We start from the raw sequence: 55,136 nt of genomic DNA, 5'->3' as shown, positions 1-55,136 counted from the left end.
GTCCGGCCGCAGCGCTGCCTTTGCCCACTTCGACATGGAATCGGCGATCGTGCGCGCATTAACGGCGGCAAGCCTGCCTTTGCTGCAAGAGCTAGGCGCAAAGCCGCATCCCGCGCTGTTCGTGGCGCTGGACGGACAGCTGGAGAAACTCGACCAGCTGGAGACGAATTACCGCAAATGGGCACCCGGTATCGAGCGGCTCGACCCTGTTCAAGCCTGCGAACTGGTTCCTGTTCTGAAGCAAGACAGTGAGGGGATCGTCGGCGCGCTGCTTGATTCCGATGGGCGCAAGCTGGATGCGCACGCCCTGTTGGAGGGGCACCGCAAGGCCCTGCGTGTCTCGGGCGGTGAATTGACCGTTGGCGCGCCTGTCAAAGCAATACGGCGCAATTCCGATCGCTGGATCGTCGATACACCCGGACAAAGCTACTCTGCCAAGGTTATCGTGAACGCTGCGGGTGCTTGGGCAGACCATGTCGCAAGCCTGGCGGGGGTTGAACCTGTCGGCATTCAGCCGCTGCGACGCACGGTAATTACCTTCGATGTGCCTGCCGATATGGACGTATCGCGCTGGCCGTTCACAAAGACTGTAGGCACAGGTTTCTACATCGAGCCGGAGGGAAGCGGACGATTGCTAGCCTGTCCGATGGACGAACACCCGAGCGATCCTTGCGATTCCCAGCCGGAAGAAGAGGATATTGCGCTGACCGCCTGGCGGGTAGAACAAGCGACCACCCTCGAAATCAAACGCATCGCCAGCAAATGGGCGGGGTTACGCAGCTTTGCACCGGACCGTGAACCGGTTGTCGGTTTCGATCCGGACGCATCGGGATTCTTCTGGCTCGCAGGACAAGGCGGCTTCGGGTTGCAAACCTCGCCCGCGATGGCGTTGACCGCCGAAGCGCTGATTTGTCAGCTCGGCTGGCCAGAAGAACTGCGCGCAGTCAGTGTTGCGCCCGCCCAGCTCTCGCCCGCCCGCCTGCGCAGCTAACTTACTTCAACAGCACGAGTTCTTCCGCCATCGAGGGATGCAGCGCCACGGTATCGTCAAACGCCTGTTTGGTCAGCCCGGCTTTCACCGCTACTGCCGCAGCTTGCAATATCTCGGGCGATTCCGGTCCGATCATGTGGATGCCCAGCACCTTTTCAGAAGTTGCCTCGACGATCATCTTGTATAGCCCGCGTTCAGCGTGGGGTGAGAAGATGTTCTTCATCGGCCGGAAGTCCGAAGTGTAGACTTTTACGTCGCCATATTTCGCCCTCGCCTCTTCCTCCGTCAGACCTACACCAGCAAGTGGCGGCTGGCTGAACACAGCGCTTGGAATGGAGCCATAGTCGATCATGCGCGGGTTGCCGCCGAACACGGTGTCAGCAAAGGCATGGCCTTCGCGAATCGCAACCGGCGTTAACTGCACCCGGTCAGTGACATCGCCCACTGCATAAATGCTGTCGCAGCTGGTCCGGTTGTATTCGTCAACCTTGATGGCGCCATTGTCGGCCATCTCGATGCCAGCGCACTCCAACCCCAGTCCCACGCTATTGGGGTCGCGACCAGTTGCGATCAGCACCTGATCAACTTTTACCGGATTGCTGTCCCCCAGATCGACCACAAGGCAGCCATCTGCGCCCTTCTCAACCGATTTGATCTGGCTGTGCATGCGGAAATCGATCCCGCGGCCCATCGCGATATGCAGCATACGATCGACGATCTGTGCGTCATAGCTGCGCAGGATGCGGTCAGTCCGGTTCACCACCGTTACTTCGCTGCCCAGCGCATTGAATATCCCCGCGAACTCCATCGCGATATAGCCGCCGCCAACCACCATCAGACATTTGGGCTGCTGTTCCAGATGGAACACTTCGTTGGAGCTGATGCAATGCTCAAGCCCCGGAAATTCGGGCATTGCCGGCCATGCGCCGGTTGCAACAAGAATGTACTTCGCGGTTACCTCGCGCCCGCTCGCAAGCCGCACCGAATGAGGGCCGGTGATGGTGGCTCGCTCTGCAAACACCTCAACATCGTGGCTGGCCAGAGTTTTGCCATAGAGGCCCTCTAGCCGGTCGACATCGGCATTCACGAAATCGCGCAGTGTCGCCCAGTCAAACCGCTTGCCTTCGATAGTCCAGCCAAGTGTTTCAGCATGGCCGAGCTCCTCTGCGAAAATGGAACCATAGACCAGCATCTTCTTGGGCACACAGCCGCGTATGACGCAGGTTCCGCCAACGCGGTATTCCTCTGCAACTGCAACCTTGGCCCCATGGGCAGCGGCCACACGGCTGGCGCGCACACCGCCGGAGCCAGCGCCGATAGTGAAGAGGTCGTAATCGTATTCGGGCATCTGCGCGTTCCTTCAAGTGTTGGCGCGATATGGCGGTTGGAACGCCAAATGCCAACCGCTCACGCCAATCGGAACGCTATTCGTTCAAGAAGTGCAGATTGTTACGCGCTGGCTGCGCGCGGGCCGCGGCTTTCGCCGCCGCCATGTCTGCGCCCGCCGCCTGGCTTGCCCCGGAATCCGCCTGAGCGATTGGGCTTGCCTTTACGTGCAGTATGCTTCTGCTTGGGTTTGCCCTGGGGGCCGCTTGGTCCATCACCACGCGGTGCAGCGCTGCGCGCTCCACCCTTGGGTTTAGGCTTTACGCGAGTGCGCTGCCCAGGCGCTGCGCGCTTGGTTGGGCCGACGCCTTCGACCACGGCACGGAAGTTATCCGGCAATGGCAAACGCTCAAACTCTGCGTCGGTATTCTTGCGAATATCCTTCAGATAGTCGCGCTCATCCTCGGCACAAAATGCGATTGCGATACCGTCCTTGCCCGCGCGAGCGGTACGACCGATCCGGTGGACATATTGCTCGGGAACGTTGGGCAGTTCGTAATTGATCACGTGGCTAACGCCGGGGATATCGATCCCGCGTGCCGCAACATCAGTCGCGACCAGAATGGGCGTTTTAGCCCGTTTAAACTCGTCCAAAGCGCGCTGCCGCTGCGGCTGCGATTTGTTGCCGTGAATAGCGTTGGCTGGAATGCCTGACTGCGACAGCTTCTTCACGACGCGATCCGCACCATGTTTGGTTCGCGTGAAGATCAGCACGCGTTCGAACTTGCCCGGAACCGGGTGACGCTCTTTCAGCATCAATTCGAGCAAGGTCTGCTTTTCGTCCTGCTGGACCATGAACAGATATTGATCGATCCGCTCTGCCGTCGTCGCGGCGGGTGTCACGGAGACATGGGCGGGGTTCTTGCAATATTGCCCCACCAGATCCTTGATTGCCTTGGGCATGGTCGCGCTGAAGAACAGCGTCTGGCGGTCCTGCGGGACCAATTGGCTGATCCGGCGCAATGCGTGGACAAAGCCAAGGTCGAGCATCTGGTCAGCTTCGTCGAGCACCAAGATTTCAACGCCGGCGAGATTGAAGGCTTTCTGGTCGATCAAATCGAGCAAACGGCCTGGTGTCGCGACAAGAATGTCTGTTCCGCGATGCAGCTTGTTACGGTCTTTGCCGACCGATGTGCCGCCCACAATGCTGTGCACTTTAAGGCCAGCCATCGCGCCATAATCCTTGGCGCTTTGAGCGATCTGTCCGGCCAACTCGCGCGTTGGTGCAAGCACCAGCATGCGGCAGCTCTTGAAAGGAATACGATTGTCGCTTTCGCGCAAGCGATCAATGCTGGGCAGCATGAATGCAGCCGTCTTGCCGGTACCGGTTTGCGCGATTCCCAATAGGTCGCGCCCTTCCAGCACTGGTGGAATAGCCTGCGCCTGGATCGGCGTTGGCGTGTCATAGCCCTTCATATCAAGGGCTTGGAGAACGGGCTGCGACAGCCCGAGATCAGTAAAGTTAGTCATAGTAACTCGCAATAAATGCGGCGCACGACTTGCTCTCTGGCGGATTCCGGATGGAATCATCGCGCGGCGCGGGTGTCAAACGACCCGCGTGAATAGGGAAGTCTTTGGGAAAAACCGAGGTGCGGCCTTAAGCGGATGTTTTCAAATCTTCCGCTGCTTCACGCTGGCACTGGCGCCTCGCTGAGAGAGTTATGGAGGCAAACCTGTCAGAAGTCAAAGTTATTCGCTGCGGTGCAGCATATGCTTCAGGTGGATCGCGCACCAAACGGTTTGTTAAGCTGCACTATTTTCCAGTTAAGGCACGCCGCGAAGCTCACCCAGACCAGATATGGCACGATCAACCAACTGGCGAGTACTGACCAGTCACGCAGAAATATCGCCAACGCGAGAACACTGGCCCACAGAAACGGCACTTCGATCAACGCCCAGTCCAGGCGTTTCAACGTGAAGAAGAGCGGCGACCATGCAAAATGGAACACACCGTTGATGGCATAGAGCGCGATGAGAAGGCCGGTTTCACTATCTGCCTCTGCCGCCGCCCAGCTAAGCCAGAAGGCGTAAGCGGCAAGGCTAAGAATCACTGTCCACGCGGGCCCGAACAGCCAGTCGGGCGGCTGCCAGCTGGGTTTTTTCAGCTCGTAATACCAGCTCCCGATCGAGGTGAGTAACCCTCCTCCGCCTGCCAGGATAATGGCCCATGCGATGGCAAAGATTATTGGGAAGGTCATAGAGGATGCCTACGCGCAACCGTTCAATCCGCCAACCCCGCCCTTTCAAGCAGCGCTTTCGTGCTCGCATCAAAGTCGCCGTCGCCCGAACCAATCTCGTTCGCCATTTTCTTGCCCAGCTCCACGCCAAACTGGTCGAAGGGGTTGATCTCCATAAGAACTGCATTCGCAAATACACGGTGCTCGTGAAACGCGATCAGCGCGCCCAATGTCGCTGCATCCAAATCGTCGCACAACATCGTCACGCTCGGCCGGTCTCCTGGGAATGCTCGCGCGGGATCTTTTCCGTCGGCCGCCATATTTCCACCCGCCATCAGCGCCGCACCTTGCGCAAAGCAATTGGTCAGCAGGATCGCGTGATGCGCAGGATCTAGCGCATCGCCCGGCGCAATGCTGACGATAAAGTCCACCGGCACCAGATGCGTACCCTGATGCAGCAGTTGGAACACGGCATGCTGCGCGTCAGTACCCACTCCGCCCCAGGTGATCGGCGCAGTCGGCCCGTCGACAGGTGAACCATCGGCCTTTACCCGCTTGCCATTGCTCTCCATCTCTAGTTGCTGGAGATAGTTGGGCAGCAGGCCCAGCCGCTCATCGTAGGCAAAGCACGCGCGTGTCTGGCAGCCGCGAAGGCGCGTGTAATATTGGTCCGCAAAGGCTGCGCGCAGGCACAGGTTTTCGGCGCCATCGGTATCACGGAAATGCAGGTCTACTGCTTGCGCTCCGGCCAGCATCGGAGTGAAATCTTCCATCCCTACCGCCAGGGCGACCGGAAAGCCGATTGAGGACCACAGCGAATAGCGCCCGCCAACGCTTTCCGGGAACGGAAGTACGCGCGTTTCGTCGACGCCCCACTCAACCGCCCTTTCAGGCGACGCAGTCAGCGCGACAACACGGCCTGTCGGGTCTGGCACGCCATTGTCGCTGAGCCACTTCAGCGCCGATGCCGCATTGGTCATCGTCTCTATCGTCGTGAAAGTTTTGGATGCGACTGCGATCAGCGTCTTCGCCGGATCGCAGGCTTCAAATGCTGCCTCCAGCGCTACGCCATCGATGTTCGAGACAACATGCACATCAACCAGCGCCAGATCGCGGGTCAGCGCATCGACCGCGAGCGCAGGGCCCAGCGCGCTGCCGCCAATACCGATGTGGATCAGGTGCTCGACCTCTCCCAGTGCGCCGCCGTGGATCGCCTCGACCAGCATGCCCATGCGTGCGAGCAAAGCCTGGCCCTCTTCGACATCTGCATCATCCCCGACGCCGCGCATCGCGCTGTGCGTTGCCGCGCGGCCTTCGGTCACATTGACTATTTCGCCGCCAAACAGTTTCGTACGCTTACCAGCGAAGTCACACGCCTTGGCCAGCTTCTCAAACCCTGCGATCAGGTCAGCGTCCAGATGTGTCTTTGACCAATCGAACAATATACCCGCTTGTCCTTCTTCCACATCCCATTCGATCCGCGCGGACAAGGTGTCGACGCGCGCATCATCGCCTTCAAACAGTTCCGCGAGCGTCCGCTGCGGGAGGGATTGCAGATGGGTCCAAGCGGAGGAGATGTTGTCGCTCATCGCGAAAAGCCTTTCACAAGTTGGTCTCGCGCGATTAGGGACGGATGCGATGGATGGGAAGACCGTAGGTACGAATGCGCCCGCAATTGATGCGGAAGAAAGCGGCGAAAGCTGGGGCAGCTTTGCGCTGTTCGTGTTGAAGCTGGCACTGGTGGTGCTGATATTTCGCAGCTTCGTGTTTTCGCCCTTTTCGATCCCCTCGCAAAGCATGCAGCCAAGTCTATGGAATGGCGACTATCTGCTCGCGGCGAAATGGCCCTATGGAATCTCGAAATACTCGCTCCCTTTCGAGGCGCCGTTGATTTCCGGCAGGGTTTTTGCAGGCCAGCCCGAACGCGGTGATGTGGTTATCTTCAAGCACCCGATCGACGGTACGGATTATATCAAGCGCGTTATCGGTTTGCCCGGAGACTCCTTCGCGATGCGTAATGGGCTGGTCGTGCTGAACGGCGAAGCCCTGCCGCAAACCCGGCTTGATGATATCGTAATACCTGTTTCGCCCAACAGCGGCTGTTCGCGAGATTCTGCCCTTGAAACGACTGCAGATGGCAGCGAGGTTTGCCGCTACACCCGTTTCCGCGAAACGCTGCCGTCCGGCAAAAGCTACGATGTAATCGATCTTGAGCCCAGCTTCGTTGATACAACCGCGCCGCGCATTGTGCCCGAAGGCCGCGTGCTGGTTCTGGGCGACAACCGTGATGCGTCCTATGACAGCCGCTACCCCGCTGAACCGGACAAAGGTGTTGGGCTTGTCCCGCAAGAAAAGCTGGTTGGTCGCGCCAGCTTGATCATGTGGTCAACCGATGGCAGCTCGGAATGGTTGAAGCCCTGGACCTGGATCAGTGGAGCACGCTGGGACCGGATCGGAGATAGCTTGTGACCGATCTCGCACCAGAGACACGCGAATGGCTCGCCTCGCTTGGCATAGAGCCGGCAGACGAACCACGCTGGTTCGAAGCCCTCACGCATGGCAGCACTGGCGAAAGCTCTGATTACGAGCGGCTCGAGTTTCTGGGTGACCGGGTGTTGGGGCTGACCATCGCAGAATGGCTGTTCGAATCCAGTGCATCTGCGGAAGGCCGTTTGTCACAGCGCTTGAATGCACTTGTCAGCAGGCAGACATGCGCACGGGTCGCCAAACAGATCGGTCTTGGCGACCACATCCGCCTGGGCAAGCAAGCACGCGATGATGGAGCGCGCGAAAGCATCAATATCCTTGGCGATGTCATGGAATCGCTCATCGGAGCGCATTTTGTCGAGAATGGCTTTGCGCCTACGCGCGATCTGATCCGGCGGTTGTGGCAAGCCGAGTTTGAAGGCAGTGCGGGCAAGTCCAAACATCCCAAAAGCGCGCTTCAAGAATGGGCAGCGGGCAATCAGCGTCGCCCTCCGCAATATGAGATAGTCAATCGCGAAGGGCCGGACCACGCGGCCAGATTCACTGTCCGTGTCAGCGTCAAGAATGTCGGGGAAGCCGAAGCCACCGCGAGCAACAAACAAGAGGCAGAGCGGCTCGCCGCTGCTGCCTTTATGGAGCAATTTGCATGAGTTCGAATGATAGCCAAAAATGCGGTGTCGTCGCCGTGATTGGCGCGCCCAATGCGGGCAAGAGCACGCTGGTGAACCAGTTGGTCGGGCAAAAGGTCGCGATCACCAGTTCCAAAGCACAAACGACCCGCGCGCGCATGTTGGGCATTGCGTTGCATGATAATGTGCAGATGATCCTGGTCGATACGCCTGGTATTTTCGCGCCGCGCCGCAAGCTCGACCGCGCAATGGTTAGCGCCGCTTGGGAAGGCGCACAAGCCGCCGATGCAGTGTTGCTGATGGTCGATCCTATCAAGCAACGCCGGCATGAGCTGGAACCGCTGCTTGAGGCGCTGGAAAAGCGGCCTGAACGCAAATTCCTTGTCATCAACAAAGTTGATCGCGCGAAGAAGGAAGATCTGCTTTTACTCGCACAGGAATTGTCCGGAAAGGTCGCGTTCGAGGAGATTTATTTCGTATCTGCGCTGACCGGCGACGGCGTGCCGGAATTAAAGCAGGCACTGGCTGACTTGATGCCTGAAGGCCCGTGGCACTACCCCGAGGATCAGGTGTCTAACGCGAGTGAGCGCTTACTCGCAACAGAAGTGACTCGCGAGCAGCTGTATCAGCAGCTGCACGAGGAATTGCCTTACGATTCCGCAGTACGCCCGGAAAGCTACACCCAGCGCCCCGATGGTAGCGTGGAAATCCGCCAGCAAATCGTGATTGGTCGCGAGAGCCAGAAGCCGATCGTGCTTGGCAAGGGCGGATCCAAGATCAGGTCCATTGGCGAAGCTGCGCGCAAGGAATTGTCCGAGATCCTAGGTGTGAAAGTGCACCTGTTCCTGCATGTTAAAGTCAGCCAAAACTGGGACGAGGACAAGGAAATCTACGAGGAAATGGGCCTCGATTGGGTGCGATAGGAATACTCGGCCTTTTGATACCACACGTCGAGCACGTCATAACTTGCCTAGATCCCGTCAGGCTCTTTCAAGCGCAGGCCTTCTCCGATACGCGGCACAGCCGCAAAACGCAGCCGATACTGCGTTTGGTGCGTTTCATTCTGTACTTCGATTTCGATCACGTCTGCTGACCCCTTGGTTCAAGGCGATGGCATAAGGCTCAAAGCTTGACGATTTCCCAACGCGAAAGAGTGAAAGTTTCGCAGTGCAAGAAGGTTACTTTTTCGCTGCTGCTGTCTTCTTCGCAGGAGCCTTCTTCTTGGCCGGGACCTTCTTGCGCTTTTTCTTCGCCGGCCCCTTGGCCGCACGCGCGTCAATCAGCTCGATGGCCTTCGCCGCTTCGATGTCTTCCGGCTTGATATCCTTGGGAATAGTCGCGTTGACATTTCCATCGGTGACGTATGGGCCATAACGACCTGGCATGACCTTTATCTCGCCGCCAGAGGTCGGGTGCTCACCCAGCGTCTTGATCGGTTCAGCCTTGCCGCGCCCGCCGCCCTTGCGATTGGCCGCTTCCGCCAGGATTGTGACCGCGGCATTCATGCCAATATCAAACACATCGCGCGTGCTCTGGAGCTTGCCGTATTTGCCATCATGGCGAAGATAAGGGCCATAGCGCCCAATCGCAGCTTCGATTTCCTTGCCGGTTTCCGGGTGCGCTCCAACGATGCGCGGCAGGCCAAGCAGCTTGATCGCCCACTCCAGATCGAAGTCATCCAGATCCTTCGGAATTGAGGCGCGCTTTTTCTCCCCGTCAACTTCCATCTCGACATAAGGACCAAAGCGCCCTGTCTTGCGATGCACCTCTGCGCCGCTGTCCGGATCGGTTCCCATGACACCGTCTTCAGCGCCGCCGTCACCCTGCCCACCTGGCTGCGCAAAGCGGCGGGTGTATTTGCATTCGGGATAGTTGGCACAGGCAATGAACGCGCCGAAACGGCCACCGCGCAGCGCCAGGCGGCCATTCTCGCGCCCTTCGTCCCGGCACATGGGGCACATACGCTGGCTTTCGCCATCCTCGCGCTCAGGGAAGAGAAAGTCAGACAAGTAATCGTCAAGAGCTTCGGTCACTTCCGAAGGCAACTTCTCCATCACCTCTTCGGTTTTGGGTTTGAAGTCCTTCCAGAATTTGCTCAGCAGTTCTTTGTACTCTTCGCGTCCGTCCGAGACCGTGTCGAGTTCGTCTTCCATACCTGCGGTAAAATCATAGGCGACATAATTGGGGAAGAATCGCTCCAGAAATGCTGTCAGAAGACGGCCAGATTCCTCTGCAAAGAAACGGTTTTTCTCCATTCGCACATAATCGCGATCACGCAGCGTCTGAATGGTCGAGGCATAGGTAGACGGACGGCCAATGCCCAACTCTTCAAGCCGTTTGACAAGCGAGGCCTCAGAAAAACGCGGCGGCGGCTGAGTGAAGTGCTGGTTGGCTTCCACCGCCTTTTTCAACGGGCTGTCGCCCTTGCGGATGACGGGCAACATACCGTCATCATCATCTTCCGACTTGTCGTCAAAGCCTTCCTGATAGACCGCAAAAAAGCCGGGGAACTTCACAACCTGTCCGGTCGCGCGCAGTTGATGCTGTCCGCTGGGGTCGCGCATAGTTACGGTTGTCCGCTCAAGTTGCGCAGCGGCCATCTGGCTTGCCATCGCGCGCTTGAAAATCAGATCGTAAAGCTTCGCCTCGTCGCCAGAACCCGCGTGATCGCGGCGGAAATCGGTTGGACGAATCGCCTCGTGCGCTTCCTGTGCGTTCTTGGCCTTGGTGGAATAGAAACGAGGCTTCTCGGGGAGATATGCCTTGTCGTAGCGGTCACCGATTGCATCACGCAAAGCGTGGATCGCGCCGGGGTCCATCTGCACGCCATCGGTACGCATGTAGGTGATCGCACCCGCTTCATAGAGCGACTGCGCACAGCGCATCGTGTGGTTGGCGGAAAAGCCCAGCTTACGCGCAGCCTCCTGCTGCAAGGTTGATGTGGTGAACGGCGGCGATGGATTGCGCTTGAGCGGTTTGGTCTCGATATCCTCGACCATAAAACGCGCACCCTCGACAGCAGTCTTGGCCGCCATCGCGCTGCCTTCATTGCCCAGCGTCATCTTGTCGAGCTTCTTGCCGTCGAACTTGACCAACCGGGCATCAAATTCGCTGCCGTCCTGCTCCATCTTGGCAAGGACGGACCAATATTCCCCTGGCTTGAATATCTCGATCTCGTGCTCGCGCTCGCAGATCAGACGCAGCGCAACCGATTGCACTCGCCCGGCACTCTTCGCGCCGGGCAGTTTGCGCCATAACACCGGGCTGAGCGTGAAACCGAACAGATAGTCGAGCGCGCGGCGAGCCAGATATGCATCGATAAGCGGTTGATCGAGCTCGCGCGGGCTCTTCATTGCTTCGGTCACAGCCGCTTTGGTGATCGCGTTGAATGTGACGCGGTCTACCTTGGTGGGCAGCGCCTTGCGCTTCTTCAGCAGTTCCTGAACGTGCCAGCTGATCGCTTCGCCTTCGCGGTCAGGGTCAGTGGCGAGAATGAGCCGGGTTGCATCTTTCGCCGCATCGGCGATTTCCTTGAAACGCTTCTGCTTGTCACGATAGAGTTCCCAATCCATCGCGAAATCTTCGTCCGGGCGCACGCTGCCATCCTTGGGCGGCAGATCGCGGACGTGACCATAGCTGGCCAGAACCTTGAAGTCTGATCCGAGGTATTTCTCGATTGTCTTCGCCTTCGCGGGCGACTCAACGATAACAAGCTGCATTGTTTTGTTCTTAAGAATCCCTGACGTGTCTTTCACGCGTGTACGTACGCGCGAGGGTGGGAGCGGTTCTGCGGATTCGTCAAGAGCCTAACGACACCCGCCCACCAGCATACCTCTGCAGCTGGCCGCTTATCTCCAGCTCCAGCAGCGCCAATTGCACCGATGCCGCATTTTCTCCTGACTGCCGGATCAGCTCGTCCACTGCAACAGGCGCAGTGGTCAGCAGCGATCCGATATCGGCAGACTCGGCCTCGGCCAATTCTTCAGGCTCGTGGTCGAAACCGACGGTTGTCTCGCGGAATGTCGAGCGCGGATTGCCATCGAAACCGCTTAGCAGCTCAACAACTTCCTCTGGAGACTGCACCAGCACTGCTCCTTCGCGGATCAGATGGTTGCAGCCTTGCGAGCGCGCGCCGAGCGGCGAGCCGGGGATCGCCATCACCTCCCGACCCGCTTCGCCCGCCGCACAGCATCGACTTCGCGCTCGATCCGCTCGACAGGTGCCGCTGAATAGCTACGCTTGCCCTTCGCACCCAGCTCCGGCAGCGCCTCAAGCGAATGTTCAGCCGTGCCAAACCTCGCGAGCAATTGGCGATAGGTTATGGGCCCGATGTGCGATGAGCGCAGCAGGCGAATGCGTGCAAATGCCTCTTTCTGGGAGAGGAGAGCTGGCTGCGACCCCGTGCTCTCCATCAGCTTGCCGCTGGCCTCATTTCTTGCCCCCCACTTTGGGTTCTTCGCCCTTCATCAGGCGCCCGATATTTTCGCGGTGGAGATAGATGATCAGGCCTGCGATCGCGGCCAATACGGGGAAATACTCAGGGAAACCGAACAGCGGGGCGGCGGCAGCGGCGGCCACAACCGCGCTCATCCCGGCAAGGCTGGATATGCGAAAAATCGCAAGGATGCTGATCCAGATCGCGGCGTAAGCAAGACCAATCGGCCATGCGAGACCGAATGCCACACCTGCGTTGGTGGCAACGCCCTTCCCCCCTTTGAACTTCAGCCAAACCGGGAAACAGTGACCGATCACAGCCGCACCCGAAGCGAAAGCGACCGTCGGGCCGCCCCACACTTGCTGCGCGATAAACACCGGCGCAAACCCCTTGGCCAAATCAAGCAGCAAGGTTGCCGCGGCCAAACCCTTGTTACCGGTGCGCAGCACGTTGGTGGCGCCGATATTGCCGCTGCCAATGCTGCGCACGTCGCCCATGCCCGCAGCTTTTGTCAGAAGCAAACCGATGGGAATCGAGCCGAGCAAATAGCCTAGAAGCGTCGCAAGAAGTATTGAGATCGAAACATCGCCAGTCATGAACATATGCATAATGCAATCATTGCAATTGGACAGCACTATTATTCGTAGCGAGTCCACGCGATAAAGGGCCTAGTACCATTCGCCCCTACCTTGTCTGCGCGCAACAAATTGCTACCGTCCAACTGTGGATCAGGTCTTCCCAGCCCCATCCCCGTCCGACGCAGATGAAGCGGATCTGGTTTCCCGCCTTACGTCGAAAGAGCGCGAATGCCTGAGGCGCTAGCTGAATGATGAGACCGCCAAGCAGATTGCTTTGGCGCTTGATTTATCGCACCACGCCGTCGAAAAGCGGCTCAAGTCTGCCAGAGCCAAACTGGGCGTAGGCTCTTCGATCGAAGCCGCGCAAATGGTGGCACGCGTCGAAGGGTACGGTCAGACCGTATCCCAATCGCCGGACCTGTCAGATGCGGCAATCGCCGGTCACACAGGACGCTCCAACTCACTGAAGATCGAAGCACTAACTATGATTATCATTCTTGCCGCATTGGTAACCGTCGCCATGCAGGCAAACCTCACGGCGTCATCAGCCAATGAAGGCTTAAGCATCGAAGCTGACGAATTCCTGGTCGACGATTCGGGCCAGATAGAGGCACTCAGCATTTTCCGACTGACCAGCAAAGGCCCGGGGCAGGACGCCCCAACGGAAGAAGAGCTGGTCGAGTATCTTAATAGGCAGTTTCGCAAATACGACATGGATGGAAGCGGGTCGATCACAGACACTGAAGTCCCAGATGCAGTTGCGGTTGAAGAAGATGGTAGGCCGATCATTGTTCACGATGCTCGCGCCCGAACAGAGTTCCTCGATCGCCACGATCAGAATTCAGATGGCACCGTTAGCTATGCAGAATTCGTCGAAACCTCTCTCGCAAACTATCATAACGGTGTCGGAATCCTGGAAGTTCTGCGGGTCAAAACGTTCCTGAAGTAAGTCATCGAAGTCGCAGTTATTGACCTTGCAAAGGGCATCGGCCATTTTCGCACACCATGGCCGATGCCGCTTCACCCATTCTGCTATTCGATTCCGGAGTCGGCGGACTGACCGTGCTGGCAGAGCTTCGCAAGATCATGCCTGATGCGCCGGTGATCTATGCTGCCGATCTGGCAGGTCTGCCCTACGGCGAGAAATCGGAAGCGCAGATCGCTGCGCGGGTCGCTGGATTGCTGGGCCGAATGGCAGAGCGATACCAGCCGCGTCTGGCCTGCATCGCTTGCAACACCGCGAGCACGATTGCACTTGGCATGGTACGCGATGTGCTGGAAATTCCGATTGTAGGCACGGTTCCGGCGATCAAACCGGCTGCGGCCATAAGCAAGACAGGCGTGATTGGCTTGTTAGGCACCGCGGCAACCATTCGTCAGCCCTATGTCGACCAGCTCGAGGCAGAATTTGCCAATGGGAACAGCCTTCTGCGTCATGCAGCGCCAGGGCTGGTCGAAGTGGCCGAAGCAAAGCTGCGCGGAGAAGCCGTCGACATCGGTGTGATCGAAGCTGCGGCGCGAAAATTGCGGGACATGCCTGAAGGTGAACGGATCGATACAGTCGTTCTTGCCTGCACACATTTCCCTCTGCTTGAAGACGAATTGCGCGCGGCATTCGGTCCCGAGGTTCAGTTTGTTCACGGCGCGCAAGGCATAGCGCGAAGGATCGCACATTTGACACAAGGCCAGTCATTCGCAGCCAGCCAATCAAGCCGGTTCATAACCACCGGGAACGTGCAATCTGCGCAAGCCCTGTTGCCTGCGCTTAATAAACATGGTTTTTCAGGGATCGAAGCCTTCTGAACTGCGAGTCATTCGCAAAGATCGCAGTAGAAAAGTCGTTTCGTCTCCACTACATCGCGTTTCCAATCGAAGCCGGAAACAGGGCGCAACGCAGCGGAAATACGCGAAGTGAATTACGACCAGATCTTCGACAAAGCGATTGATCGCCTGCACGAAGAAGGCCGCTACCGCGTCTTCATCGATATCATGCGCAACAAAGGCGCGTTTCCCAACGCGCGCTGTTTCCATGGGCACAACGGGCCCAAGCCAATCACGGTGTGGTGCTCGAACGATTACCTCGCGATGGGCCAACACCCGAAAGTGATCGGCGCGATGGAAGAGGCACTGCACGATGTCGGCGCGGGTTCTGGCGGCACGCGCAATATCGGCGGCAACACGCATTTGCATGTCGAGTTGGAAAACGAACTGGCCGACCTGCATGGCAAAGAGTCCGCACTTCTGTTCACCTCGGGCTATGTCTCGAACGATGCGACGCTATCAACGCTGGGCAAACTGCTGCCCGGCTGTGTGATCTTCTCTGACGAATTGAACCACGCCAGCATGATCGCCGGCATACGCAATTCGGGCTGTGAAAAGCGCGTTTTCCGCCACAATGACCTGCAGCATCTGGAAGATTTGCTTGCGGCTGAAGATGCCGAAACACCCAAGGTGATCGCGTTTGAGAGCGTCTATTCTATGGACGGCGATATCGCGCCAATTCACGCGATCTGCGATTTGGCTGAGAAATACAACGCGCTCACCTATATCGACGAAGTCCACGCGGTGGGCATGTATGGCGATCACGGTGGCGGGATTTCGGAACGTGACGAAGCCGCGCATCGCATCGACATTATCGAAGGCACGCTGGGCAAGGCATTTGGCGTGATGGGCGGCTATATCGCGGCCGACAAGAAGATTGTCGATTGCATCCGCAGCTATGCGCCCGGCTTCATCTTCACCACATCGCTTTCCCCGGTTCTCGCGGCAGGCGTGCTGGCAGCCGTGAAACACCTGAAGGAAAGCTCGGAAGAGCGTGACGCCCAGCAAATCAACGCCAACATGCTCAAAGCGAAGTTCCACGACGCCGGCCTGCCAGTGATGGACAGCGTCACGCACATCGTGCCTGTCATGGTCGGAGATCCCGTTCGCGCCAAAAAGATCAGCGACATCCTGCTCGCGGAATACGGCGCCTATGTGCAGCCGATTAATTTCCCGACTGTACCGCGCGGGACAGAGCGTCTCCGCTTCACCCCCGGCCCAGCTCACACCGAAGCAATGATGGACCAGCTGACTCAGGCACTGGTCGAGATTTGGGACCGGCTAGAGCTGGAGTTGCGCAAGGCCGCCTGACTGAAGTCCATGTTCCGTAACGTCCTTTGAGTTCCCCAATTCATGCGCTAGCACGCGTGTGAACTTACAGGAGAGAAACGCGTGTACGGCAATCCGGATCAAAAGTATGATGAAGTCGTTCTTGGGCGGCGCTCGATCCGCGGCTATCTCGACAAGCCCGTTCCGCAAGAGCTGATTGAAGAAATTCTGGCAATGGCGATGCGCTCGCCCTCTTCAATGAATACCCAGCCCTATTACTTTCACGTCATCACCGGAGAGCCGCTCGACCGGATTCGCAAGGGCAATACCGAGCGCATTCTGGCAGGTGAACCAGACAGCCGTGAATTTCGCAAAGGACACCCGTTTCAAGGCGTCCATCGCGATCGCCAGGTCGGCTGTGCGATCCAGCTGTTCGAAGCGATGGGCATCGAACGTGATGACAAGGAAAAGCGGCAGGACTGGGTTCTGCGCGGCTTTCGCCAATTTGACGCGCCCGTCTGCGTAATCGTGACTTACGACAAGGAACTATCGGACGCAGACGATACGGTGTTCGACTGCGGTGCGGTAACAACTGCGCTGGTAAACGCCGCATGGTCACGCGGGCTCGGCTGCGTGATCAACAGCCAGGGCATCATGCAGTCACCTGTTGTGCGCGAACATGCCAGCATCCCTGACGATCAGGTGATCATGAAAGCGGTCGCGATGGGCTGGCCCGACGAAGACTTCCCAGCAAACCCCGTAAAAATCGTCCGCCGTGAAGTGTCAGAGGCGGCTAGATTCGTCGGTTTTGACTAGCCGTCATACATCCGGCGCTATGCCTTCGTCTCGCAGGAAATATGGGTGAGGAAGAAACGGTCTTCGTTGGTCTAAACGCGATAATCAATCATCCGACCAAACCGATCACCCAGCACTTTTTCGCATGCATCAGTCGCGAATGCCTGATTGGTATTGTAGTTGTTATCCGGTGATCCGGGGTGCTCGGTCGGCGAGAAATGCAGCACAACAACCTGTTTACCTGCAGTCTCCTTCAGCGCGTCAAGCTCCTGCTGCAACGCATTGAGGCGCGTGATAACCGGGTCGGGCTTCACCGGTTGGAAATCACGGGACGGTGTAGTCTGAGTGGATGTCGTTACCGCCCTTGATTGCGATAGAGCGGGGCTTGCCACCGCAACTGCCAACGCAGCCGCTGACGCTAAAATCATCTTTATTGACCGTCTCCCACATTATGAATGAGAGAGACAAACGGCGCACATCAGTTTTCGTCAAGGCTGAGGGCAATTTACCCGGAAGTGGCCAATCAACGCAAGTTTACCACGTTGTCCGCATCAGGACGGATGCGGTCACCACGATAAAGGCTCATCATCGGCTCGTCTGCCACAATGTACTCTTCCGCATTGCCGAAGCCGTTGAACCCGGTCTTCATCGCTGCACCATAGGCGCCGAGCATGCCGATCTCGATGTAGTCGCCGGCCTGAATGTCGCAGGGGAGCGGGAATGGCCCCTGCATATAGTCAGCGTCATCGCAGGTAGGGCCATAGAAGGCGAAATCCTGCGCCGCGTCGCGCAGATCATCTTCCAGCGCGACCACCGGGAACCGCCAGTCGACATGCGCAGCATCGTAGAGAGCGCCATAGGCTCCGTCATTGATGTAGAGTTCTTCGCCGCGGCGCTTTTCTACCTTCACGATCATGCTCGAATATTCGGCACACAGCGCCCGACCAGGCTCGCACCACAGCTCTGCGTTGTAGGCAATTGGCAACGCTTCGAAGTGCTTGGCGATCATCGCGAAGTAATCTTCCAGCGGTGGCGGCTCCAGCCCCGGATAGGAGCTGGGGAAACCGCCCCCAACGTCAATCATGTCAATCACAACAGACGCTTCGGCAATTGCCGCACGGGTCCGGTCCAGCGCCTGCACGAATGCAAAAGGGCTCATGGCCTGACTGCCGACATGGAAACATACGCCCAGCCAATCACAATGCTGGCGGGTCTGCTGAAGCAACACCGGCGCTTCGACAAGATCACAACCGAATTTGCTTGCCAGTGAGAGCTCGGAAAATTCGCTCGACACACGCAGGCGCACGCACAGCCGCAAATCTTTCGCAGGCTTACCCGCTTGCGGATTGGTGCAAGCCTTCACGATCTTATCAAGCTCTTCCGCGCTATCGAGGCTGAAGGTTTTCACGCCATGCTGGAAATAGGCTTCACGGATCGCGCTGGGTGTCTTGATCGGGTGCATGAAGCACAGCACAGCCTCGGGCAGCGTCGCGCGCACCAGCCGCACTTCAGCGATCGAGGCGACATCGTAATGCGTCACGCCCGCATCCCAAAGAACACGCAGCAGATCAGGCGAAGGATTGGCCTTTACCGCATAGAGCGATTTTCCCGGAAACCTATCCAGGAAAAAGCGGGCCGCGCGATGCGCAGCTTGCGGGCGATTGAGGATAACGGGTTCATCCGGCGCGATCGCGCGAACTACAGCCTTAGCGTTGGGATAGATGTGCAACTCAAGGGACCCCCTAAAGGTTCAGTGTTCAACCAAACGGTTATGAGCCTGCCTTGCGGATGTCCCTTGGGGCAGAAGAAGCGCGCATATAGGGCTTCTGCAGCAAATCGCAAATGAAAAAGCACGCCTCGTACGCGCGATCATCGCCCTCATGTCCGGCCGTTTCTAAACCAACGCGCTCAGCTCAATCGGTTCCGAAAATCTTCGTACCCGAATGACTTCACCAGCTCCAGCTGGTCGATCTCGCTGTCCCAGAGGTATATGCTGGGCAGTTGCACGCCGTTAAACGTGTTGGTTTTGACCATCGAATAATGCGCTTGGTCGAGAAACGCAAAGCGTGCACCGGGTTCTGCCGGCACAGGCAGGCGATAATCGCCGATCACATCACCAGCCAGGCAAGACGGCCCGCCCAACCGGATCGGTACGTGCTCCTCGTCTGTGACTTCGCCAAGCATTGCGGGACGGTAGGGCGCTTCGATCACATCGGGCATGTGGCAGGTGGCGGAAACATCGGTGATACCCACTGGCATGCCGTTCCACTGCACATCCAGCAGCGTGCCAACAAGAATTCCAGCGTCCAACGCGACCGCTTCTCCAGGCTCGATGATGATCTCTGCGCCCGTGTCCGCTTTGGCATCGCGCAGGAACTGGATCAGTTCGTCGCGTTGGTAGTCGGCGCGGGTTATGTGATGCCCGCCACCCATGTTGATCCACTTTAGCTGGCCGAAATAGGGCTCGAGCGCGTCAAACACCGCGTCCCACGTGCGCTTCAATGGCTCCAGATCCTGCTCGCACAGATTGTGGAAATGGATGCCATCCACGCCCTCCAGATGCTCTTCGGTCAGCTGGTCAAGCGGGAAGCCCAGTCGCGAACCGGGGCTGGATGGATCGTATTTCGCCACTTTACCGGTTGGCACCATTGGGTTGATGCGCAGACCAACGTCAAAGTCCTGCCCCCCTGCCCGCGCGTTCTCCAATATCAGCGAGGCACGCTTGAGCTGGTCAGGTGAATTGAAGATCACATGATCCGAAAGTCGGCAAATCTCTTCGAGTTCTTCAGGCTTATAGGCAGCCGAGTAAGTCGCAATTTCGCCATCATAGAACTCGCTTGCGAGCCGCGCTTCCCACAGGCCCGATGTGCATACACCATCGAGGTACTCGCCGATGATGTGCGCGGTCGACCACATGGAGAACGCCTTCAGCGCACCCAACACCTTGATCTCGGCTGCATCGCGAATATCGGCCAATATCTTGCAATTGGCGCGCAGCTTAGCCGCATCCACAACGAAAGCGGGGCTATCGACGCGGTTCAAATCAAATTGGGCAAAGGCGCCCGGATCGCCAGCTTTCGTTTCCACTAGAAGGAGACCGGCCCATCAAGCTCTTCAACCGTCCACGGCAGACCGTGCTGGTTGAGCATTTCCATGAACGGATCGGGGTCCATTTCTTCCATATTGAACACGCCGTCGCCTGACCAGATGCCCTGCACCATCATCGCGCTGCCGATCATCGCGGGCACGCCGGTGGTATAGCTGACCGCTTGATTACCGGTTTCCTTATAGGCCGCTTCGTGGCTGCAGATGTTCTTGATATAGAATGTCTTTTCGCCCGACCCATCGAGCGCCTCACCAGTCGCGATACAGCCGATATTGGTGTTGCCCTTCGTCGTTTCACCCAGAGTTTCTGGCTTCGGCAAAACAGCGGCGAGGAATTGCAGCGGGATGATCTCCTTGCCCTGATACTTCACCGGATCAATGCGCGTCATTCCGACATTCTGCAGCACGGTCAGATGCGTGATGTAGGCATCGCCAAATGTCATCCAGAAGCGCGCACGTTCAATCTCGGGATTAAATTTCGCCAGGCTTTCCAGTTCCTCGTGATACATCAAATAAGCATTCTTCGGCCCGACCGCTTCGAAATCGAATTCGGTCTTCACTTGCATCGCGGGGGTCTCGACCCACTCACCATTCTCCCAGTGGCGGGCAGGCGCGGTCACTTCACGAATGTTGATTTCCGGATTGAAGTTGGTGGCAAAATGCTGGCCATGGTCGCCGCCATTGCAGTCAAGAATATCAAGGGTGCGAATAGTCTTCAGTTTGTGCTTCTTCAGCCACATTGTGAACACGCTGGTCACGCCGGGATCGAATCCGCTGCCCAGCAGCGCCATCAGCCCGGCATCCTTGAACCGGTCGTGATAGGCCCACTGCCACTTGTATTCGAACTTGGCCTCGTCCTTCGGCTCATAATTCGCGGTGTCGAGATAGGAAACACCGGCCTCAAGGCATGCGTCCATGATCGGCAGATCCTGATATGGCAGCGCGAGGTTGACCACCAGGCTTGGCTGAATTTTGCTGATGAGGTTGACCATGGCGGGCACTTCTTCCGCGTCGATCTCGTAAGTGGCGACGTCATTTCCGGTGCGCGCCTTCACACTTTCGGCAATCGCATCGCACTTGCGCTTGGTCCGGCTGGCAAGGTGGATGTCAGAGAATATCTCTGTATTCATCGCCATCTTGTGGACGCAAACCGAGCTGACTCCGCCGGCTCCGATGACAAGGACTGTGGACATGAGGGATTTACCTTTCGAAATCGAATCTTTGGCCGCTCTCTAAAGCAATGCGCGGAGTGCGTAAATTGATCGGAATCTTTCCTACTTTGCGCGGCTTGGGCATGATGCTCGAATGCAAGCAGAGAACACCCCAAACCCGCAGAAATCCGTACAATTTCGGTTTCATAAACCGGTGAGTATTTTTCACCAATGGACTGTGTTCCATGTGTTCCATCCTGTAGGAAACTAGCCTCAAATAACAAAGTGCCAGGACAAGAAGAGCGCGATGACAGAAACCACACGACTGCCGACCCGCGAGGGAGTGATTGAAGCCGCGGAGAGAGTTGCAGCGATCTTGCCGCCTACTCCGCTACTTCCGATAGAGATCAATGGAACCCGCTGCTGGGTGAAGGCCGAGAATCTGCAACCTATTGGCGCGTTCAAGATCCGCGGAGCATGGAACCGGCTCTCATCGCTCAGCGATGAGGAACGCGCGATGGGCGTAGTCGCGGTTTCAAGCGGTAATCACGCGCAGGGGGTGGCTTGGGCGGCAAAGCGGCTGGGAATTGCGGCGGCGATCGTAATGCCGGCTGACGCGCCAGAGGTGAAGCTGGAAGGGACGCGGGCACTGGGCGCGAAGATCGTCACCTATGACCGTCAGGGAGAAGATCGCGACAAGGTTGCTGCAAAGCTGATTAAGGAACGCGGCGGCACATTGGTGCACGCCTTTGCCGATCCATGGGTAATGGAAGGTCAGGGCAGCGCCGGAATCGAGATTGCGGCTCAATTGGGCCGCGAACCGAGCCGGATCATTGCATGTTGTGGTGGTGGCGGGCTGACAGTCGGTCTCACGCTGGCGTGCCCCGATGCGTCTATAGTGCCGGTAGAGCCCGAAGGTTGGGACATGGTCGGGCAATCGCTAGCGAAGGGAACGCTTGTGCACGCCGGAGCCGACGCGCCAAAAACGATATGTGATGCGCTTCAGCCTACTGCGACGAAGCAGATCAACCTCGATCTGCTTTTGGGGCGAAGCGACCCGGGCGTGACTGTAACCGATGACGAGGTGCGTGCGGCGCAACGCTTTGCCTTCTCGCGACTGCACCTTGTGGTTGAACCGGGAGGCGCAGCAGCTCTGGCCGCCGCGCTGGCGGGCAAAGTGCCGCTTGATGAAGCTACAGTGCTGATGGTCACAGGCGGCAATGTCGACGCGCATGCCTATGCACAGACGATTGCCGGAGATGCATAGGTTGCGTTTGACAATTGACCTTGTGCTGCGCAGTCTTGCTGCTTCGAGGGGAGATAAATCATGCAAGCTCAAATGCTAGCACCAGGAGCGGTGCTTATTGTCTGGTCAATAATCATGTTGATGTGGACGGCGGGAACCCGGTTTCCGGCCATGGCAAAGTCAGGCATGGACTTGAAAAATGCCAAGCCTGGCGGACGCGGACAAGATCTGGAAGGCGCCATTCCCGACAAGGTGAACTGGAAATCGCACAATTATTCGCACCTGATGGAACAGCCGACCATCTTCTATCCGACCATCATCATTCTGGCGATGATGGGAGCTGGCGCGATCGACGTTTTGCTGGCGTGGATCTACGTCGGTCTGCGGATCGTCCATTCGCTCTGGCAAGCGCTAGTGAACGTTGTTGCCATTCGCTTCCTGCTTTTCATTCTTTCAACCTTGGCACTGGCCGCGCTTGCTGTGCGAGCGGTATCGGTCACATTGCTGGCAGACCCGGGAGTACTTTGATGATCGGAATGGATATCCTGCAACCTGTTGTCGCGCTCACCATCTGGACGATGGTTATATGGTTCTGGATGTATGCCACACGCATTCCAGCGATGAGCAAGGCAAAAGTCGATCCTAAGGAGCTTTCACGCCTGCCCACCTCCGCAGGATTGGATGCTCAACTACCACCCGAAGTCCAGCGAAAAGCGCACAATTACAATCACTTGCACGAACAACCGACGGTTTTCTATGCTGTGGCGATTGTACTTGCGATCATTGGCCAGGGCGACGGTATGAATTCTCTGCTGGCCTGGATATATGTTGGGCTTCGCGTCGCGCACAGCCTTGTCCAGGCAACCGCCAATGTAGTGTTGGTTCGCTTTGTGCTGTTCGCCCTATCGAGCCTTGTGCTGATCGCGCTGATATTCCACGCAAGCATCAGCGTGTTTGATATTCATATGTAATGAAAGCGGGGGGCGCTTTAACGGCGCGCCCCCTGCATTCTACTCGGCCGCTTCTGTCGCGGGTTCTTTTTCAAATTCCAGTGTCGCGAGGAACTTCTCCGCATCGAGCGCGGCCATGCACCCCATGCCTGCCGCTGTTACCGCCTGGCGATAGACATGGTCCGTCACGTCGCCGGCTGCGAAGACGCCTGGAATCGCGGTTTTCGGCGTGCCAGGTTTCACATCGAGATAGCCACTCTCGTCCATCGCCAGCTTGCCTTTAAACAGCTCGGTCGCAGGAGCATGGCCGATAGCCACGAACGCGCCATCGACTTCCAGAGTGGATTCTTCGCCAGTCTGGGTGTCTTTCAGAACCAGATGATGCAGCGCGCCATCTTCGCCCGCCTCGAACCGGACTACCGTCTTGTTCCAAAGCGGTGTGATCTTGTCCGACTTGAACAGCCTTTCCTGAAGGATCTTCTCGGAACGCAGTTCATCACGGCGATGGATCAAGGTAACATCGTCCGAGTGATTGGTAAGGTAAAGTGCTTCTTCAACGGCGGTGTTGCCGCCGCCGATCACCGCCACCTTCTTGCCGCGGAAGAAGAATCCGTCGCAAGTCGCGCAAGCACTCACGCCCTTGCCGCCCAGTTCTTGCTCGCCCGGAACGCCAAGCCATTTGGCTTGCGCGCCAGTCGCGATCACAACCGTGTCTGCAATATACTCATCGCCGCTGTCGCCCACCGCGCGAAACGGTGAACCATTGTCAAAATCAACCTCGACAATGGTGTCCCACATCATCCGCGTGCCAACATGTTCGGCCTGCTTCTGCATCTGCTCCATCAACCACGGGCCTTGAACCACATCCTCAAAACCCGGGTAGTTCTCGACATCTGTCGTGATGGTCAGCTGGCCGCCGGGTTGGATGCCTTGCACAACAATCGGTTCAAGCATGGCGCGCGCGCCATAGATAGCTGCGGAATAACCCGCCGGGCCTGAGCCGATAATGAGCATCTTGGTGCGGTGAGTAGCCATAGTAAAATCCTGATAGTGTCACCAAGCGATCTAGTCACTGTAACCACAAGCTTCAATTCGTGTACGCAAGGAAAGCGTTACACATCCACAAGCGCGGCTTTCAACGCCTCGCGTTTGGCCGCATCGACGTCCAGAACCTGCTCCAAGTAAGCTTCGGTTGATCCGAAACGCTCTTTGACTGAACGCCGCGCCGCTTCGAGAAATTCGGCGTCAACTCCCATCAACACGCGCACCGTCGCTTCATCGATCCCGCCATATTTGTCGCCCATCAGCTCCATGCCATGGCGAATACGCTCTTCATTGCGCGGCGAGTGATTGGTGAGCAGGTAATCCTCCATCGCATCATCAGGATGCACGCCCAAGATGTGATGGAGAAGATCGACAGCGATCCCGGTGCGATCCTTGCCCGCTGCGCAGTGAACCAAGCTGGCGCTCTCTCCCTCTGTCAATACGGAAAAATAACGCTTGAGAACCCAATTCACGCCTTCGCGATCGGGCAGCGCACCATACAGGTCTACCATCGCCTGATGCGCGTTTGCCGCATCAACATTGCCTTGGGCTGCCTCCAGATGCGGAGCGAGCCCGGCCGTCTCGCCAGAGAAATAGATCACCTCTCCGTCAAAGCCTTCAGGTCGCTTGCATGTGTGCCGTTCTCGCTCGCTATCGCCGCGCAAGTCGATCACATAGCGCAAATCCAGCGCTTCGACCGTCGCCAGGTCATGCTCCCCTGCCTCGGCATGATGGCCAGAGCGAAACAATAGCCCAGTTTTGACCTTTCCGCCTCCGGCAACGGCATATCCGCCATAGTCACGCAGGTTGTGGATGGCATTGGTCGGCAAGAAGCGGTCACGAATCATGCCTTGACTGGTGGCAGCCTTCGTGGGGTGCGGCAAGCTCAACCGCTCATCTGATGAAGGGCGCGCGGCAAAGTAGTGTGAGCCCAAACGCCAAACATCTCCTCGAGCTAATCTGGATTGGACCCCATGGCTGGCAACCATGTTAGAGATGGACGAGCTGATGGGCTAAGCCTGTGTCTGGACAGAGCCAAGTCCGCGAATTCGCTCTACCCCTTGCCCTTAGTTTTGGTGTTACCCTTCTTCGCATTGGCCTCGATAAATTCGATAATCTGGCCGGCAATATCTTTGCCGGTTGCGGTCTCGATGCCTTCTAGTCCGGGCGAGCTGTTTACTTCCATGATAACTGGGCCATGATTGCTGCGCAGCAGGTCCACTCCGCAGACATTCAGCCCCATCGCCTTCGCCGCACGGACGGCGGTTGAACGTTCTTCAGGGGTGATCTTGATGAGGCGCGCGCTACCGCCGCGGTGTAGGTTGCTGCGAAACTCTCCCTCGGCCCCTTGGCGCTTCATTGCGGCGACCACCTTGCCACCGACCACGAGACAGCGGATGTCCGAACCGCCAGCTTCCTTGATGAATTCCTGCACCATAATGTTCACATTTGCGCCGCGGAACGCCTCGATAATCGACGCGCCACCCTTCAGCGTTTCGGCAAGGACCACACCGATACCCTGTGTCCCTTCAAGCAGTTTGATGACTACCGGCGGTCCATTCACAGCCTTGATAATCTGCTCGGCTTGCTTTGGATCGTTGGCATATGCCGTCAGTGGCAGGCCGAGGCCGTATTTCGCCATAATCTGGGTAGACCGGAGCTTGTCCCGGCTGCGACCAATCGCGACACTTTCGTTGAGTGACCAGACTCCGCCCATTTCGAACTGACGCAGAACGGCCAATCCATAGTTGGTGATCGACGCTCCGATGCGCGGGATGACGGCATCATACCCCTTCAGCGTTTCTCCACGATACATGACAGTGGGTCGGTGACTGGCGATATTCACTGTGCAGCGGGTAGTGTTGAGAATATCGAGTGTATGCCCGCGCTCCTCCGCAGCGCTGACCAGCCGCTGGTGAGAATAGAGGCTGGGATTTCGCGCTAGCATGGCAATTTTCATAAGAATTATCCTCTGCTTTTCAGCAATTTACGCTCGTGCAAGGGCGATTGGAGATAGGAGCGGCTCGGTTCGACCAGAAACCTGCGCCGTAATGCGGTCCGCCCGATCAGTATCGGGAATTTCATGTCTGATCGGTCAGCAAGGCTGAATTCAGCACGGAATTTATGGCTTCCCAGTGTTAAAGCGGTTTTGATGATAAAACGTGTCTGCCCGTCGCCATTCGAGCTTGTAATGATACGGCGATCTGCGCGTGGGACTTCGCATGTAACCGGCTCGCTGCGGCCTTCACCCAGATCGAGTAGAAAGCGTACCCAGCGTTGGCCATCGCGATCAAACCGCTCGATCTCGGTTGCGTGAAGCGAAGATGTCCGGGCGCCAGTATCAATCTTGGCTGGGATGCGCGCCGATACAAGATCGGGCAGACCGACCAGTTCACGCCATCCGACAATGGCCGGTTCAGGGCGACTTGCAGCCAACTATCTTGCTCCCAAAATCGCTAGACCATCGCCGCCGTCGCCGACATCCAATCGCCTCAGCACTTCACCGGAGGCGAAATCGACTTCAGCCACGGTATCGCTTGCGGTTTCAGCGACATACACGCGCTTGCCATCATTCGACCACAGGATCGTAACCTGGAAACGATCTTCGGCTTCCTCTGGGCTGGAAACAGAAATCTTGCGCACGACTTCGCGTTTGTCCAGGTCGATCACTGTCAGACCGCCATCCATCAGGTCGGACGTGACGGCAAAGTCACCTTGCGGCCGGATAGCCAATCGCAGCGGAAACGCTCCGGTCTTTAATGTGGTACGCACCGCCATAGTATCAGGATCGAGCTCATAAGCTTCGTTCGATCCGCGCGCTGACACCCACAGCGCCGTCCCATCCGGCGACAATGCAATGCCCTCTGGCTCTTCCCCGACAGTGACCGACATCGGAGCGCGGCGTGTCCGCAAGTCGATCCGTGTGACGGTCTTCGAACCCAGATCAGTGGTCCAGGCATGCCGTGAATCGGGGGCCACGACCAGCATGTGCGTACCGAGTTTGCCCGACGAATACTCGAAGGTCTTCGCATCACCCAGCGGATCGCGGATCCAGAAGATCGACTGACGCCCCTCAGCGGTAGAATAGAGATCGCCATTCGCATGCCATACGATGCCGTGTGGACGAGCATTCTCGCCCAGATCAATGCTGCGGACCTTTTCCAATGTGTCGGTCGCAAAGATGTCGACTGTAGTACCGCCATAGCATGCCAGGGCGACATGTTGACCATCAGGCGAAGTCGCCAGTTCATGCGGATTTTTGCAACTGTCGAGCCGCAACACTTCCACGCCTGTTGCCAGGTCAACCTTGGACAAAGTGTCGCCGAATTTGTTGGCGACAAAAAGCGTACCTGACGCAGGGCTTGCTGCATCACTGGAGTTCGCAGCCGGGCCAACCTCGACCGGCGAACAGCCAACAATCATCAAGGCGGTGCAGAGGGCATGGAGTTTTGCCTTCATCACAATTCTCTCACTTTGGTCCAGCCGTTACGGAATGCAGGCCCCCTACAGCATTTGTCCCATCCATCCCAAGCGGATTCGCGGGGCAAACGGCGATTGCGAGAAAATCACAACAAGCATGGAACCATCCCTTTCTCTCGTGGCTATTTGACCACGGGCCAGGCCCCTCTGGCGTGCGACAAGAAAACGCACGTGATGGCGGACCGTACCGACTTCGGTCGAGTGGGGTCCGTTATGCGACCTCTCCAAAGACCGCAGTCGATGATCATTATAACATTCCCCGCGTGGGGGCAGACATGCTTTTGGAGACCAAAATGCGCAAGAACGTAATGGTACCTGCGATTGCAGCGGCTAGCCTTGCTGTTGCAGCCTGTGGTGGCGAAGCAACCACTGAAGCTAATGCTGGTGCAGCACCGATCACAGCTGAAGAAGTAGCAGCGGCTCAGCAAGGCTGGGGCGAAGGCATCGTCAATATCGGCAAGGTTCACAGCGAAGGTGGTGACGTTGCTGCCGCAGCGACAGACCACATCAACACATTCTACGCCTACGAAGATGGCGCTGACGTACTGTTCAAGCCGACTCTGGCTGCCGAAGACCAGTTCCGCGGCAATTTCGGCGAAGCGCTGAGCTACTTCATCGGCACCGAAGGCACGGAAGATGGCGGCTTCGCAATCGCACCTTACACAAACGTGCGGTGGGAAAACGAAGGAACCATCACTGACGGTGACAGCGCGCTGGCGATGGGCAATTACTACTTCACCGGCACAGACGGCAATGAAACCAAGGTTGAATACACCTTCGGCTACATGCGCAATGAAGCTGGCGACGTGGTGATTAACCTGCACCACTCGTCGCTGCCATTCAGCGCAGAATAAACGCTGAACAGCGAGCCTGCCAATAAGGCAGGATATTGGCCCCCGTCGCGCAAAGTTGCGGCGGGACTCTTATTTTGCTTCATGTCTTGGGACGATTAACAAGTCGGGCGCAAAGCGCGGCGAGCACTCCAAAAAAGGTAACATAGAACGCAGCAAACTTGATCGGCTGAGCCGTCGCAGCCGTAGCTGCCATCCAGTCAACGCCTTCGTTTTGCAGCATCTGAGCGAACTGCAGGATAGTTTCCAGATAGTCGCTGATCAGGAAGACAACGGCGGCCGCTGCTATAAATCCGCCAAGAAGCCGAACCAGTGCGTTGCCGGACCGATAGAAACTTCGTCCGGCAACAAAGCTCCCCCAGCCATAAACCGCAATGAACACAAAGTCCGCGATCATGCCGTAGATGACTGCATTGCGCAGGCCGTTGGCGCGCCAGTCTGCTTGAATGGTATTGACCATTTCCGCAGTACCGGCACCCTGATGATCGACGATATTGTATTGGCTCGCATCGCCGGCGAGCGCGCCCAACACGATGAATATTCCAAATATTCCGAGGCCAGAGAGCCAAAACTTGAGAGGGGGCTTTATCTTAGGTTATGCCGTCTCCTGAAGCCAGTTAGCGATCGCATCGCCCATTTCGGGCTTGGTTGCGCTCATCAAATGATTGCCCGGCGTTTCAACGAATGTCGCATCTGGCAGCATGCCAGCAAGCTCTTCCGCCGATCCATTATCGCGGTCTTCCTCACCACATACCACCAGCGTCGGGACCGTGACATTGGCAAGCATCGCAAGATCAAGATCAGGCATGGTGTCAAGCAAAAGGCGAGCCGCGACCCGGTTCACGCCCTGAGACTTCAGAAACTGACGCGAATAGTAAGCTGGATCGTCTTTTCCGATCGTGTCGAATTCATCAATCACGCGTTTGAAAAAGGCTGAGCGCTTGTTCCACTCGCCTAGCCCCGCTGTGCCCATCCCGCCGACAATCAACCGTGAGGGATTGAGCACGCCATGCGCCACCGCATGCAGCGAAGTGCGCGCGCCAAGTGAAAATCCGCCGAGAACATAGTCGTCAAGCTCGAGATGCTCGATCAATGCCGCAACATCACGCACCAGGACATTTTGCGGATAGCTGTCGGGATCGGTCGGGCTTTCGCTTTCCCCATGCACGCGGAAATCGAGCATGATCGCTTCGTACCCAGCCTCGGCGATCTTTGCGTCATGCCCCCATTTGATCCAGTTCATATCCGCGCTGGAAAACAACCCGTGCAGCAGTACCACGGGCGGTCCTTCGCCCGTACGGTGAACGGCAAGCTTGGTGCTGTCGAAGCTTTCAAAATAGTCCGTCATTCTTCGCGTCCGCCGCTCCAGAGCATCTCCCATTCGTCCGGCGCTGTCGGCTGCGTTAGCCACACGGGCAATTCCTCTCCTAGATGAAGCCACGGTTGCTTGCGACTGACCCAGAGGTGCCCGGTCAACTGCAGAGCGGACGTGTCGTCAAGCGTACCCGCCTTGATCGTGACCTTCCCCGGCCTGCTTTTGCCTTCATGATAGATCCGGCTGCCGCAACTGGGGCAAAAATAACAATCGGTTTGAGCGCCGCTATCGGCGGTCTTGGTATAGCTGCCCAGCTCGCCCTCAACGGTCAGGTTCGTCGTATCCATGGACAGTGAGATACCAAACGCGCTTGACGATTGCTTCTGACAATCAAGGCAATGGCAGGCGTACCCCTTAGCCTCAGCCTTTGCGCGATAGGTCACAGCGCCGCACTGGCACCGCCCAGTCAGAATAGCTGTCATCGCTTGGTCAGCCCTTTTTGCTCCATGCGCCATTTCGCCATTTCGATCCGGTCCTGCCCGAAGAAGGGTTCGCCCTCAAACACCAGCGTCGGCACCCCCCAATGACCAGCGGCCGCCAACGCATCTTGGTTCGCGGCGATTTCCGCGTCGAGTTCCTCTGTCCGAGCTGCCGCCTCGGCATCCAGCTCGTCCAGATGCAGCCCTGCACGTTTGACCGCTTCAGCCAGATGGTCACCCTCGTGCCAATTATCGACTTCACCTGACCAGATGATCTTGGACACTTCGTCGGCGAAAGCGATACCTTTGCCGCGCCTTTGAGCCGCCTGCCCCATACGCGTCAGCCGGTAGATGTAAGGCTGCTCGTCAGACACTTTGCGTGTCATCATGTCCTGCACCACCGGGTCAGGGCGCGGCCAACGATAGGGAGTTCCCAGCATCTGAGCCGAACGCGCGGAATCTATGAAGATGTATCGGCCCTGCAAGGCGTTGGTGAACAGGATGTCGGGATCGCGGATCGCGATCGGATATACCGGCCGCAGCGCGATATCGACATTGTGAGTCTCAGACAGTTCGCTATATCGCCCTATGGCGAGATAGCTGTAAGGCGAACGAAAGCTGAAATAGAGATCTGCAGTCAGTGTCATGCAGAACTTGTGCCGCATTCATAGACACTCGTCACCCCTTGAAATGCGTCACCCCTTCTTGAGATGCGTGCGGCCGAGCAGTTCGGCAATCTGAACAGCATTCAGCGCCGCGCCTTTGCGCAGATTGTCTGACACGCACCAAAGCGTCAGGCCATTCTCTACCGTCGGGTCTTCGCGAACCCGGCTGACATAGGTAGCGCCATCGCCTGCGCATTCGACCGGGGTGACGTATCCGCCGTCCTCGCGCTTGTCGACCAGCATAACGCCCGGCGCCTCACGCAGGATTTCCATCGCTCGTTCGGCTGAAAGCTCATTCTCGAATTCGATATTGATCGCTTCGGAATGGCCAACGAACACCGGCACGCGCACACATGTGGCAGTCAGTTTGATCTTGGGGTCAAGAATCTTCTTGGTCTCGACCACCATCTTCCATTCTTCCTTGGTCGCTCCATCGTCCAGGAAGACATCGATATGCGGGATCACGTTAAAGGCGATCTGCTTGGTGAACTTTTCCGCTTCAACGGGGTCACCAACAAAGATTGCGCGGCTCTGCTGGAAAAGCTCGTCCATTCCGGCCTTTCCTGCGCCTGACACGGACTGATAGGTCGAAACAACGACACGCTTGATCGTCGCCGCATCGTGCAGCGGCTTTAGCGCGACAACCATTTGCGCAGTCGAGCAATTGGGGTTCGCGATGATGTTGCGTTTCGAATAGTCGTCGATCGCTTCCGGATTGACCTCTGGGACGATCAGCGGAACGTCCGGATCCATCCGGTAGAGAGAGCTGTTGTCAATCACCACACAGCCTGCCGCCGCAGCCTTGAGCGCATATTCCTTCGCCGGGCCGCTGCCAGCCGCGAACAGCGCAATATCCCAGCCCGCCCAGTCAAAATGCTCAATGTTCCTGCATTTGAGCATCTTGCCGGTGTCGCCGAATTCCACCTCTGTCCCGTGCGAGCGCGACGATGCGACTGCCGCGACCTCATCACACGGAAACTCGCGCTCTGCGAGGATCTGCATCATTTCGCGCCCGACATTGCCTGTCGCGCCAACAACTGCCACCCGATAACCCAATTACATTCTCCGTCGCATAAAATTGCTTGCACACCCCGCTGCCGCGACTAGCCCTGCATAGCAAGAGGAAAACCTATGCATGCCAATACAGCCGAATGGCGCGGTCGCGCGAACTATTTCACCTTTGAGGGACACCAGATCGCCTATTGGACCGGCGGTGAGGGTCCCCCCCTCCTGCTTGTCCATGGTTTCCCAACCTGCGCATGGGATTGGGAACCTGTGTGGGAAGAGCTTTCCAAACATTACAGCCTGATCGCGTGCGACATGTTAGGCTTCGGCTTGTCGGCAAAACCCCGCTCAGGCTATTCGATCCACCTTCAAACAGATCTTCAGGAAGCACTGCTCTCACACCTCAAGGTTAGTGAGTGGGATGCGCTCGTGCATGATTACGGCGTGTCGGTGGGGCAGGAATTGCTGGCCCGAAACGTCGACGGTACTGGCGCAACCGGATTGGGTCAGATGATATTCCTCAACGGGGGCATATTTCCGGATCAGCACCGCCCGCGGCCAATCCAGAAACTGGGCACTTCGCCCATGGGCTTTATCGTCAGCCGATTGCTGAACCGAAAGGGTTTCGGGAAGAGCTTCTCAGAAGTTTTCGGCCCAGACACTCAGCCGAGCGAAGCCGAACTGGACAGCTTTTGGGAATTCATTAACGAGCATGACGGAAACCTGATCTTCCACAAACTGCTGCACTACATCGCCGATCGCCGCGAACATGAGGCGCGCTGGGTGGGCGCGTTAGAACATTCGCAAGCGCGCATCGGCCTGATCAACGGTGCACTTGATCCGGTGTCCGGAGAACACGCCTATCGCAAATGGCGCGACGTGTTGCCCAATGCGCGCAACCATTTACTGCCCAAAATCGGGCACTATCCCCAGGTGGAAGCTCCCGACGAGGTCGCAGCCAAGGTGCTTGAATGGTTGGCGGAAACCCCGCGCCCTATTCAGGCGGAGTCACGCCGTGCCGTTCGAGGAAGTTGAAATAGGTATTCCAAAGATGCGGTGAGATATTCTCGCCCGCCACGCGGTGCGTGTATCCGGGATAGAGCATCATCTCGAACGGGACATTGCCCTCTTGCAACGCCGCGATCAGTTCTGACGAATGTTCGAACACCACATTGTCGTCAGCCATGCCGTGCACCAACAACAGCGGATCTGACATCTTGGTCGCGTCCTTCATCGCATTGGAATCCTCATAGGCCGTCGGTACAAGTCGCGGATCGCCCATATAACGCTCTGTATAGTGCGTGTCGTAAAGCTCCCACTTGGTAACCGGCGCGCCGGAAATACCCGCGGCATAGACGCCCGGCTCTGCCTGCAAGCGCTTCAAGGTCATGTATCCGCCGTAGGACCAGCCGTAGATCGCAATCTTGTCCGGATCGACGAATTCAAGCGTCTTAAGGAACTCGGTACCTTTCGCCTGATCGCGCACTTCGACCCCGCCCATCGCGCGGTAGATTGGCTGTTCGAAATCGACCCCGCGATTGTTCGACCCGCGATTGTCGAGCGCAAACCAGATATAACCCTTATCGACCACCGCTTGCGCCAAAGCCCCGTCCCAGCCGCGATCGACCAACTGCGGGCCAGGTCCGCCATAGTGGTAGAAGAACACGGGGTATTTCTTGCCCGGCTCCATTTCCGGCTTGATCATCGTGTAATGCAGCGGTGTGCCATCTTCGGCGGCCACCGTGCCAAATTCTGGCGCAACATGGCTGGCCAGATACGGCGCATAAGGATGATCCACGTCGAGCGCGTTTTCTTCAACCCAGGCGATCCGGTTGCCGTCCATATCGGCAAGATAGGTTTGTGGCGGCTGGTTTGATGCAGAGCGCGAGATCAGCAGCGATTGCCCTTTCTTGTCCATGCTGGCGGAGTTGACGAAGCCGGGTTCGGTCAGCCGCGTCCATTCGCCGGGGGTATCGAGGTCAAGCGCGTAGATATGCCGTTCCAGCACACCATCGGCATTGCCTGCGAAATAGAGGCGGCCACGCTCCTGATCGACGCCGACAAGGCCAGTGACAACCCATTCGCCGCTGGTGAGCTGTGTCCATTCGCCTTCAGCAAACCGGTAGAGGTGCCCAAAACCGTCGCGCTCGCTCCACCAGATCAGCGATCCGTCGTTGAGGAAGCGATAATTGTCGTCCAAGTTGATCCAGAAGTCATCACGCGCTGCGCTTTCCGTGAACCACAACTGACTTTCGCCGGTAATCGGATCGACACGCAGCATGTCGAGCACGGTTTGTTCGCGGTTCTGGCGCTGGACATAAAGATAATCGTCCGGGCCCCAATCGACCCGCGCGAGATAGATATCGGTCTCTTCGCCCAGATCTACTTTCACACGGTTCTGCCCGTCCGGGTCCATGATGTAGAGCTCGACAATCGCATTGTCGCTGCCCGCGAAGGGGTATTTCTGAGAAAATACCCGTGTGCCAGTCGCGCCAATCGCGGCGCGGTTCACAACCGCCACAGGTGTTTCATCAGTGCGCTGGACTGCGATGCGCGTATCATTCCCGTCCCACCAGAAGCCAGTGAGGCGGGCCATTTCCTCCTGTGCGACGAACTCGGCTTCGCCCCAGCGGATGTTCTCGCCTTCCTTGGGAGTGATCGACGTAGCTTCCGAGCCTACTTCGCCAACCCAAAGCTGGCGATCGCGCACGAAAGAGACATAGCCAGCGCGGGGGCTGAGCTTGGGGTTGAGCTCGCTCTCTTCAGTGTCAGTCAATTGCGTGACTGATCCATCAAGGCCTGCGAGATAGAGGTCACCGTCCAGCGGCACGAGCACGGACTTGCCATCGCTCGCCCATTGATAGCTGATGATGCCCTTGAGATTGCCGACACGCTGCCGCTCGCGCTGCATCAGCTCATCCTCGGACAGCGTGCGGCCTGAGCTGAGCTTCTCGCTGTCGACCAGCATGGTCCACTCGCCCCTCTCACGATCAAAGCCCCACAGATCATAGCGCGCGCTGTCATCCTCGCGATTGCCCAGCAGCGTGAGATAGCGTCCATCGGGCGAAAGCTTGGCCTCGCGCGGGCTTGATCCATTGAGGCTTGGCGAAGCGAATACCCGCTCAAATGTCAGTTCTGGCGCATCGCTCATCGCGTGATCATCCGCGAGTGTTGGAGTGGCAAGAGCAAGCGAAGCGGCAACGGCGATGAGTAAGCGCATTCCAAGGACAGACCTCTCTCAAATCGGTTTGGCGATGCATGGCGAAAAACTTGAACGATTGCAAAGTTCCAACGAAAAAGGGCGGCCCCGCAGGACCGCCCTTCTCTATTTCGCTGATGCGAGATTTACGCCTTCGGCGCATTCTCACGGCGTTCGGCGATACGCGCACGTTTACCGGTGCGGCCACGCAGATAATAGAGCTTCGCGCGACGCACGACACCGCGGCGAACCACAGTGATGCTGTCAACGATTGGTGCATAGAGCGGGAATACACGCTCAACACCTTCGCCAAAGCTCATCTTGCGGACAGTGAAATTCGAACCCATTCCGCGGTTGGAACGGGCGATCACTACGCCTTCGAAATTCTGAATACGCTCACGTTGTCCTTCGACAACCTTCACGCCCACGCGAACGGTGTCGCCGACGCGAAATTCGGGCATGTCCTTGCCAGCTTTGGCAATTTCTTCCGCTTCGATTTGCTGGATCAGGTTCACTGGTCCTAGTCCTTCTTTTTTCGCTGCACACCAGAGGCAGATCGGACTGGATCGCCACTATAGCGTTCCCATAAGTCCGGCCTGCGTAGCCGAGTGTCGGTTTCCGCTTGCGCTTTACGCCAAGTATCCACCTTCGCATGATCCCCCGATCGCAGCACTTCAGGGATCGTGCGCCCTTCCCATGTTTGAGGTCGGGTATATTGCGGATATTCGAGCAATCCATCTTCGAAGGATTCTTCGGTTCCGCTTGAAGGCGCGCCCATTACGCCGGGAAGCAGCCGAATGCAAGCATCAAGTATCGCCAATGCCGCCGGTTCCCCGCCGGAAAGCACGATGTCCGCCAGGCTGACTTGCTCGATTTCGGGGCGAGCCTCGAACAGCCGCTCGTCAAACCCCTCGAAACGGCCGCAAATGATGGTGACGCCGGACCCTGATGCTATCTCGCGAATCCGTGCCTGCGTGATGGGTTTCCCGCGCGGTGTCATGGCGAGGATGGGCACTTTGGGCGAGGAAGCCCCCTCCACTTCAGAGGAGCGCTTTTGCATTTGCAAAACAGAATCAAGCGCAGCCGCCATTACATCGGCCTTCAGCACCATCCCGGCACCGCCGCCCGCTGGCGTATCATCAACCGTGCGATGCTTGTCCTCGGTAAAATCGCGCGGATTGACTGTGTCGCAAGACCAGTCCCCGCGCTCGAGCGCCTTGCCTGCGAGCGAAACGCCCAGCGGCCCGGGAAACATCTCTGGGTAAAGCGTGAGGATGGTGGCAGCGAAGGTCATGGCGAGGCGACTAACAGAAGAGTTGAAGGTCCGAAAGCTGACAAAACCCTCCAAAAACCTCTAAATACCTCTTTACAGCTCATAAACCCTCTAAGTCTGGAAAAGAACAATGCGCACTATTGAAATCTCGAACGAAATCTTTGGCAAGATTTGGAGCGCTTCCGTCGAGGGAGACAAATCGGAGAATGACATACTGGCTAGGATGTTTGCCGAACGAGAATTTCTAGCCGAAGTGGAAGCAGGACCCGAACATGTCGAAACCAAGACCATCCAAGTTAAATCGCACGAGAGGACAATCACCATACCCCGCATAGGAAAGATTACATGGATCGACGACGTAGCTTTGGCGCTCGACCATATCGGTGGCAAAGGTCACTTGGCTGAAATTTACAAATCTGTCCGCGCGATTAGAAGCCGGGGTGGAAGATCACTTCCTCCGAGCACCGAAGCCGTGATCCGAAAAACTCTGGAGGAAAACTCCTCAGATTCTGACGCGTATAAAGGTGGAATGGATCTTTTCGCGTTGCCCGAAGGGAAAGGGCGAGGCATGTGGGCGCTTCGCTACGCCAATTAACAACATACTCTAATCCGCCCAATTCACCCCATCCTTCGCCCGAGTATCGACGTGCAGTTCGAACACATCGGGCCGCGAATAATGGCCATCGGTGTCGAGGCTCGCGAGGCCTTGGCCGACCTCTGAGAGATCAAGCTCCGCGAAGAGCGTTTCCTCGCCCTCGCCTGCCTGCGCCAAAACCCGCGCATCGGGGACGATGATCATCGAGCCGCCACGATTGAGTTGTTCGCTTTCGATGGCGTTAAATAACGCGAGCGCTTCGTCGTTTCCGCCAACTCGTTCCAGCCCGTCGAACAGATCATCGCGATGCTGCACCAGCCCCGCCGCCAGCACAAAGCACCGCCCCTCCATCGCATAATGCCTGCTCGCCAGCGCATATTCCTCTCGCACTGTCGGCCATGCGGCGACATGCACGCTCTCACCCAGATTGTGCATCGCAGCCCTTGCCAGCGGCATCCAATGTTCCCAGCAGATCAGATTGCCGACCTTGCCCCACTCGGCCTGATGCACGCTAAGCGTCGAGCCATCGCCGCGCATCCAGATCAGCCGCTCACCATGCGTCGGCACCAGCTTGCGGTGATCCAGCGGTGTGTCTTCCGGGCGGAACATCAGCTGATTGTTGTAGAGGCTTTGGCGCACCCGCTCATGCGCGCCGATAGAGATGCATGCACCGCTTGCGTCGCACAGCTCCTGCAAGGGCAGCAAACGCTCGTCATTTGGAACAATCGCCTGCTCGAGCATGATTGCATGCAGCGCTTTCGTGCCCGGATGATCCCACAGCGCCGCGCCCGGCGCCTCATCCAGCCACAGCGGATATCCGCCAAGAAAAGTCTCACCGAACGCGACCAGCTGCGCGCCATTGTCGATCGCCTCTTTCGCGATCCGCGTCGCTTTCTCGATCCCGCCAGCAAAATCGAGCGGCACCGGCGCAGCTTGGCATATCGCGACGTTGAGAGAGGTCATGCCGCTATTCGTCAACGAAATTGGCTGCAATCACAAGCTTTTCTGCGTCCCACTCGATCACCGCGTCCTTGGTTATCGGGACCATAAAGGACTTCATGCCCTTTGCAGGCACAGGGTCTTTGGCGATCTCGATAATGTCGGTCGCGCCGAAATTCTGAACATCCACGGCGCGCCCCACGGCGTCGCCGGTATCGGTGAAAACGGCCAGCCCGATCAAGTCCATGAAATAGTATTCGCCATCGTCCAGCGAAGGCAGTGCGTCACGCGGAACGCACAGTACGGTGCCGCGCAGTTTTTCCGCCGCGCCGCGCCCAGATACCTCGGCGAAACGCGCAATCGCGCCGCCCTTATTGTCTGAGCGGATCTTCTTGAGGGTCAGAGTGAGATCGGACCCTTTGGTTTTGAAGCTCTTGTGCTTGGCTAGCGCATCCACGCCTTCGCCAAACAGCTTCAAGCGGACTTCGCCCGCCACGCCATGCGCGCCAGTTACGGCTGCAAGATCGAGATCCTTCGGCGTGACGGGCGTATCCGTCATGAAAGGGCTTACTCAGCCTTCTCTTCGGGTGCTTCTTCAGCAGCCGCTTCTTCAGCCGGAGCTTCTTCGGCCGGAGCTTCTTCGGCTGCGGCTTCTTCAGCAGGCGCCTCTTCAGCGGCAGCTTCTTCAACCACTGCTTCTTCTTCTGCAGGTGCCTCGGCTGCTTCCTTGGCCGCTTCTTCAGCTTCAGCAAGCTTTGCAGCTTTCTCTTCAGCGCGTTCCTTCGCAGCTTCGCCCGGCTCACCCTTGTTCGGGTTGTTGCGCGGTGCACGCTCAAGGATGCCAGCCGCATCCAGGAAGCGGTGCACGCGGTCAGACGGCTTCGCACCGACTGAGAGCCAGTGACGCGCACGGTCTTCGTTGAGCTTCACGCGCTCGTCCGAATCCTTCGGCAGCATCGGGTTGTAGGTGCCGATCTGCTCCAGATATTTGCCGTCACGCGGCGCGCGGCCGTCTGCGACAACGATGCGGTAGTAAGGACGCTTCTTCGCGCCTCCGCGCGACAAACGAATTGCAACTGCCATTGTGTATTACCTTTCCAGTCTAAATCTTTGTAAATTAGTAAAATTATTTCTTGTTCAACATGTCTCTAAGTTCCGGCGGGAGCGTGTCGGGATCAACCGACGGCCCCTTTGGACCACCCAAGCCGGGCATGCCGCCACCCGGGCCACCGAGGCCGGGCATGGCTGCACCTAGGCCACCGCCACCAAACATCGATGCGAGGCCTTTGAGGCCACCCATCTTCTTGATTTGCTTCATCGCGCGGCTCATTTCCTTGTGCATCTTCAGAACCTTGTTCACGGTCTGCACATCGGTGCCGCTGCCTGCCGCCACGCGCTTCTTGCGTTTGGCGTTCATCAATTCGGGCCGCGCGCGCTCTTTACCGGTCATCGAACCGATGATCGCGTCCATATGCACCAGCACCTTGTCATCCATGTCGCTCGCCGCGAGCGCTGCCTTGGCTTTCTTCATGCCAGGCATCATGCCCGCCAGCATGCCGAGGCCACCCATATTCTGCATCTGCCGCAGCTGGGTACGCAGGTCATTCAGGTCAAACTGACCCTTTGCCATACGCTTGGCGAGTGCTTCGGCGTCTTCTTCCTTGATCGTCGCCGCAGCCTTCTCGACCAGGCTGACAACATCGCCCATGCCAAGGATGCGGTCCGCAACGCGCGAGGGATGGAATGCTTCAATCGCGTCAAGCTTCTCGCCTGTACCGGCAAACTTGATGGGTTGTCCCGTGACGTGGCGCATGGAAAGCGCCGCACCGCCGCGTGCATCGCCATCCATACGGGTGAGGACAACGCCTGTCAGCGGCACTTCGCCGGTAAAGCTTTGCGCGACATTGACCGCGTCCTGGCCGGTCAGGCTGTCGACCACCAGCAGCACCTCGGTTGGCGCTGAAACGGCAGAAATAGCCTTCATTTCGGCCATCAGCGCTTCATCAACATGCAGCCTGCCCGCAGTATCGAGCAGCAGAACATCCACGTTCTGCAATCTGGCCGATTCCATCGCGCGGCGCGCGATATCAACCGGTTGCTGGCCCGCGACGATTGGCAAAGTTGCGATATCGGTCTGCTCACCGAGCACAGCCAGCTGTTCCTGCGCCGCCGGACGATTGACGTCGAGCGAAGCCATCAACGCTTTCTTGCCGTGCTTTTCGCGGATCAGCTTGGCCAGCTTGGCGGTAGTGGTGGTTTTACCCGAACCTTGCAGACCGACCATGATGATCACAACCGGCGGTTTGGCATCAAGATTGAGGCCCGGCGTTTCTTCCCCGCCCAGCATCTCGACCAGCTCGTCATGAACGATCTTGACCACTTGCTGGCCCGGGGTGACCGAACGCAAAACGTCCTGACCAACGGCCTTTTCAGTGACAGCGTCGATGAAACGGCGCGCGACCGGCAAAGCGACATCGGCTTCCAGCATAGCAATGCGGACTTCGCGCATCGCATCGCGTACGTCTTGTTCCTTAAGAGCGCCCCGGCCTTTGAGCTTGTCAAAGACGCCGCCAAGGCGGTCGGACAAATTGTCAAACATCGTCTTCAACTCCAAGTCTCGAAGCTCGAAAGCTTCGCAAATGCGAAAAACGCCGGCGGACGAGAACTCGTCGGCCAGCGTGCGAATCTCATATGAAATCCGACTTTATCAGGTGACTGGTGGAGCCTAGCGGGATCGAACCGCTGACCTCTACAATGCCATTGTAGCGCTCTCCCAGCTGAGCTAAGGCCCCGCGCCAGTCATGTTGCAGGCTCTTCGACCTGCAGGGAGCGCGCGTTAAACACGCCTTCCGAGTTATGCAACGATAATCTTAGCTATCGTCTTCTTCGTCGTCGCCCTTGCCCTTGCTTACGCCAAGGTCATCGTCACCGCCGAGATCAACATCATTGTCTGGCGAATCTTCTGCGTCATCGATGTTTTCCAGATCCTTCAGATCATCATCATCGTCGCCGCTCAGATCGCTATCCGGTTCTACGTCCTTCTTCTTCTCGTCTTCGAACGGAATCGGCTGCTTCGGTTTGAGAACCGGCTCAGGATGCCATTCTTCACCGCATTCGATGCAGGTCGCAGGGTCATCCTTGCCCAGATCGTAAAAACGTTCCCCGCATTTAGGGCAGGAACGCTTAGTGCCCCATTCTGGCTTAGCCATATCTTCGTATTCCTTTGGTCGGGCCTGCTGTTCTTGCTAAATCAGGCCGCGCGAAAAATTCTTTTTCTTTATGGGTAGTAATTCAGCCCGAATCAAGAGCGCGGCGCCTTGCCATAGGGCCATGCGCCTGTCAAAATCCGCGCTGCTAAAATCTCAGCTCAAAACGGACCGGAAACCCTCTTGCCCAGCCATAGATTCACTTTTTCAGGACCTCTGACGGGGCGCTTGCGCGTGCCAGGGGACAAATCAATCAGTCATCGATCGATTATGTTTGGTGCGCTGGCCATTGGCGAAACCCGCGTCACCGGCTTGCTCGAAGGCGAAGACGTGATGGCGACCGCCGCCGCTATGCGCGCCATGGGTGCAAGGATCGAAAAATCCGGCGAGACATGGCACATCCATGGCGTGGGTGTAGGAGGGTTGCTGCAACCTGACGCGCCGCTCGACATGGGCAATAGCGGCACCAGCACGCGCCTGCTGATGGGGCTGATCGCCAGCCATGGGATAACCGCGCAGTTCACAGGAGATGCTAGCCTGTCGAAGCGTCCGATGGGCCGCGTGATCACACCGCTGAGCCAGATGGGCGCAAATTTTGATGCGTCCGAGGGCGGAACCTTGCCGCTGACCATGCATGGTGCCCTTCCCGCAGTACCGATTACCTATCGCCTGCCGGTGGCGAGCGCTCAGGTAAAAAGCGCGGTGCTGCTCGCAGGCCTCAACACGCCGGGTATTACAACCGTGATCGAACCCGTTCCGACGCGCGATCATTCCGAGCGGATGTTGCGCGGCTTTGGCGCTGAGCTGAAAGTCGAAGAGGTAGATGGAGAGCGTGTGATCCGAATCCACGGCGATGCGGAGTTGAAGCCACAAGATGTGGTCGTTCCGGGTGATCCATCATCAGCGGCCTTCTTGATCGTTGCTGCACTGATCACCGAGGGTAGCGATCTTGTCATCGAAAATGTCGGTCTTAATCCGACACGAGCGGGTCTGATCGAAGTGCTGCGCGCGATGGGCGGACAGATCGAGGAACTGGACCGACGCGAGGTTGGCGGTGAACCCGTTGCCGATCTTAGGGTCAAGCACTCTGCACTTACCGGAATCGATGTCGATCCTGAGGTTGCGCCCAGCATGATCGATGAGTTTCCAGTGCTGTTTGTCGCCGCCGCCTTGGCGAAGGGGACAACCACCACCAGCGGCCTAGACGAATTGCGTGTCAAGGAGAGCGATCGCCTGTCTGCAATGGCGGATGCGCTGACTTTGGCCGGCGCGCGAGTTGAAGAGCGCGGGGATGGCTTGGTTATCCACGGCAGTGGCGGCGATCCCCTGCCCGGCACGTCTGGTGTGCCCGTGACCACGCATTTGGACCACCGCATTGCCATGGCGATGGCAGTGGCCGGAAACGCCAGCCGCAAAGGAGTCGAAGTGGACGACACCTCCCCAATCCAGACGAGCTTCCCTAACTTCATGCACCTGCTCGCGAAGGCTGCGGCATGAGCGAAGCAATGGACATCTATAGCCTGATCGGCTTTGTCGGGATGGCCTGCATCATCGGGGCATATTTCTATCTGACCGCGACGGACGAGCCCAATCCGTTCATTCTGCATGGGACCAATCTGGTGGGGGCGGCGCTGCTCACCGTGTCTCTAATCGTCCACACCAATTGGCCCAGCCTGGTGCTCGAAGGTTTTTGGGCCGCGATTGCGATCTGGGGCTTGTGGAAGGCTGTAAAGTCGCGGAAAGCGAAGTCATGATCATCGCAGTCGACGGACCCACTGCTTCTGGCAAAGGCACTATCGCAGAGGCTATCGCCGAGCATTTCGAGCTACCCTATCTTGATACAGGCCTGCTCTATCGCGCGGTCGGCTATCAGACGGTGGCTGACGGCGGCGATCCGGATAGCCCCGAAGATGCGCTCGCGGCTTGCGAATTTCGCAGCGATTTGCTGCGATCCTCAGCCCTACGCAGTGAAGAAACAGGCGGATACGCGAGCCGTGTGTCCGTGCACCCCGAAGTTCGCCAAGCACTACTTGAGCGTCAGCGTGCCTTTGCGCAGCAGCCCGGCGGCGCAGTGCTGGACGGGCGAGATATCGGCACAGTGATCGCGCCAGAAGCCGAAGTGAAACTGTTCATCACGGCCAGCGTGCAGGAACGCGCGCGGCGGCGCTGGCTCGAGATGCAAGGGCGCGAAATCGACATTCCGCTGGCCGATATCGAACGCGATATCGCCGCTCGCGATGCGCGCGATATCAACCGCAAGGATGCACCATTGCGCGCAGCGCCCGATGCGATGGTGATCGACACCACTGCATTCGGCAAGGAGCAGGCGATTGATGCTGCAATAGAAGCTGTCCGCCAAGCGCTGCGCTAGGCTGCAAACCACTTGCTTTCCTGCCCGCTTTCGCCTAGGCGCGCGGCCGTTCTCTTGCATCTCTGTGATGGAAAGAACCTCTGCGCTGGTATTCGGCCTCGCGGAGACGTCGGCCTCTTGCCCTGCTAGCCCCCGCAATGGTGCGTGGGAGGCAGTTTAAGACCCGGAGAAAAACTCCGTGGCCGGTAGCAAACAGTGAACGAGGAAACTCAACCTATGGCGACTTCGCCTAACCCTACGCGCGACGATTTCGAAGCGCTTCTTAACGAACAACTCGGCGGTGCAGAAGATGATGGCTTTGAAGGCCGCGTCGTAAAAGGCACCGTGACCGCCATCGAAAACGGCATGGCGATGATCGATGTGGGCCTAAAATCAGAAGGCCGCGTCTCACTCAAAGAATTTTCCCGTGGCGAAGACGATCACGGCTTGACTGTCGGCAGCGAAGTCGAAGTCTTTGTCGACCGTGTCGAGAACGCAGACGGCGAAGCCATGCTCAGCCGCGACCGCGCGCGCCGCGAAGCTGCCTGGGACAAGCTTGAAAACGAATTTGGCGAAGGCAAGCGCGTAGACGGCCGTATCTTTGGCCGCGTCAAGGGCGGCTTCACTGTCGATCTCGACGGTGCCGTAGCCTTCCTGCCCGGTTCACAGGTCGACATCCGCCCGGTTCGCGATGTCACTCCGCTGATGGATGTGCCGCAACCGTTCCAGATCCTGAAAATGGATCGTCGCCGTGGCAACATCGTCGTTTCACGTCGTGCGGTTCTCGAAGAAACCCGTGCGGAACAGCGCAGCGAGCTGATCAATGATCTCGCTGAAGGTCAGGTTATGGACGGCGTGGTCAAGAACATCACCGATTACGGTGCATTCGTTGACCTGGGTGGCATCGACGGCCTGCTCCACGTCACCGACATGAGCTACAAGCGCGTCAATCACCCGAGCGAGATCATCGAGATCGGCCAGACCGTTACTGTACAGATTGTCCGTATCAACGAAGACACGCAGCGCATCAGCCTGGGCATGAAGCAGCTCGAAAGCGATCCATGGGGTGGCGTGGTCGCGAAATATCCGGTTGGCGCGAAACTGTCTGGCACAGTCACCAACATCACCGAATATGGTGCCTTTGTTGAACTGGAAGCTGGCATCGAAGGCCTGGTCCACGTTTCCGAAATGAGCTGGACGAAGAAGAACGTGCACCCTGGCAAGATCGTTTCGACCAGCCAGGAAGTCGAAGTTCTGGTTCTCGAAGTCGATAGCGAGAAGCGCCGCATTTCGCTTGGCCTCAAGCAAGCTCAGGGTAACCCTTGGGAAGATTTCGCACAGAAGCACCCAGTCGGCACTGAAGTCACCGGCGAAGTCAAAAACGCGACCGAATTCGGCCTGTTCATCGGCTTGGAAGGCGACGTCGACGGCATGGTCCACATGTCAGACATCGCATGGGGCATCTCGGGCGAAGACGCATTGGCGCTGCACCGCAAGGGTGAAGAGGTCAAAGCAATCGTTCTCGACGTCGACGTCGAGAAAGAGCGTATCAGCCTCGGCATGAAGCAGCTTGAAAAGGGTGCGCCTTCGGCAGACGGCGCAGACTCAAGTGCACTGCGCAAAGGCCAGACCGTTACTGTCACTGTCCTCGAAGTTCGCGATGGCGGCCTCGAAGTTCAGATCGGCGACGACGGCGCAACCGGCTTTATCAAGCGTTCCGATCTTGGTCGTGACCGTGACGAGCAACGCCCGGATCGCTTCCAGGTCGGCTCGAAGGTCGACGCCATGATCACCGGCTTTGACCGTTCGAAGAAGCCTAACTTCTCCATCAAGGCACGTCAGATCGCTGAAGAGAAGGAAGCAGTGCAGCAGTTCGGATCTTCCGACAGCGGCGCTTCGCTCGGCGACATCCTTGGCGAAGCCTTGAAGAAGGGCGAATAAGCCACTTCAACGCTTTCAGACGGAAACAGACAAGGCCCGCCTGCTCATTTGAGCAGGTGGGCCTTTTCTATTGGCGCTCTGGCCACTAGGTAACAGGGCATGACTATACAAATCCACCAATTCCCGTGCCTGTCCGACAACTACGGATTCCTCATTCATGATCCGGCAAGCGGTGAAACCGCGGCGATCGATACGCCGGATGCGAAGGAATATTTGAAACAAGCCGAGGCCAAAGGCTGGACCATCACGCATACCTGGAACACGCATTGGCATCCCGATCATGCAGGCGGTAACAAGGCTATCGTCGAGGCCACCGGCGCAAAGGTGATCGCGCCCAAGGAAGTCGAGAAACTTTCCGAGATCGATCAGGTCGTGGCCCATGGCGACATCGTTTCGCTGGGCGGCTTCAAGGCCGATGTGATCGATGTTTCGGGCCACACTAACGGCCATATTGCGTTTCACATCCCCGACGCTGGTGTCGCCTTCGTCGGCGACAGTGTGTTCGCGCTGGGCTGCGGCAGAATGTTCGAAGGCGAGCCCAAGCAATTCTGGGACAGTCTATCGCGGATCAAGCAATTCCCGCCGGAAACCATGCTGTATTGCGCGCACGAATACACCACTTCCAACGCGAAATTCGCTCTACACGCGGATCCCGACAATGCGGCACTGCAAGCCTATTCGGACGAGATCGATGCCAAGCGCGCGAAGGACGAACCGACCGTACCGACACGGCTTGCGCGCGAGCTTGAGACGAACCCCTTCCTGCGCGCTGACGATCCGGTACTGATGGCGAAGTGGGGCGGAGATGCTCCGTACGAGACATTTGCGGCGCTGCGGGCCGCGAAAGACAAATTCTAATCCGTATGAAGGCGCTACGCGTCTTGGAGCTTACAGAGGATTTGTCAGGCGTATCCTTGAACGAAGTCGAGCCGCCTGAACGCATACCCGGCGAAGTTCTGGTTCGCGTTCGCGCCGCTTCGCTCAACTTCCCTGACCTGCTAATGACGCAGGGAAAATACCAGTTCAAACCCCGGCCGCCGTTTACCAGCGGGCTGGAACTGGCAGGCGAAGTCATTGAAGCAGACACTAATAGCGTCTTCAAACCTGGCGACAAAGTGATTGGCGGCAACAAGACCGGCGCCTTCGCCGAGTTTGCCTGCGTGCCAGAGCGCGGCCTGAGCCCCCTTCCCGTTGGAATAAGCTTTGCCGAAGGCGCGGCCATGGGCGCGGCTTACTCAACAGCTTACACCGGCTTGATCGAACTGTGCGGTCTTAAGGCAGGCCAGTGGGTACTAGTAACGGGGGCGAGCGGCGGCGTGGGACTGGCTGCCGTTAATCTCGCCAAGGCGATGGGCGCAAAGGTAATCGCAGAGACAGGCGTCGATGCAAAGCGCGCGCAGATCGAGCAGCTCTATGCGCCAGATGCGGTGATCGTTAGCGAAGGCCGCTTCCGCGAACAGGTTAGCGAGATTACCGGCGGCAAGCTGTGCGATGTCGTGTTCGACCCGGTGGGCGGCGATGTGTTCGATGAATGCACGCGCTGCGTCAGCTTTGCGGGCAAGTTGGTGGTGGTTGGATTTACCAGCGGGCGGATCGCTGACATCGCGACCAATATCCCGCTGATAAAGGGCTTTTCTATTGTAGGTCTACGCGCGGGAGAGTATTCGCGGCGTTTCCCGGAGCGCGGTGCCGCGATCAGTGGCGAAATAGCAAAACTTGCCAGCGAAGATCGCATCAAACCTGCAATCGATCGCATGCTGCCACTCTCACAGTGGCGCGAAGGCTTCGAAGCTATGGCCAACCGTGAACTGGTCGGCAAAGTAGTGTTTGAGCTGGGCGAATAGAGAATATACGCGCAGACAAAAAAGGCGACCATCGCTGGCCGCCCCATTTGCTCTAATGCAAGCCTAAGCTCAGATCGAAGAGATCATTTCGTTAGCGAGCTTCTTGTCGGCTTCAGCATCGTGTCTATCGGCAATCAGAGTGCGCGCTGCCGCAGCTGCGGCATTGACGGCAACCGATTTGACTTCAGCAACAGCCTCACGCTCTGCTGTTGCAATTTTATCTTCGGCCATGCGCTTGCGGCGCTCGACCATCAGCTTGCCATCAGCTTCGGCTTTCTTGAGGATTGCGTCGGCATCACGCTCTGCATTGGCAAGCATGTCTTCCGCGTGCTTTTCAGCATCCTTGATCTTGGTAGCATATTCGTCGCGAAGGGCTTCGGCCTCTGCCCGCAGATTCTTCGCTTCGTCCAGCTGGTCCTTGATCTCCTGAATCTTGGAATCAAGCCCGCCCGTGATCAGGCCAGGGACCTTATTCCAGATGAAGATACCGACCAGAACAAGCATCGCGATCGATACCCATTGGTAGGAGTCGAGACCCAGAGCCGCTGGCTCGTTATCGCCCGCAGCGATCAGAATTGTGAGAGCATCAACCATTGGTCATGGCCTCCTTCACCGCGGCCTTTGCAGCTGCACCATCAACCGATGCTCCAGCAATACGCGCCACGATATCCTGCGCTGCCTCAGCAGCCACGTCCTCTACTTCGGCCATTGCCGCACCGCGCGCTTCACCGATCCGCTGCTCAGCTTCTGCCAGCTTCTTGTCCAGTCGCTTCTGCGCGGCGGCGATCTTCTTTTCATTCTTAGCCGCGGCATCCGCCTTGGCTTTGGCGATCACGGCCTGCGCCTTCGCATGGTTCTTATTCTCGCGCTTGCGCCATGCCTCTTCCTGCTCGTCAGCAATGTCACGCGCAGCTTGAGCGGCAGCCAGATCGTCTGCGATCTGCTTGTCACGCAAAGCCACGGTCTCCATCACCTTCGGCACCATTCCGCGCCCGATGACGAAGAAAGTGAGACCGAAGAAGATCAGTGTCCAGAAGACCTGGCTGGACCAGACTTCGGCAAGTTGAGCTATCTGAGGCATGCGTAGGGTCCGAAAATCAATTCCATAGAGACACTGCCCGGTCGGCTGATGGAGCCGACCGGATAATGCAAATCGTCTTAAGCAACGAAGATCAGGATCATCGCAACGACGAAGGCCAGCAGACCGAGAAGTTCTGCTGCGGCGAAGCCGATGAACAGACGGCCCTGCTGGCTGTCTGCTGCGCCCGGGTTACGCAATGCTGACTCAAGGAAAGAGCCGAAAACGTTGCCCACACCGATGGCTGCGGCGCCGCAACCAATCGCTGCGAGACCGGCACCGATAAGCTGTGCTGCTGCTGGTTCCATTGTGAAAAACTCCTTTAGGTGGAAACTTGAAAATTGAGTGAGAAAAAACTCAGTGAAGATTCTCTGCGTCGTTGATGTACAGCGACGTCAGAAGAGCGAAAACATAGGCCTGAATTCCCGCGACCAGGATTTCCAGCGCGCTGATGGCAACCATCAGGATCAAGCTTGGGATACCGATCAAGCCACCGTAAACCGCGCCCGCATTCACACTGCCAATCACGAAGCTGGCGAGCACTTTCAACAGTACGTGGCCGGCCATCATGGCAACGAACAGACGCAACGCCAGGCTGAACGGACGAACGAGGAAAGAGATCAACTCGATCACCGGGATAAGCCAGATCAGCCACAGCGGCGTGCCGTGCGGCACGAACAGGCTGAAAAAGTGCAGGCCGTGCTTCCAGAAACCAACAATCAAAACGATCGCAAAGCTGAGGATCGCCAGAACGCCGGTTACCGTGAAGTGACTGGTAAAGGTGAAGGCGTGGACACCAGGCACCACACCCACTGGCAAAAGGCCCAACAGGTTGGCGAATAGGATGAACATGAAAAGGCTGAAGATGTAAGGCACATATTTGCGCCCTTCCTTGCCCACATTGGCTTCCAGCATGTCATCAATAAAGCCGGTGAAGCTTTCGACGGCCATCTGCCAGCGGCCAGGCACGAGCTGACGCTTCATGCCGCCTGCGACGAATACCCAAAGCAGCACAGTGGCAATCAGCATCCACAGTGCGGAATTGGTAAAAGCGAGATTGTAACCGGCCACCGTGAAATCGCCTGTGCCGAACAACGGCTCAATGGCGAATTGCTTCATTGGGTCTACCTTGCCTTCTTCGGCTGCCACGATCGTCTGGTCCCTAACGCCTAAAACTCTTGGGCACTGTTACTGATCCTTGTCAGGATCGGCAGAGTGCGCGTTTGCTGAACGAATAACGTTTCTGAAGGCAACAATGATCCCGAGGAACAGCATCACCAACAGGCCCCAGGGCGATGTTCCAGCGAAGTGATCAATCACCCAGCCGATAACAAAGCCGCCAAAGATCCCACCAAGCAGATCCGCCAGCACCCGGTTGCCCATGCGATAATTCGCATCAGCACCCTGCACCTTTGGCTGGTTGCGTTCCTCTTCACGCTCGCGTGCGGCCTTCAGCCGCGCTTCGAGCGCGTCAATTCGCGCATCCTCAGCGATGGGTTCTCGTGCGGGTTTTTCTTCACTCATGCCAGCCTCCAGATATGGAATGCGCAGCACGCGCAAAAAGGTGCCCGCCGAGGGCGCCTGCCCACTAGGCGAGGCCTATAGGCAAGTCAACCGCAAGCGGGCCGCTTTACGCTGAAAGTCAGCGCTATTTTGCAGTGCAGCGAAAAATCAACGTATTTCGCCCGATTTCAGCCAGCATTTAGCCCGGAGGAAAGCGCGAATCGCGCAGCGGCGAGGCCGATGTGCGCGTTTGCCACGAACCATCAGGTGCCTGATACATCTCCCCCGGCACTGTCTTGAGAATCAGCTGGCAACCAGTCGACAGCGCGTATTCCTCAAGCGTTATGCCATTCTCGCGGGCTTGCTGTGCATAGACTGCTCGACGCTTGATATTGATGTCGCTCACCAACCGTTGAAGTTCGGGGGTCGCGGAACCTACTATTGCTAGATAGCCGTCCATTTTCTCGCCCACTTGGCCGGACGAACGCGCGGCGGCATAGGCCGGGTCTCGCTGCGCCATAGCAGGCACTGTAAGCACACCCAAAGCGACGGCGGACATCATACAGGCCCAGCAAAAGCACCGGGTACAGGGTGACACTTGGATGCACACCGCTGATCATGAATGCGGCCACGACCGTAGTGCCGACGTATACGCGGGCGAGTTTACGCCAAAGCGTACTTTCCTTGCCCGCTTGCACGCCTGTTTCCGCGGTCTTTGCCTGCCCGGCCATCTGCTGTTTCCTCCTGCCCCTCTGGTTCGCGCCAGATGCAGGACCGTTACATTGCAGCAGCATGGTAGCAGGGGAAAGCGCAAGTTCCGTACCCCTACCCCCTTGCCATTCTTGGCTGCACCGCATAGCCGCGCCTCACACGTTTAATACCTCGATCGGAGTTCGAAGATGGTTCCTCGCTATGCCCGCCCTGCCATGACGGCGATTTGGGAGCCGGAGAGCAAATATCAAATCTGGTTCCTGATCGAAGCGCATGCGACGCAGAAGCTCGCCGATCTGGGCGTTGTACCGGAAAGCGGGGCGAAAGCGCTGTGGGACTGGTGGGCAACCGGACCCAAGATCGATGTGGCCGCAATTGATGCCAAGGAAGCCGTTCTCAAGCACGATGTGATCGCGTTCCTTGACTGGGTGGCAGAACAAGTCGGCCCCGAGGCACGCTTCATGCACCAAGGCATGACCAGCAGCGACGTACTCGACACCACGCTCGCGGTGCAGCTGGTGCGGGCAACCGACATTCTGCTGGAAGATATGGATGCACTGCTTGCGGCGATCAAACGCCGCGCAGAGGAGCACAAGTTCACTCCAACCATCGGGCGCAGTCACGGCATCCATGCAGAGCCGGTCACTTTCGGACTGAAGCTCGCGCAAGCCTATGCCGAATTTGATCGATGCAAGACGCGCCTCGTCAATGCACGCGCCGAAATCGCGACTTGCGCGATCAGCGGAGCGGTAGGCACCTTTGCCAATATAGATCCTTCGGTTGAAGAATATGTCGCCGAGCAGCTGGGCCTGACACCGGAGCCAGTCTCGACGCAGATAATCCCGCGTGATCGCCATGCGATGTATTTCTCTACACTCGCTGTCATCGCCAGCTCGATCGAGCGCCTTGCGGTCGAAGTGCGACATCTGCAGCGCACCGAAGTTCTGGAAGCCGAGGAATACTTCGCGCCGGGACAAAAGGGCTCAAGCGCGATGCCGCACAAGCGCAATCCTATCCTTACAGAAAACCTGACCGGACAGGCCCGCATGATCCGCGGCTATGCCGTGCCTGCGCTGGAGAATGTCGCGCTTTGGCACGAGCGCGATATCTCGCACAGTTCGGTTGAGCGCTTTATTGGCCCGGATGCGACGATCACGCTCGATTTTGCTTTGGCTCGCCTGACAGGCGTGGTGGACAAGCTGCTGGTCTATCCGGAACGTATGCAGAAGAACCTCGATATGATGGGCGGTCTGGTTCATTCGCAGCGCGTGCTTTTGGCGCTGACGCAAGCGGGGATCACGCGCGACAATGCGTACCGCCTGGTTCAGCGCAACGCGATGAAGGTGTGGGAATCGGACGGCAAACTGTCGCTGCTCGAGCTTTTGAAAGCCGATGAGGAAGTCACCGCAGCGCTTTCGACCGAGGAACTCGAGGAAAAATTCAATCTGGATTACCACTTTAAGCACGTCGACACTGTCTTTGCTCGTGTGTTTGGCTCCTAGGCGCTTGAGACGAGCCGCCTAGACTCCTTCGCGAAAACGCTTAGGCTTCGGATACAAAGGTTTGAGGGGATACAACAATGCAGATTGTCCGCACGATTCTTTGGGTACTGATCTTTGTCGGGATCGCACTGTTTTCGGCCATCAACTGGAAGGCTGTTGACGTGAACCTTTGGGGAGACTTCGTGGTCGAAACGAAGGTGCCGGTTCTGGTCATCGTATCATTCCTGCTCGGACTTGTACCGATGTGGCTGTACCATCGTGGCGCGAAATGGAGCCTGAACCGCCGGATCGCGAGCCTGGAAAACGCGGTGCGTTCAAACGCTCTCAGCAGCCGCCATAGCGCGCCGCCGCCCTCTCCGGCGTCAACTGCGCCTGCGCCGCCAGCCACAGATCCTGCCCCTACTGACGACACACTGAAACAAGACAGCAACTAATGAGCAACCCCGTCTACCTTGCCCTGGATTTGCCTCAGATTGAGCCGGCGAAGGCGCTGCTTAACAAGGTGAAATCGCATATTGGCGGAGTAAAGCTGGGCCTGGAATTCTTCTGCGCGCATGGCCATCACGGGGTACACGAAATCGCGCACGCCACCGGCCTGCCGATCTTCCTTGACCTGAAACTGCACGATATCCCCAACACCGTTGCCGGAGCGATGCAGGCGATCCATGTTCTGGAACCAGTGATTGTCACGATTCACGCCAGTGGCGGGCGCGCGATGATGGAAGATGCCAAGACCGCAGCGGCTGACGGGTGCAAGGTGGTTGCGGTGACTATGCTCACCAGCCTTGATGAGCGCGACATGACCCGCACTGGCATTAAGGGTTCGCCGCATGATCAGGTTATGCGGCTGGCCGAACTCGCGCATGATGCCGGGCTCGATGGAATTGTCTGCTCAGGGCAAGAAGTGGGCGCGGTACGCCAGCAATGGAGAGACGGCTTCTTCGTCGTGCCCGGCCTTCGCCCCGGCGGAAAGGCCACGGGCGATCAGAAACGCGTGGTCACTCCGCGCAAGGCTCGAGATGATGGCGCCAGCGTGCTGGTGATTGGCCGCCCGATCAGCAAAGCGGATGACCCGCTGGAGGCCGCTCGCGCAATCGAAGCGACGCTTTAGAGGCCAAGAATGTCAGTTCAGATCAAAATCTGCGGGCTTTCAACGCCCGAGACTATCGACGCCGCTGTAGATGCGGGCGCGACACATGTCGGCCTCGTGCATTTCGAGCCGAGCGCACGGCATGTCTCGCTGGAAGATGCGGCCAAGCTGCGTGCGCGTGTGCCGGCCAACGTTAAAGTGGTGCTCTTGCTGGTCAATCAGCAACCCGATGCGACCGCCAAGGCGCTTGCCGCCGTCAAACCCGATGTGGTCCAGTTCCATGGTCGCGAGACCCCTGAGTGGACCGAAATGGTCCGCGAAAAGACACAACTCAAAGTGTGGAAAGCGTTGGGCCTGAGAGATGCGGGCACACTGGAACGCAGCGCGGCATATGTCGGCAAGGTCGACCGTCTGCTGTTTGACGCTCCTGCAAAAGCGCTGCCTGGGGGCAATGGCACCGCCTTCGACTGGAACCTTCTGGCGGGGCACAAGCACCTGGTCGATTGGGGCATTGCGGGCGGTCTGACGCCCGACAATGTCGCTGAGGCAATCCGGGCAACCGGCGCGCCGCTGGTCGACGCATCCAGCGGCTTGGAAAGCGCGCCGGGCGTGAAGGATGTGGACTTGATCCGCGCGTTCTGCAAAGCGGCTCTGGAAGCTTGAGAAATCCATGACAGAAAATACCCCCAATTCATTTCGCAACCAGCCTGACGAGCGCGGGCATTTCGGCCAGTTTGGCGGGCGTTATGTCGCCGAAACGCTGATGCCGCTGATCCTCGATCTCGAAAAGGAATATCGCAAGGCGCAGGCCGACCCCGAATTCGCGCGCGAGTTCAACGACCTGATGAAGCATTATGTCGGGCGCCCTTCACCACTCTACTTCGCGGAGCGGCTGACAGAGGCGCTGGGCGGCGCACAGGTCTGGTTCAAGCGCGACGAACTCAACCACACCGGCGCGCACAAGATCAACAATTGCATCGGGCAGATCCTGCTCGCGATCCGCATGGGCAAAACGCGGATCATCGCGGAAACCGGTGCAGGCCAGCATGGCGTCGCCACCGCGACCGTCTGCGCACGCTTTGGTCTGCCTTGCGTGATCTACATGGGCGCAGAGGACGTGAAGCGGCAATCGCCCAACGTCTTCCGTATGAAGCTGCTCGGCGCGGAAGTTGTCCCCGTCACCAGCGGCGGTGCGACGCTGAAAGATGCGATGAACGAAGGGCTGCGTGACTGGGTCGCGAACGTCCATGACACCTTCTACATCATCGGTACGGCAGCAGGGCCGCATCCCTATCCGGAGATGGTGCGCAACTTCCAGAGCGTGATCGGTAAGGAAGCGCGCGAGCAGATGCTCGATCGCGTAGGCCGCCTGCCGGATCTGCTGGTTGCCTGCATAGGCGGCGGTTCGAATGCGCTCGGGCTGTTCCACCCCTTCCTCGATGATCCGGAAGTGAAGATGCTGGGCGTCGAGGCGGCGGGGCATGGGCTGGATGGAGATGAACATGCGGCAAGCCTTTTGGGCGGCGCGCCCGGTGTGCTCCACGGCAACAAGACTTACCTGTTGCAGGATGAGGACGGTCAGATCACCGAAGGCCATTCGATCAGCGCCGGGCTGGATTATCCCGGTATCGGTCCGGAGCATGCGTGGCTGAAAGAGTCAGGCCGCGTCGAATATACCGCTGTTACCGATGACGAAGCATTGGACGGCTTCCAGCTGCTTTGCCGCACCGAGGGGATCATTCCGGCGCTTGAACCATCACACGCCATCGCCGCCGTTGCCGACCGCGCGAAGCAGATGCGCGATAATCAGATCATCCTGATGAATCTGTGCGGCCGCGGCGACAAGGACATTTTCACAGTGGCTGAAAAGCTGGGAGTGGAGATGTGAGTGCGAAGGCTCTTTTCGTCCGAAACGTCGCCGTAATTGCAGTGCTCTTCTTCTTGGCAATGCTTGGCGCAGACATAGTATTTGAACGCGATCCTGGGCCGATGTTGGAACGTATTGGCTTAGCGGTTTTTATGGGAATCCTCAGCGAAGCCAGCCAA

Annotated in this window: 61 protein-coding genes and 1 tRNA gene (1 of these 62 cut by a window edge); 25 read left to right on the top strand and 37 right to left on the bottom strand. The window is 57.8% G+C overall.

Annotated features, from left to right (window positions below):
• Positions 1-991, top strand: the 3' portion of a protein-coding gene (locus QZ487_RS09825; RefSeq protein ID WP_296024726.1) for an FAD-binding oxidoreductase. The gene continues 122 nt to the left of window position 1, outside the view; the window shows 991 of its 1,113 coding nt (coding positions 123-1,113); its start codon lies beyond the left edge, outside the window; its stop codon occupies positions 989-991.
• 1 nt (position 992) lies between these two features.
• Here the strand turns inward: QZ487_RS09825 and gorA are convergent, their stop codons facing one another.
• The 4 genes from gorA to pgi form a co-directional block, all read right to left on the bottom strand.
• Positions 993-2,339 (bottom strand): glutathione-disulfide reductase, encoded by a 1,347-nt coding sequence (gene gorA, locus QZ487_RS09820; RefSeq protein ID WP_296024723.1) that lies wholly within the window; start codon positions 2,337-2,339, stop codon positions 993-995.
• 101 nt (positions 2,340-2,440) lie between these two features.
• Positions 2,441-3,847, bottom strand: coding sequence for a DEAD/DEAH box helicase (locus tag QZ487_RS09815; RefSeq protein WP_296024721.1), 1,407 nt, complete (start codon positions 3,845-3,847; stop codon positions 2,441-2,443).
• Positions 3,848-4,092: 245 nt separating this feature from the next.
• Entirely contained in the window at positions 4,093-4,575 is a 483-nt protein-coding gene (locus tag QZ487_RS09810; RefSeq protein ID WP_296024719.1) for a TspO/MBR family protein, read from the bottom strand.
• A 23-nt stretch (positions 4,576-4,598) separates the two neighbouring features.
• The gene (pgi, locus tag QZ487_RS09805; protein WP_296024715.1) at positions 4,599-6,143 is read right to left on the bottom strand and encodes a glucose-6-phosphate isomerase; all 1,545 of its coding nucleotides are present in this window, start codon (positions 6,141-6,143) and stop codon (positions 4,599-4,601) included.
• Between the two features lie 49 nt (positions 6,144-6,192).
• Between pgi and lepB the strand changes: the two genes are divergently transcribed.
• The 3 genes from lepB to era are packed head-to-tail and all read left to right on the top strand — an operon-like array spanning position 6,193 to position 8,593.
• Positions 6,193-7,023 (top strand): signal peptidase I, encoded by an 831-nt coding sequence (gene lepB, locus QZ487_RS09800; protein ID WP_296024714.1) that lies wholly within the window; start codon positions 6,193-6,195, stop codon positions 7,021-7,023.
• Positions 7,020-7,691 (top strand): ribonuclease III, encoded by a 672-nt coding sequence (gene rnc / locus QZ487_RS09795; protein WP_296024711.1) that lies wholly within the window; start codon positions 7,020-7,022, stop codon positions 7,689-7,691. The genes lepB and rnc overlap by 4 nt, the downstream gene beginning before the upstream one ends.
• A complete protein-coding gene (era, locus tag QZ487_RS09790) occupies positions 7,688-8,593 on the top strand; it encodes a GTPase Era (RefSeq protein WP_296024708.1) in 906 nt (301 codons plus the stop codon). The genes rnc and era overlap by 4 nt, the downstream gene beginning before the upstream one ends.
• A gap of 255 nt (positions 8,594-8,848) precedes the next feature.
• Here the strand turns inward: era and topA are convergent, their stop codons facing one another.
• The 4 genes from topA to plsY form a co-directional block, all read right to left on the bottom strand.
• Complete coding sequence (gene topA, locus QZ487_RS09785; protein ID WP_296024706.1) at positions 8,849-11,389, bottom strand: type I DNA topoisomerase; 2,541 nt, start codon at positions 11,387-11,389, stop codon at positions 8,849-8,851.
• 79 nt (positions 11,390-11,468) lie between these two features.
• Entirely contained in the window at positions 11,469-11,828 is a 360-nt protein-coding gene (locus tag QZ487_RS11505; protein WP_367114451.1) for a hypothetical protein, read from the bottom strand.
• A complete protein-coding gene (locus QZ487_RS11500) occupies positions 11,828-12,082 on the bottom strand; it encodes a hypothetical protein (RefSeq protein ID WP_367114450.1) in 255 nt (84 codons plus the stop codon). Before QZ487_RS11500 ends, QZ487_RS11505 begins: the two co-directional genes overlap by 1 nt.
• 16 nt (positions 12,083-12,098) lie before the next feature.
• Positions 12,099-12,701: a glycerol-3-phosphate 1-O-acyltransferase PlsY gene (gene plsY / locus QZ487_RS09775; protein ID WP_285975399.1), complete on the bottom strand. Its 603-nt coding sequence runs from the start codon at positions 12,699-12,701 to the stop codon at positions 12,099-12,101.
• Positions 12,702-12,957: 256 nt separating this feature from the next.
• Between plsY and QZ487_RS09770 the strand changes: the two genes are divergently transcribed.
• The 4 genes from QZ487_RS09770 (at position 12,958) to QZ487_RS09755 (ending at position 16,589) form a co-directional block, all read left to right on the top strand.
• Complete coding sequence (locus QZ487_RS09770) at positions 12,958-13,632, top strand: EF-hand domain-containing protein (protein WP_296024701.1); 675 nt, start codon at positions 12,958-12,960, stop codon at positions 13,630-13,632.
• Between the two features lie 56 nt (positions 13,633-13,688).
• A complete protein-coding gene (murI, locus tag QZ487_RS09765) occupies positions 13,689-14,486 on the top strand; it encodes a glutamate racemase (RefSeq protein ID WP_296024696.1) in 798 nt (265 codons plus the stop codon).
• Between the two features lie 108 nt (positions 14,487-14,594).
• Positions 14,595-15,815, top strand: a complete 1,221-nt coding sequence (hemA, locus tag QZ487_RS09760) for a 5-aminolevulinate synthase (protein WP_285975402.1) — start codon at positions 14,595-14,597, stop codon at positions 15,813-15,815.
• Between the two features lie 81 nt (positions 15,816-15,896).
• On the top strand, positions 15,897-16,589 hold the full coding sequence (locus QZ487_RS09755) for a nitroreductase (protein ID WP_285975403.1): 693 nt from the start codon (positions 15,897-15,899) through the stop codon (positions 16,587-16,589).
• A gap of 71 nt (positions 16,590-16,660) precedes the next feature.
• Here QZ487_RS09755 and QZ487_RS09750 read toward each other — a convergent pair whose 3' ends face one another.
• From QZ487_RS09750 to QZ487_RS09735, 4 genes are all read right to left on the bottom strand, one after another.
• On the bottom strand, positions 16,661-16,996 hold the full coding sequence (locus tag QZ487_RS09750) for a hypothetical protein (protein WP_285975404.1): 336 nt from the start codon (positions 16,994-16,996) through the stop codon (positions 16,661-16,663).
• A 95-nt stretch (positions 16,997-17,091) separates the two neighbouring features.
• Positions 17,092-18,297 (bottom strand): type III PLP-dependent enzyme, encoded by a 1,206-nt coding sequence (locus QZ487_RS09745; protein ID WP_285975405.1) that lies wholly within the window; start codon positions 18,295-18,297, stop codon positions 17,092-17,094.
• A gap of 179 nt (positions 18,298-18,476) precedes the next feature.
• Entirely contained in the window at positions 18,477-19,655 is a 1,179-nt protein-coding gene (locus QZ487_RS09740) for a carboxynorspermidine decarboxylase (RefSeq protein WP_296024690.1), read from the bottom strand.
• Positions 19,655-20,866 (bottom strand): saccharopine dehydrogenase family protein, encoded by a 1,212-nt coding sequence (locus QZ487_RS09735; protein WP_296024689.1) that lies wholly within the window; start codon positions 20,864-20,866, stop codon positions 19,655-19,657. The genes QZ487_RS09740 and QZ487_RS09735 overlap by 1 nt, the downstream gene beginning before the upstream one ends.
• Positions 20,867-21,131: 265 nt before the next feature.
• Between QZ487_RS09735 and QZ487_RS09730 the strand changes: the two genes are divergently transcribed.
• From QZ487_RS09730 to QZ487_RS09720, 3 genes are read left to right on the top strand one after another with little or no spacing between them, the layout of a single operon-like run.
• The gene (locus QZ487_RS09730; protein WP_296024686.1) at positions 21,132-22,091 is read left to right on the top strand and encodes a threonine/serine dehydratase; all 960 of its coding nucleotides are present in this window, start codon (positions 21,132-21,134) and stop codon (positions 22,089-22,091) included.
• 60 nt (positions 22,092-22,151) lie between these two features.
• On the top strand, positions 22,152-22,598 hold the full coding sequence (locus tag QZ487_RS09725; RefSeq protein ID WP_296024684.1) for an MAPEG family protein: 447 nt from the start codon (positions 22,152-22,154) through the stop codon (positions 22,596-22,598).
• Complete coding sequence (locus QZ487_RS09720; RefSeq protein ID WP_296024682.1) at positions 22,598-23,041, top strand: MAPEG family protein; 444 nt, start codon at positions 22,598-22,600, stop codon at positions 23,039-23,041. Before QZ487_RS09725 ends, QZ487_RS09720 begins: the two co-directional genes overlap by 1 nt.
• 39 nt (positions 23,042-23,080) lie before the next feature.
• On the opposite strand, the gene trxB is transcribed toward QZ487_RS09720, so the two are convergent.
• The 5 genes from trxB to QZ487_RS09695 all read right to left on the bottom strand — a co-directional run bounded on the left by trxB (position 23,081) and on the right by QZ487_RS09695 (position 27,523).
• Complete coding sequence (trxB, locus tag QZ487_RS09715) at positions 23,081-24,055, bottom strand: thioredoxin-disulfide reductase (protein ID WP_296024676.1); 975 nt, start codon at positions 24,053-24,055, stop codon at positions 23,081-23,083.
• A 77-nt stretch (positions 24,056-24,132) separates the two neighbouring features.
• On the bottom strand, positions 24,133-24,912 hold the full coding sequence (locus QZ487_RS09710) for a tyrosine-protein phosphatase (RefSeq protein ID WP_285975412.1): 780 nt from the start codon (positions 24,910-24,912) through the stop codon (positions 24,133-24,135).
• A 206-nt stretch (positions 24,913-25,118) separates the two neighbouring features.
• Positions 25,119-26,024, bottom strand: coding sequence for a 30S ribosomal protein S6--L-glutamate ligase (rimK, locus tag QZ487_RS09705; protein WP_285975413.1), 906 nt, complete (start codon positions 26,022-26,024; stop codon positions 25,119-25,121).
• Between the two features lie 5 nt (positions 26,025-26,029).
• Positions 26,030-26,500, bottom strand: coding sequence for a RimK/LysX family protein (locus tag QZ487_RS09700; protein ID WP_296024673.1), 471 nt, complete (start codon positions 26,498-26,500; stop codon positions 26,030-26,032).
• Positions 26,501-27,523, bottom strand: coding sequence for a YncE family protein (locus QZ487_RS09695; RefSeq protein WP_296024670.1), 1,023 nt, complete (start codon positions 27,521-27,523; stop codon positions 26,501-26,503).
• Between the two features lie 314 nt (positions 27,524-27,837).
• Between QZ487_RS09695 and QZ487_RS09690 the strand changes: the two genes are divergently transcribed.
• Positions 27,838-28,398, top strand: a complete 561-nt coding sequence (locus tag QZ487_RS09690) for a phosphoribosyl-AMP cyclohydrolase (protein ID WP_296024669.1) — start codon at positions 27,838-27,840, stop codon at positions 28,396-28,398.
• Between the two features lie 79 nt (positions 28,399-28,477).
• Here the strand turns inward: QZ487_RS09690 and QZ487_RS09685 are convergent, their stop codons facing one another.
• From QZ487_RS09685 to QZ487_RS09665, 5 genes are all read right to left on the bottom strand, one after another.
• Positions 28,478-28,927: a hypothetical protein gene (locus QZ487_RS09685; RefSeq protein WP_296024666.1), complete on the bottom strand. Its 450-nt coding sequence runs from the start codon at positions 28,925-28,927 to the stop codon at positions 28,478-28,480.
• Positions 28,928-28,990: 63 nt separating this feature from the next.
• Positions 28,991-29,743, bottom strand: a complete 753-nt coding sequence (locus tag QZ487_RS09680) for an alpha/beta fold hydrolase (RefSeq protein WP_296024663.1) — start codon at positions 29,741-29,743, stop codon at positions 28,991-28,993.
• Positions 29,740-30,192 carry a GFA family protein gene (locus QZ487_RS09675; protein ID WP_285975419.1) on the bottom strand — a complete coding sequence of 151 codons (453 nt, stop codon included), beginning with the start codon at positions 30,190-30,192 and terminating at the stop codon, positions 29,740-29,742. The genes QZ487_RS09680 and QZ487_RS09675 overlap by 4 nt, the downstream gene beginning before the upstream one ends.
• Positions 30,189-30,836, bottom strand: coding sequence for a 2-hydroxychromene-2-carboxylate isomerase (locus tag QZ487_RS09670; RefSeq protein WP_296024657.1), 648 nt, complete (start codon positions 30,834-30,836; stop codon positions 30,189-30,191). Before QZ487_RS09670 ends, QZ487_RS09675 begins: the two co-directional genes overlap by 4 nt.
• A gap of 48 nt (positions 30,837-30,884) precedes the next feature.
• A complete protein-coding gene (locus tag QZ487_RS09665; RefSeq protein WP_296024655.1) occupies positions 30,885-31,910 on the bottom strand; it encodes an aspartate-semialdehyde dehydrogenase in 1,026 nt (341 codons plus the stop codon).
• A 75-nt stretch (positions 31,911-31,985) separates the two neighbouring features.
• Between QZ487_RS09665 and QZ487_RS09660 the strand changes: the two genes are divergently transcribed.
• A complete protein-coding gene (locus QZ487_RS09660; RefSeq protein WP_296024653.1) occupies positions 31,986-32,894 on the top strand; it encodes an alpha/beta hydrolase in 909 nt (302 codons plus the stop codon).
• On the opposite strand, the gene QZ487_RS09655 is transcribed toward QZ487_RS09660, so the two are convergent.
• The 3 genes from QZ487_RS09655 to trmD form a co-directional block, all read right to left on the bottom strand.
• Entirely contained in the window at positions 32,854-35,079 is a 2,226-nt protein-coding gene (locus QZ487_RS09655; protein WP_296024652.1) for a S9 family peptidase, read from the bottom strand. The genes QZ487_RS09660 and QZ487_RS09655 overlap by 41 nt on opposite strands.
• 125 nt (positions 35,080-35,204) lie before the next feature.
• Entirely contained in the window at positions 35,205-35,573 is a 369-nt protein-coding gene (gene rplS / locus QZ487_RS09650) for a 50S ribosomal protein L19 (protein ID WP_285975424.1), read from the bottom strand.
• A gap of 5 nt (positions 35,574-35,578) precedes the next feature.
• On the bottom strand, positions 35,579-36,352 hold the full coding sequence (gene trmD / locus QZ487_RS09645; protein ID WP_296024650.1) for a tRNA (guanosine(37)-N1)-methyltransferase TrmD: 774 nt from the start codon (positions 36,350-36,352) through the stop codon (positions 35,579-35,581).
• Positions 36,353-36,461: 109 nt separating this feature from the next.
• On the opposite strand from trmD, the gene QZ487_RS09640 reads away from it, so the two are divergent.
• On the top strand, positions 36,462-36,926 hold the full coding sequence (locus tag QZ487_RS09640) for a hypothetical protein (RefSeq protein WP_296024648.1): 465 nt from the start codon (positions 36,462-36,464) through the stop codon (positions 36,924-36,926).
• Between the two features lie 9 nt (positions 36,927-36,935).
• Here QZ487_RS09640 and QZ487_RS09635 read toward each other — a convergent pair whose 3' ends face one another.
• The 6 genes from QZ487_RS09635 to QZ487_RS09610 all read right to left on the bottom strand — a co-directional run bounded on the left by QZ487_RS09635 (position 36,936) and on the right by QZ487_RS09610 (position 41,074).
• Positions 36,936-37,889 (bottom strand): carbon-nitrogen hydrolase family protein, encoded by a 954-nt coding sequence (locus QZ487_RS09635; protein WP_296024646.1) that lies wholly within the window; start codon positions 37,887-37,889, stop codon positions 36,936-36,938.
• Between the two features lie 4 nt (positions 37,890-37,893).
• Entirely contained in the window at positions 37,894-38,424 is a 531-nt protein-coding gene (gene rimM, locus QZ487_RS09630) for a ribosome maturation factor RimM (protein WP_296024644.1), read from the bottom strand.
• 8 nt (positions 38,425-38,432) lie between these two features.
• Positions 38,433-38,948, bottom strand: a complete 516-nt coding sequence (gene rpsP, locus QZ487_RS09625; protein WP_296024642.1) for a 30S ribosomal protein S16 — start codon at positions 38,946-38,948, stop codon at positions 38,433-38,435.
• A 43-nt stretch (positions 38,949-38,991) separates the two neighbouring features.
• Positions 38,992-40,464 carry a signal recognition particle protein gene (gene ffh, locus QZ487_RS09620; RefSeq protein ID WP_296024641.1) on the bottom strand — a complete coding sequence of 491 codons (1,473 nt, stop codon included), beginning with the start codon at positions 40,462-40,464 and terminating at the stop codon, positions 38,992-38,994.
• Positions 40,465-40,581: 117 nt separating this feature from the next.
• A tRNA-Ala gene (locus QZ487_RS09615) sits at positions 40,582-40,657 on the bottom strand.
• Between the two features lie 78 nt (positions 40,658-40,735).
• Positions 40,736-41,074, bottom strand: a complete 339-nt coding sequence (locus QZ487_RS09610; RefSeq protein WP_285975431.1) for a TIGR02300 family protein — start codon at positions 41,072-41,074, stop codon at positions 40,736-40,738.
• A gap of 180 nt (positions 41,075-41,254) precedes the next feature.
• Between QZ487_RS09610 and aroA the strand changes: the two genes are divergently transcribed.
• The 6 genes from aroA (at position 41,255) to QZ487_RS09580 (ending at position 47,206) form a co-directional block, all read left to right on the top strand.
• Entirely contained in the window at positions 41,255-42,568 is a 1,314-nt protein-coding gene (aroA, locus tag QZ487_RS09605; RefSeq protein ID WP_296024638.1) for a 3-phosphoshikimate 1-carboxyvinyltransferase, read from the top strand.
• Complete coding sequence (locus tag QZ487_RS09600; protein WP_296024636.1) at positions 42,565-42,825, top strand: permease; 261 nt, start codon at positions 42,565-42,567, stop codon at positions 42,823-42,825. The genes aroA and QZ487_RS09600 overlap by 4 nt, the downstream gene beginning before the upstream one ends.
• Positions 42,822-43,442 carry a d(CMP) kinase gene (locus QZ487_RS09595; RefSeq protein ID WP_296024634.1) on the top strand — a complete coding sequence of 207 codons (621 nt, stop codon included), beginning with the start codon at positions 42,822-42,824 and terminating at the stop codon, positions 43,440-43,442. The genes QZ487_RS09600 and QZ487_RS09595 overlap by 4 nt, the downstream gene beginning before the upstream one ends.
• Positions 43,443-43,658: 216 nt before the next feature.
• On the top strand, positions 43,659-45,362 hold the full coding sequence (gene rpsA / locus QZ487_RS09590; RefSeq protein WP_296024632.1) for a 30S ribosomal protein S1: 1,704 nt from the start codon (positions 43,659-43,661) through the stop codon (positions 45,360-45,362).
• 99 nt (positions 45,363-45,461) lie between these two features.
• Complete coding sequence (gloB, locus tag QZ487_RS09585) at positions 45,462-46,220, top strand: hydroxyacylglutathione hydrolase (RefSeq protein WP_296024631.1); 759 nt, start codon at positions 45,462-45,464, stop codon at positions 46,218-46,220.
• A 5-nt stretch (positions 46,221-46,225) separates the two neighbouring features.
• Positions 46,226-47,206: an NADPH:quinone oxidoreductase family protein gene (locus QZ487_RS09580; protein ID WP_296024629.1), complete on the top strand. Its 981-nt coding sequence runs from the start codon at positions 46,226-46,228 to the stop codon at positions 47,204-47,206.
• Positions 47,207-47,275: 69 nt separating this feature from the next.
• On the opposite strand, the gene QZ487_RS09575 is transcribed toward QZ487_RS09580, so the two are convergent.
• The 6 genes from QZ487_RS09575 to QZ487_RS09550 form a co-directional block, all read right to left on the bottom strand.
• Entirely contained in the window at positions 47,276-47,800 is a 525-nt protein-coding gene (locus tag QZ487_RS09575; protein ID WP_296024627.1) for a hypothetical protein, read from the bottom strand.
• The gene (locus QZ487_RS09570; protein ID WP_296024625.1) at positions 47,793-48,287 is read right to left on the bottom strand and encodes an ATPase; all 495 of its coding nucleotides are present in this window, start codon (positions 48,285-48,287) and stop codon (positions 47,793-47,795) included. The genes QZ487_RS09575 and QZ487_RS09570 overlap by 8 nt, the downstream gene beginning before the upstream one ends.
• Before the next feature lie 77 nt (positions 48,288-48,364).
• Entirely contained in the window at positions 48,365-48,592 is a 228-nt protein-coding gene (locus QZ487_RS09565) for a F0F1 ATP synthase subunit C (protein ID WP_285975440.1), read from the bottom strand.
• Positions 48,593-48,641: 49 nt separating this feature from the next.
• Entirely contained in the window at positions 48,642-49,403 is a 762-nt protein-coding gene (locus tag QZ487_RS09560; RefSeq protein ID WP_296025332.1) for a F0F1 ATP synthase subunit A, read from the bottom strand.
• 69 nt (positions 49,404-49,472) lie between these two features.
• Entirely contained in the window at positions 49,473-49,808 is a 336-nt protein-coding gene (locus tag QZ487_RS09555) for an AtpZ/AtpI family protein (RefSeq protein WP_285975441.1), read from the bottom strand.
• Positions 49,809-49,986: 178 nt separating this feature from the next.
• Positions 49,987-50,349: a YdbL family protein gene (locus tag QZ487_RS09550; protein WP_296024622.1), complete on the bottom strand. Its 363-nt coding sequence runs from the start codon at positions 50,347-50,349 to the stop codon at positions 49,987-49,989.
• A gap of 337 nt (positions 50,350-50,686) precedes the next feature.
• Between QZ487_RS09550 and purB the strand changes: the two genes are divergently transcribed.
• From purB to trpB, 5 genes are all read left to right on the top strand, one after another.
• Complete coding sequence (gene purB / locus QZ487_RS09545) at positions 50,687-52,000, top strand: adenylosuccinate lyase (RefSeq protein ID WP_296024621.1); 1,314 nt, start codon at positions 50,687-50,689, stop codon at positions 51,998-52,000.
• A 77-nt stretch (positions 52,001-52,077) separates the two neighbouring features.
• Entirely contained in the window at positions 52,078-52,434 is a 357-nt protein-coding gene (locus QZ487_RS09540; RefSeq protein WP_296024619.1) for a hypothetical protein, read from the top strand.
• Positions 52,434-53,111 carry an orotidine-5'-phosphate decarboxylase gene (gene pyrF / locus QZ487_RS09535; protein WP_296024617.1) on the top strand — a complete coding sequence of 226 codons (678 nt, stop codon included), beginning with the start codon at positions 52,434-52,436 and terminating at the stop codon, positions 53,109-53,111. Before QZ487_RS09540 ends, pyrF begins: the two co-directional genes overlap by 1 nt.
• 9 nt (positions 53,112-53,120) lie before the next feature.
• On the top strand, positions 53,121-53,753 hold the full coding sequence (locus QZ487_RS09530) for a phosphoribosylanthranilate isomerase (RefSeq protein WP_296024615.1): 633 nt from the start codon (positions 53,121-53,123) through the stop codon (positions 53,751-53,753).
• 7 nt (positions 53,754-53,760) lie between these two features.
• Positions 53,761-54,978 (top strand): tryptophan synthase subunit beta, encoded by a 1,218-nt coding sequence (gene trpB, locus QZ487_RS09525; protein WP_296024613.1) that lies wholly within the window; start codon positions 53,761-53,763, stop codon positions 54,976-54,978.
• Positions 54,979-55,136 lie beyond the last annotated feature (158 nt).

The organism is uncultured Altererythrobacter sp. (assembly GCF_913057185.1).
GTDB classification, from domain to species: domain Bacteria; phylum Pseudomonadota; class Alphaproteobacteria; order Sphingomonadales; family Sphingomonadaceae; genus Erythrobacter; species Erythrobacter rubellus.
Note: the sequence above shows the minus strand (reverse complement) of the source record. Positions and strands in the feature narration are given on the sequence as shown.

What these genes read in the sequence shown, in the direction of transcription:
- gorA (WP_296024723.1), bottom strand. Translation starts at nt 2,339, where the DNA reads ATGCCCGAATACGATTACGACCTCTTCACTATCGGCGCTGGCTCCGGC.
- QZ487_RS09815 (WP_296024721.1), bottom strand. Translation starts at nt 3,847, where the DNA reads ATGACTAACTTTACTGATCTCGGGCTGTCGCAGCCCGTTCTCCAAGCC.
- QZ487_RS09810 (WP_296024719.1), bottom strand. Translation starts at nt 4,575, where the DNA reads ATGACCTTCCCAATAATCTTTGCCATCGCATGGGCCATTATCCTGGCA.
- pgi (WP_296024715.1), bottom strand. Translation starts at nt 6,143, where the DNA reads ATGAGCGACAACATCTCCTCCGCTTGGACCCATCTGCAATCCCTCCCG.
- lepB (WP_296024714.1), top strand. Translation starts at nt 6,193, where the DNA reads ATGGATGGGAAGACCGTAGGTACGAATGCGCCCGCAATTGATGCGGAA.
- era (WP_296024708.1), top strand. Translation starts at nt 7,688, where the DNA reads ATGAGTTCGAATGATAGCCAAAAATGCGGTGTCGTCGCCGTGATTGGC.
- topA (WP_296024706.1), bottom strand. Translation starts at nt 11,389, where the DNA reads ATGCAGCTTGTTATCGTTGAGTCGCCCGCGAAGGCGAAGACAATCGAG.
- QZ487_RS11505 (WP_367114451.1), bottom strand. Translation starts at nt 11,828, where the DNA reads ATGGCGATCCCCGGCTCGCCGCTCGGCGCGCGCTCGCAAGGCTGCAAC.
- QZ487_RS11500 (WP_367114450.1), bottom strand. Translation starts at nt 12,082, where the DNA reads ATGGAGAGCACGGGGTCGCAGCCAGCTCTCCTCTCCCAGAAAGAGGCA.
- plsY (WP_285975399.1), bottom strand. Translation starts at nt 12,701, where the DNA reads ATGACTGGCGATGTTTCGATCTCAATACTTCTTGCGACGCTTCTAGGC.
- murI (WP_296024696.1), top strand. Translation starts at nt 13,689, where the DNA reads ATGGCCGATGCCGCTTCACCCATTCTGCTATTCGATTCCGGAGTCGGC.
- QZ487_RS09750 (WP_285975404.1), bottom strand. Translation starts at nt 16,996, where the DNA reads ATGATTTTAGCGTCAGCGGCTGCGTTGGCAGTTGCGGTGGCAAGCCCC.
- QZ487_RS09735 (WP_296024689.1), bottom strand. Translation starts at nt 20,866, where the DNA reads ATGTCCACAGTCCTTGTCATCGGAGCCGGCGGAGTCAGCTCGGTTTGC.
- QZ487_RS09730 (WP_296024686.1), top strand. Translation starts at nt 21,132, where the DNA reads ATGACAGAAACCACACGACTGCCGACCCGCGAGGGAGTGATTGAAGCC.
- QZ487_RS09725 (WP_296024684.1), top strand. Translation starts at nt 22,152, where the DNA reads ATGCAAGCTCAAATGCTAGCACCAGGAGCGGTGCTTATTGTCTGGTCA.
- QZ487_RS09720 (WP_296024682.1), top strand. Translation starts at nt 22,598, where the DNA reads ATGATCGGAATGGATATCCTGCAACCTGTTGTCGCGCTCACCATCTGG.
- trxB (WP_296024676.1), bottom strand. Translation starts at nt 24,055, where the DNA reads ATGGCTACTCACCGCACCAAGATGCTCATTATCGGCTCAGGCCCGGCG.
- QZ487_RS09710 (WP_285975412.1), bottom strand. Translation starts at nt 24,912, where the DNA reads ATGATTCGTGACCGCTTCTTGCCGACCAATGCCATCCACAACCTGCGT.
- rimK (WP_285975413.1), bottom strand. Translation starts at nt 26,024, where the DNA reads ATGAAAATTGCCATGCTAGCGCGAAATCCCAGCCTCTATTCTCACCAG.
- QZ487_RS09695 (WP_296024670.1), bottom strand. Translation starts at nt 27,523, where the DNA reads ATGAAGGCAAAACTCCATGCCCTCTGCACCGCCTTGATGATTGTTGGC.
- QZ487_RS09690 (WP_296024669.1), top strand. Translation starts at nt 27,838, where the DNA reads ATGCGCAAGAACGTAATGGTACCTGCGATTGCAGCGGCTAGCCTTGCT.
- QZ487_RS09680 (WP_296024663.1), bottom strand. Translation starts at nt 29,743, where the DNA reads ATGACGGACTATTTTGAAAGCTTCGACAGCACCAAGCTTGCCGTTCAC.
- QZ487_RS09675 (WP_285975419.1), bottom strand. Translation starts at nt 30,192, where the DNA reads ATGACAGCTATTCTGACTGGGCGGTGCCAGTGCGGCGCTGTGACCTAT.
- QZ487_RS09670 (WP_296024657.1), bottom strand. Translation starts at nt 30,836, where the DNA reads ATGACACTGACTGCAGATCTCTATTTCAGCTTTCGTTCGCCTTACAGC.
- QZ487_RS09660 (WP_296024653.1), top strand. Translation starts at nt 31,986, where the DNA reads ATGCATGCCAATACAGCCGAATGGCGCGGTCGCGCGAACTATTTCACC.
- QZ487_RS09655 (WP_296024652.1), bottom strand. Translation starts at nt 35,079, where the DNA reads ATGCGCTTACTCATCGCCGTTGCCGCTTCGCTTGCTCTTGCCACTCCA.
- trmD (WP_296024650.1), bottom strand. Translation starts at nt 36,352, where the DNA reads ATGACCTTCGCTGCCACCATCCTCACGCTTTACCCAGAGATGTTTCCC.
- QZ487_RS09640 (WP_296024648.1), top strand. Translation starts at nt 36,462, where the DNA reads ATGCGCACTATTGAAATCTCGAACGAAATCTTTGGCAAGATTTGGAGC.
- QZ487_RS09635 (WP_296024646.1), bottom strand. Translation starts at nt 37,889, where the DNA reads ATGACCTCTCTCAACGTCGCGATATGCCAAGCTGCGCCGGTGCCGCTC.
- rimM (WP_296024644.1), bottom strand. Translation starts at nt 38,424, where the DNA reads ATGACGGATACGCCCGTCACGCCGAAGGATCTCGATCTTGCAGCCGTA.
- rpsP (WP_296024642.1), bottom strand. Translation starts at nt 38,948, where the DNA reads ATGGCAGTTGCAATTCGTTTGTCGCGCGGAGGCGCGAAGAAGCGTCCT.
- ffh (WP_296024641.1), bottom strand. Translation starts at nt 40,464, where the DNA reads ATGTTTGACAATTTGTCCGACCGCCTTGGCGGCGTCTTTGACAAGCTC.
- QZ487_RS09610 (WP_285975431.1), bottom strand. Translation starts at nt 41,074, where the DNA reads ATGGCTAAGCCAGAATGGGGCACTAAGCGTTCCTGCCCTAAATGCGGG.
- QZ487_RS09600 (WP_296024636.1), top strand. Translation starts at nt 42,565, where the DNA reads ATGAGCGAAGCAATGGACATCTATAGCCTGATCGGCTTTGTCGGGATG.
- QZ487_RS09595 (WP_296024634.1), top strand. Translation starts at nt 42,822, where the DNA reads ATGATCATCGCAGTCGACGGACCCACTGCTTCTGGCAAAGGCACTATC.
- rpsA (WP_296024632.1), top strand. Translation starts at nt 43,659, where the DNA reads ATGGCGACTTCGCCTAACCCTACGCGCGACGATTTCGAAGCGCTTCTT.
- gloB (WP_296024631.1), top strand. Translation starts at nt 45,462, where the DNA reads ATGACTATACAAATCCACCAATTCCCGTGCCTGTCCGACAACTACGGA.
- QZ487_RS09580 (WP_296024629.1), top strand. Translation starts at nt 46,226, where the DNA reads ATGAAGGCGCTACGCGTCTTGGAGCTTACAGAGGATTTGTCAGGCGTA.
- QZ487_RS09575 (WP_296024627.1), bottom strand. Translation starts at nt 47,800, where the DNA reads ATGGTTGATGCTCTCACAATTCTGATCGCTGCGGGCGATAACGAGCCA.
- QZ487_RS09570 (WP_296024625.1), bottom strand. Translation starts at nt 48,287, where the DNA reads ATGCCTCAGATAGCTCAACTTGCCGAAGTCTGGTCCAGCCAGGTCTTC.
- QZ487_RS09565 (WP_285975440.1), bottom strand. Translation starts at nt 48,592, where the DNA reads ATGGAACCAGCAGCAGCACAGCTTATCGGTGCCGGTCTCGCAGCGATT.
- QZ487_RS09560 (WP_296025332.1), bottom strand. Translation starts at nt 49,403, where the DNA reads ATGAAGCAATTCGCCATTGAGCCGTTGTTCGGCACAGGCGATTTCACG.
- QZ487_RS09555 (WP_285975441.1), bottom strand. Translation starts at nt 49,808, where the DNA reads ATGAGTGAAGAAAAACCCGCACGAGAACCCATCGCTGAGGATGCGCGA.
- QZ487_RS09550 (WP_296024622.1), bottom strand. Translation starts at nt 50,349, where the DNA reads ATGATGTCCGCCGTCGCTTTGGGTGTGCTTACAGTGCCTGCTATGGCG.
- purB (WP_296024621.1), top strand. Translation starts at nt 50,687, where the DNA reads ATGGTTCCTCGCTATGCCCGCCCTGCCATGACGGCGATTTGGGAGCCG.
- QZ487_RS09540 (WP_296024619.1), top strand. Translation starts at nt 52,078, where the DNA reads ATGCAGATTGTCCGCACGATTCTTTGGGTACTGATCTTTGTCGGGATC.
- pyrF (WP_296024617.1), top strand. Translation starts at nt 52,434, where the DNA reads ATGAGCAACCCCGTCTACCTTGCCCTGGATTTGCCTCAGATTGAGCCG.
- QZ487_RS09530 (WP_296024615.1), top strand. Translation starts at nt 53,121, where the DNA reads ATGTCAGTTCAGATCAAAATCTGCGGGCTTTCAACGCCCGAGACTATC.
- trpB (WP_296024613.1), top strand. Translation starts at nt 53,761, where the DNA reads ATGACAGAAAATACCCCCAATTCATTTCGCAACCAGCCTGACGAGCGC.